Genomic DNA, 57,671 nt, shown 5'->3' on the forward strand with positions numbered 1-57,671 from the left:
ATATTTGGCCTGCAAATCCCGGTAAGATACTCCACCTTTTAAATACTCTGAAACGATGGCTGACTTGTTTATATTATGATTCATCTTTCCACTGTTTATTTGTCAACCTATTTTAGGGAAAGTCAGCTTGAAAAAATGGAACGCTAACCCGCCTGGCTGGGCATTTTGGATCGGTTAATGAGTAGAAGGAAAATATTATTATAATTATTATAGAATCGTATCTTTATAAAAAAAAATACCAGACATATTATTAAATATCCCTGCTAAAATTGTTATAAATAGCTCTCCGACTGGTATATTATTTAATTCTTAAATTACAATTATATGCAAGGCCTTTTCACATATTATCGCAGCTTATTATTTATTCTCTTTATTGTTTTTGTTAGTTTTAAGCAAAATGCTTATGGCCAATCGTTTGTCCCATCGGATTCCTTGTCCGGGATTTTAATCGGTCAGGAGGCCAAAATGTTCTATAACATGATGAATGGCGATAAGCTCTCTGCCGATAAAATGATAGGTGAAGATTATGTTACGATTAATGCAGACGGGGTGATGCAAACCAAAACCGAAATGATGAAAACCTTTGGAAAATTCAAAGGCGCTACCGCCACCTTGTATGATAAGCGAATAAGAACGTATGGAAACCTGTCAATAATTACAGGGAGGGCCAGGTTTTATTTAAAATCAATATTAGTTGCCGAAGTGTTCTATACTGAAACATGGGTTTATCGCAATAATCAGTTTTACTTTATAGGATGGCAGGGAACCATGACAGGTGCGCCATCATATTACCCTACAATAGTATCTTTATCCGGGTTGATTTTACTTTATTTTATCGCCAGGCTGATCATGAGAAAGTTTCGAAAACGAAGAGCGGCCTGATTTATTTGCGAGGCCTTATTATACTTATGCCGGCACTTAGCGGATCTCAACCCTGCACATCACGCGGCAATTTATACAAGACGCTTGAATTTTGGCATTTAAGCGAAACGCTTGAACGGCCGGAGCGTCGTTTCATAAATTCATATCTAATATTGTTTTATGAACTGACTTTAAACTGACATCTGTTACCATCGAAATCATTATTTTCCACAGCAAAACATTCTTAAAATGAAGAATAAAAAAGGGATTGAATTTCCGGCGGTGCTGGGGGTACTATTGGCTATAGCCAGTTTCCAGGGTGGCGCCGCTATTGCAAAAGGCCTGTTTCCTGTGCTGGGCGCGGCTGCAACTTCTTCGTTAAGAATAGTTTTGTCCGCCATCATCCTGGTAATTTTTAACCGGCCCAATCTGCGAAATTTAACAACTGCGCAATGGAGATATGTTGCTTTGTACGGTTTGACGTTAGGGGCGATGAATACCATTTTCTACATGGCAATAGCCCGCATCCCGCTTGGTTTGGGTGTTGCCCTTGAGTTTATAGGGCCCCTGGCGCTCGCCCTGACCGGTTCAAAGCGCATAATAGACTTTTTATGGGTCCTGCTTGCAGCCACAGGCATCGCACTGATTGCACCATGGAGCAATAAAGGTTTAGATATCGTTGGTGTACTTCTTGCCTTGCTTGCAGGCGCACTCTGGGCAGCATATATTTTACTCGGCGGGCACATATCTCAAATAATGGACGGAGGAAAAGCCGTTACTATCGGGATGATTTTTGCATCTATCCTGGTGTTGCCAATAGCTATAGGCAATGGGTTATTTGTCCACCTCAAACCTGTGATGCTGCTGCCAGGACTTGCGCTGGCTCTGCTTTCAAGCGCCATCCCTTTTACCCTTGAGATGCATGCGCTGCGGAAAATTCCTGCAAAAACGTTTAGTATTTTAATGAGTCTGGAACCCGCGGTAGCGGCGTTTTCCGGTCTCCTTTTCCTGCATGAATACCTGTCTTTTCACGAATGGCTTGCGGTGGCATTGGTAATTGTTGCAAGTGCGGGAGTTACACTAACAGGGAAAAAAAATGCGCATACCGCGGGCGATGGCTCTTTACGCGATATTTAACCGCTGTTGTTGATTTTCCTGTATTTAGCGGTTCAACCCCGGTTCTGGGTATAACAACGGCACGTCAGATAAATTATTGAAAACAGCCACCCTGAATCAAGGCAGCTGATTTTTATGCATCACTTCACTACGCTTACAGCAGCGCGGTATATCAAATTTTCCGTAAAATATTACTCCCGGGAATTTAACCGGCGCCCTTATCGTTGATTTTCAGGTTTCGAGATCCAATCCGCGTAATGGGTTTTACCCAGGAAAACAGCAGTCTCCGGCACTAAAGTATCAACGGTAAGTGGTGCTCCTGAATAAAGGGCATTTGTATCAGCTGCTACCTCGTAGTTTTGATGAGTTGCCTGTAAGTATTGTTTCATCCATGCTGCTATGTCGAATTTTTCAGGCCCGCCTATTTCCAGAGTTTTATTGACAGGTTTCTCCAACGCCTTTTCAGCCATAAAAGATGCAACGTCTTTGCTCGCGATCGGTTGAATGTTTGCCGCTGGTACTATTACTTTTCCATTGTCCATACTCATCTGAACGATACCTCCGGCAAACTCAAAGAACTGTGTTGCATGAACAATGGTATAAGGAATCCCTGATGCCCTGATCAATTCTTCCTGCACTTGTTTCGCACGGAAATAACCGCTGGCCTGTAGTTTTTGAGTACCTACTACCGATAAAGCAACATGATGCTGCACGCCTGCCACCTTTTCTGCAGGTAACAGATTTTCGTTAGCGGTTTTAAAGAAGTTCATCACAGCATTATCTTCAAAAGATGGTGAGTTGGACACATCCACCACTACATGAGCGCCCTGCAGCACTTCAGTTAAACCTTCGCCGGTAAGGGTATTTACACCGTTGTTGGGTGAAGCGGCAATCACCTCGTGTCCTGAGTCCTGCAATTGATTTACCACTTGGCTACCTATAAGGCCGGTACCGCCGATAACAACTATTTTCATAATCTGTAATATTTAAGGTTAATTATATAATACAAAGATGAATATAGCCTGTCCGGAAAAACTTAAGCTGGTTTAAGAAATATACACGTCCTGATAAGTCTTTAAAATTTCCAATGAAACCCCCATGTAGGCGGCAAAAACAGGATCGGGAATTCTTTGGATCAATTCAGGATAAGTATTTCTGAAATGGCAATAGAAATCTTTTTTAGATACGGTAGCAAATGTCTTTTGTTTAAATAAGGCCGCGCCATAAGCCCGCTCATGAATTTTATTGAAATACAAAGCCAGTAGGGGAAACGCTGACAGAAGTGTTTCATAGTTTTTCCTGCTAATACAGATAATTTCCGAATCTTCCATCGCAGCAATCGAATAAACAGCGGGTTTACCATCGGGAAAAGTCTTATAGTCGGTTATCCACCAGTTTTCCAATGCAAAGTGTACGACCTGTTTTTCTTCGTTATTTTCATAAAACAGGTACAGGCAACCCTTATTAACGAAATAAATCGTGTCACAAATTTCCTTTTCTCTCAATAATAACTCCTCCTTTTTTACTGGTTTGGTTTGGAGGAACAGGGCTATTTTCTCCTGCCCGATGCTAAAATCGGGAACGAGTTTTTGAATGTGTCGATATAATTGTCCGGTCATAAATTATTTTTCCCTTTTACCAGGTTTTTTCGCAATTCGCTCAGGTATTCAGGTGTGAAGCCCAAAAAGGATGCCAATACTTTCTGCGGGATCCGTTGAAGAAATTCCGGGTACTTTGATTGAAACAGTTCATAAAATTCAGGCTTGGGCATTCTCGAAATCATCTGGATGCGAAGCAATGACGCTGCATAGGCCCGCTCATATACTATCCGGAAATACTTTTCCATGACCGGGAATTCTGCCAAGATCAATTCATAGTTCGGGGCAGTAATGGTCAATACCTCTGTTGCCTCCAACGCCTGGATCGTATAGGCTGATTTCCGTCCGGATCGAAAAGCATTCAAATCTGTCATCCACCAGTTTTCTAACGCAAATTGCTGTGTTTGTTCCACACCGTTATGTTCTGTAAAGAACAAACGAAGGCACCCTTTCACCACAAAAAAATACGACAAACAACGCTTGTCTTCTTCCTGTAAAATGGCCTTTTTCTTAAATGTCATCGTTTCAAAAAATGATAATATAGCGTCACCAGCTATCTCAGAACTGGAAGTCATTTTTTGAATGTGATGTACGAGCGGATGCATTTTTTTATGGAAATCGGGCCAAATTATAAAAAACCGATAAGAATCTCAAGGTTGGGTTGAAAGTTAATGTTCTACAATCATCAGGAGGCCATAAATGTTTCAAATAATTTGCTGCTGACGCTACATTTAGAATCGAACAAAAAGCCTGGTATGAAAATATCGGGCCTTGCTGTTGACAGCAAAGGGATAATTAACCTTTCTCCAAATTCAATATCAACCATGTTATTCTTATCAACGTTCGAGCCTTGTTGAATTTAATCATGGAGTTGAAATCTGCGTTCAGATCCCGGGTTACAAGTAAACCAGTGATAATTTAACAGAAACTTAAAACAAATATCAGGCAAAGTCCTATTATTAATATTTAGCTTTAATAAATTAAAAACCTGGAAATTATGAATACACAAGATGTAGCCGGAAAACTGGTGCAATTTTGCCGTGAAGGTAAAAACATGGATGCTATAAATGAATTGTATGCTGATAATATTGTAAGCCTTGAAGCTAAAGGCTCGCCTATGGAACGTACAGAAGGTAAAGAAGCTGTAATAGGGAAAAATCAGTACTGGTATAGTACGGTTGAAGAAATTCATAGTGGTGAAGTTTCAGAGCCTATTATAAGTGGTGATTTTTTTACTGTTTCGATGTACATGGATGTTACTTATAAAGAGGGCGGAAGAATGCCGATGCAAGAGATTGCTGTTTATGAAGTGAAGGACGGAAAAATTGTTGCCGAGCAGTTTTTTTATAACATGTAAAATAGTTACGCAATATTTTCGAAGAATTCTGCGGTATTTTTTTTGCCCATGTTGATTTTAGTAACATGGGCTGGTTAGCTAACAGCTTTTTCTTTTGTGTGCCGGAACTTATCAGTATGTAAAATATCCATCAGGATGCGATATGCCCGAACATCAACGGCGCGAATAATTCAAGATTACTAATGAAAGGTTTGTCTTGTTGTGGACAATCAATACGGGAAGTTGATCGGTTTTGCAAGTTGGCAATCTTTCATCTCTTCAATTAGTTTTAGAGCGAACTGTTATCCAATTTACTTTTCAGGCTGTTCAGCTCATAATCTAAAAATTCGTATTTTTAAACCGTCTTATCAGATCATAATAATGGCTGCATAAACTATAAATAATTAAGTGCATGAATACCATTCACAATAAGTATATTGGAACAAAACAAAAAGCACTTGCCATTAATCTTGACCCTGAAATTTATGGCTCATTCGCCGAAATTGGTGCAGGGCAGGATGTAGCAGCTAACTTTTTTAAGGCAGGCGCTTCATCGGGTACTATCGCTAAAACAATGTCGGCTTATGACATGACCTTTTCTGATGCTATTTATGGTGTCCAACCTGGCCGTCGTTATGTAAGCGAGCATCGCCTGATATCAATGCTGGACCATGAGTATGGCTTGCTGATAGAACGCCTGGCTGAACAGCGTGGTAATACAACAACTTTCTTTGCTTTTTCAGGTACATTCTCAGCTCTTAATTATCACAAAACAAATGAAGGGCATGGCTGGATGGGGGTACGTTTTCAGTTAGAGCCCAACGGGGTGCTTCATGATGTAGTGATTCATGTTAAATTATTAGATAACGATAATAATTTGCAGCAACAAGCGGTGGGTATCTTAGGCGTGAACCTAATTTATGCGTGTTTTTATTATCATGCCAACCCGCCGGTTTTTTTGATTTCACTGATGGATAACTTGTCCAAAGACCGTATTCAAATAGATATGATCCGTTTTGAAGGACCTGACTTTAGCAAAGTGGATAACCGGTTGATGAGTTTGCACCTGGTTAAATATGGTTTTTCGGATGCGGCTTTATTTAGCCCCAACGGGAAAAATCTTCAGCCCTCTGAAGTTTTGTATAAAAAACATATTGTAGTGATCCGCGGGCGTTTCCGTCCTATTATCAATGTGCATTTAGATATGCTCAACACAGGGGTTAAGCAATTTATGCAAGAGCCTGATGTAGACAAAACTAATGTTATGGTTGTTACAGAACTTACTTTACAATCGTTAAAAGAAAGGAACGCCGACAAAACCGCTGAAATTGATGAAAAGGATTTCCTTGACCGTGTTGACATTCTGTGTTCACTTGGGCAAACAGTGCTGATCTCTAATTTTCATGAGTATTATAAATTGATAGCTTACCTGTCAAAGATAACCAAGTTGAAGATGGGCGTGGTTTTGGGTTATCCTAACCTGGAGTATATTTTCTCTGAAGAGCATTATAAAGATCTTCCGGGTGGTATTTTGGAGTCATTCGCTACATTGTTCAGCCGTAAGGTAAAGCTGTTCATTTATCCTACTTTGCGCGATGGGGTGATCTGGAATTGCCTCAGGTTTCATCCGCCGGCCCATCTTATAGACCTGTATCGTTACCTTATAGCTAATAATAAAATAGAAGACATCAGGCATTATAACGAGAATAATCTTAATGTGCAAACCGATAAAGTATTGCACCTCATAAAACAAGGTGTAACCGGATGGGAAGAATATGTACCATCAGAGGTAGCCACAATGATAAAAGACAGGCGCCTGTTTGGATATTCAAGTGAAATTAATCCAGCCAAAGAAGGCATACACATAACTGGTGATGATACCGACACTGTAGTAGATGCATCGTAAAGATGTGAATAATACGCCTCTTAATCATGTACTTAAAAAAAATTAGAAGCTTGTTTTATTTATCACGCATTCAACTATATAAAGGCGATTGAATGTTAAAATGAAACCGGATTCTATATTACTTTACCTTATAAGCGTAAGGCTGCCGGATAAAATCTGGTTATAAAGTTTAGTGTCAATTACATAATAATAAACGCCTACAGGCAATTGTTTACCGTTAAATACACCATCCCATGGCTTATCATAACCTATGGAGTGGAATACTTTTTGGCCATACCTTGTGAAAATATTAACTGTAGCTTCCGTATAAGCAATTAACCCCCTGATGTTCCATAGATCATTAACACCATCTGCATTAGGTGTGAAGGTATTAGGAACTACTATTTCCGGAGATACTTTTATCTGAGCTGTATCTTTACTTATACATCCGCGAATGTCAGTAACCTGCAATGTATAAGTACGATCAACAATCCCGGTTATTACCGGATTTTTTACTTTGTTATCATTTATATCCAGGTTGGGTGTCCATAAATATTGCACATTATCATCGCTTACAGTTGGATTTAAAGTGATGGTTCTGTTTCTTAGTACATACCTCGTTCCTCCGGCATTTACTGTTGGAGGTGGTATGAAACTTACATTCATTGTATCCTTTGATATATCACAAGGCCCTGCATTAGTTGCAAGTAAAATTAAATTAACGGAACCGGCTAAAACATCGGCTTTGCTTGGTACATAAGCAGCATTTACTTGAGTTGCAGACGGACTGAAAGTTCCTGTTCCTGATGTGCTCCAGAGGCCGCCGCCTGCTATTATTATTTTCCCGTCCAACTGCACACCACTTGTTTGTGAACATACAATTTGATCCGGCCCTGCCATTACAACAGATTGCGGACCGAATTTTATGGTTACTGACGCTATTGCAATTTTGCAGTCGTCATCGCTTGTTGAAGTTAATATGAGCACAACCTGGCCTGCGGCTTTGTCCTGTGCAGTAGGAATATATTTTTGCGCTAAAGGATAATTAATTGAAGGAGAAAACGTTCCTGATCCGTTGGTAGTCCAAATACCTGTATTAGTACCACCGCCGATACTGCCACTAAGTGGAATATCAGGATCAGCAATACAAACAGTTCGGGCTTGCCCTGCAAAGGCAGTAGGCGGCTCTCTTACGTCCACTTTAACCGTAGCAACCGGGCTAGGACAGCCATTAACAGTAACATATAAGCTGTAGGTACCTAAATTGGCCATTGTAACGTTGGTAATATCGGGATTTTGCATTGATGAAGTATATCCGTTAGGGCCGGTCCATGAAAAAATTGCATCAGCAACATCAGGAGTACGTAATTGTATTGTACTACCCACACATATAGGGGAGTTGCTGTTAGCTACCGGCTTTGCAGGTTGAGGTTTAACAATTACAACATAAAAAAATTTAGGCCCGGGGCAACTATTAGCAAGGGGAGTAATTATATAAACAACATGTGTGGCTATAGTACCTGTATTTGTTAAAGTTTCAGTAATTGTTGATGATGTTTGGTTGATTACTGCCGGGGTGCTGATATCAGGTACCGCGGCACGGCTCCAAATATAGGTTGTAGACACTAAGTTTGAAGTTATAGCATAGTTTTGAGGCTCACCGCTGCATGCTATCCCGGTTTGTGAGCTGGTTATATGCACAGATGGATTTACTGTGACTGTTACTTTGAATGGCGCACCTGCACACGTATTCGTTTTGGAAGTAATGAGATAACTTACAGCAATAGGCTCATTTGTGTTATTAAATAAAAATTCTCTTATGGTACCTGTAGTTTGCCCTGTAACAGTTGTGTTTTCAATTCCGGGCACGGCTGCACGGCTCCATTCAAAATCTGCTGTTGTATTAAACTTGATTACATAATTAGGAGAAGTTTGATTACAAATTGCCGGAGGGCTATTTGAGCTGATAACTACAGGAATAGGGTATACCGTAACTACATAGTTAACACTTGTACCGGGGCAGCTATTATTTATCGGGGTAATAACATATTTAACATTAACGGCTGCGCTACCTGTATTAATTAAGGTTTCATTAATTGTTGAAGATGTTTGATTGTTTAATGCTAGATTACTGATACCAGCTACCTGGGCACGGCTCCATAAAAATGTTGCTGTTGGCATGTTGGATTTTATAGTATAGTTTAACACATTTCCACTGCAAACCGCATCAGTTAATGAGCTTGTTACACCCGGCAACGCCGAAACCGAAACATCAACCTGAGTCATTGGGCTTACACAGCCATTCACTGTTTTACGAACCCAGTATGATTGATTGGCATGTAATGGCGGGGTTGAATAGGTGCTTTTTCTTGATAAAAGGTTACCGGCGGTTGCAGCATCGTACCATTCAAAATTTCCAATCAGATCGGTAGGGGTAAGCGTTATATTATTGCCAGCGCAAACAGGGGTGGTTGGAACAACTGGTGCATTGGGTACACTATTTACAGTAACCAATACAGTTGTACGCGGGCTGGCAATACCAATACTATTTACAGCTTCAACATAATAAGTAGTATTTGCCAAAATCGGCGGTGTTGCAAAATTGGCCCCGGTAAATAAAAGTGTCCCGGCAGATGGCGAGTCATACCACCTATATGTTCCTCCCGGCGCTATTGCTGATAAATTTGCACTGCTGCCTAAACAGGTTGTATTACCGGTAACAGTTGGCTTGGCGAGCGTGTTTTTAAAAGTAATAGTAACCTTATCAGACTTTGGCCCGCACGACCCTGAAGGGGCATTTGAAGTATAGGTTAGTATGGCCGAGGTTTCACCGGCACCAGGTGTATAGACCGGATTAGGAATGCTACTATTAGAAAACTTCCCTGTTCCGCCTGACCATTGGGCTGTTGCATTAGTGCTTACACTTCCGCTTAATTGAACTAAACTTCCGGCAGACACCGTTTGATTCGCCCCTGCGCTAATGATAACCGACTGATCAATTTTTACTGTTGTTGTTGAAGTGCTTGAACTACAGCCTCCACTTGCTGCAATGTCATTTTTAATAGTATATAATATATTGGGTGTACTCTTCTTAAGGTCAATTTCACCCGTACTTGTATTTATAGCCAAACCTGCAGGCGTGGCGCTAAAAGTGCCGCCACTTGCGCCGGCACCGAAAGAAGGCAGCGGATTAGGTTCATCCTGGCAGTAAACGGGATTGTAACTAAAAGTTGAAACTGCATTTGTAAAGATTTTAAATTGTATACTTGATGGCACATCACAGGCTCCATTGCCTGTAAATGTGATGGTATAAGTTCCTGCAGTGCTGGTACTAAGATTAATTTCGCCCGTTGTCGGGTCAATAGTCATCCCTGCAGGCGAAACGCTGAATGTTCCGCCTGCCGGATTGTTTAGTGTGGGGATAGGGTTTGTTGGGGCTGAAGTACAAACCGAACCGGCCGGATATTGAAACTGTGGTGTAACAGGTGAATTTATGGTTATTGTTACCAGGGTACGGGCAGTGGTACACTGGCCCGTGGTATTTTGCACATAATAGGTTGTATTGGCTGTTAATGCCGGTGTAGTATAGCTGGTGCCGCTTTTAAGCAGGTTACCGCCCGATGCAGCATCATACCATTGGACGGTGCCGGCGGCGGCACTTGCAGTTAAACTTGCCGTTGAACCAGAGCAAATGGTAGTTGTGCCGCTTACAGTGGGCTGTACCGGGACAGGGTTTACTGTAACCGTTACCGCTTTGCGGGCACTGGAACAGCCACTTGCCGTCGTAATTTGCACATAATATGTGGTTGTAGTGGTTAATACAGGCGTTGTATAAGCCTGACCTGATAATAATGGTGTGCCCCCGGTTGGAGTACTATACCACTCATAAGTGCCGCTTCCGCCGGTAGCAGCCAGCGATGCTGAGCTGCCTGAACAGGTACTTGTATTATTAGCTATTGGGGGAGGAATCACAGCATTTACAGTAACAGTTACCGCTTTACGGGCACTGGTACAGCCAGACAAAGTTGTTTGTACAAAGTATTGGGTTGTGGCTGTTAATACAGGTGTTGTAAAGCTTGGCCCTGTATATAACGGTATGCCGCCGGTTGCTGTGCTATACCACTCATAAGTGCCTCCCGGCCCTGTTGCTGTTAGTATTGTTGAGGAGCCGTTGCAAATAATTGTTCCGGAAACTGACGGAGCTGCAGGTGGCGGGGTTATAACAACGTTTACTGCGGAACGGCTACTTGAGCAACCACCATTAGTAGCCAACACATAATAAGTAGTCGAGCTGTTTAATACAGGAGTTTGATAAGTAACACCCATTGCGATGGACTGGCCACCCACAGGGGTATTGTACCATTGATATGTTCCGGATGGGGCAACCGAAGCGGATAATAAAATTGAACTGCCGCTGCAAGTTGTTATAACCTGATCTCCCGGAACCTGGGGGATTGGATTTACAGTAACTGTTACTGCAGTCCGGGCACTTTCACAACTATTAATAGAGTTTTGAACATAGTAAATTTTTGATTGTGTTAATGGTGGGGTTGTATAATCAGGGCTTAAAATAAGCGGCGTTCCGCCGCTTGGAACATCAAACCATGAATAAATACCCGGTCCTGGATTAGCATGTAAGGTTGCTGTTGAACCTATACAGATAGACGCGTTTTGAGCAACTGGCTGTCGGGGGGCTGGGGTTACCTTGGCTGTAACAGGCGTGCGGGCACTAATACAACCATTAGTTGTTGCTACCACATAAAAATCTGTAGTAGCTGTTAGTAAAGGGGTTGCAAAGGTTGGCGCCGTACCTAGTACGCTGCCGCCTGTTGGCGAAGCATACCATTCATAGCTGGTGCCGCCGCTTGCTTTTAGAATAGCGCTGTTACCTGAGCATACTGTCATCCCGGTAACAATTGGATTACCTGTTGCATTAACAAAAACACCAGTTCTTAAGCTTGTACAGCCGTTTACTGTTGTTTGTACATAAAAGGTTCTCCCCGAATTAATAGCCGGGGTAACGTAAGTATCGCCGCTTCCTAAAAAATTGCCGCCTGTGGGCGCATCAAACCATTGATAAAAACCACCGGGGCCAGTTGCATGCAGCGTAGCACTGGTATTTGTACAAACTAATTGAGCTCCTGTCGTGGTTGGTGCATCAGGCGTAGCAGCAGTAATGATATTTATACTTTTTGGCACTGGCTGGCAACCAGGTGTTTTGTCACCTACGATTACGGTGTAAGTACCTTCTTTATTTACATTTATTGATTGTGAAGTTTCACCGGTGCTCCATGTGTAACTATAAGGTCCGGTACCACCGGATGGACCAGCTGTTAATGATACCTTATTGCCCGAACAAATGCTTGTACTTGACGGTGATATAGTAACGCTAAGTGTACACTGACTATACCCGGTTACTGATAATAAAAGAAAGGCGAGAACAAGTAAACAACTCCTCATATAGTTTAATGAGTTTTAATTTTCCATATTCATTAACTGGTTAAACGATAATGATTATTTTCCCGGCGATATGATTAGTTTAAAGCAAATCCCATAATTTATCAGGAAAAAAATTTACTTGTCCTCTTAACGTAATAAGCGGTGTATTTGTTCAATTAATTCTTCAGCTTTTTAACTTTTGTGAATTTTAGCACTTAAGTAATAAGTAAAAATAATAAAAACAAAATTGATGTAACAAACTTATGACAATATATGTTATTGACTGCCGATATAAATTGTCTGTGAAAATTAAAAATCGGATGAATATGTAACGTAGATTATACATTTACTAGCTGCATAAGTGCTTCGTAACCCATTATATTTGCCCGCTCTAACCTTGTAATATTGTTGAGAAATTGTTGTTTACTCACATGTATAAATTATTACTCTTTTTCAAGTTCCCATTTATTCAAAAGCATAATTATACTTTATTGATCTTGTTAATGCTCAGCCTGAACGTTAAGGCTCAGGACGTTGTTAAAATAGATGATAGAGTTGATCAGCACATTTTTTCGTATGGCGAAATTACCTGCCTTGAAGACCCGGCAGGGAAATTGACTTTTAACCAGGTAAGCTCGCCTCAATACTCGGTTAAGTTTATTCAGAGCAGTACAAGTACTCCGCAAAATTTTAATATTAAGTCGGCATACTGGTATAAGGTGACTATTAAAGACACCGTAAAATCACACAAGAGATGGATAATTGAGTTTTTTGATCAAACCATAGATGATATAACGGCCTGGCTGCCGCAAGAAAATGGCACCTATCAATCCGCACAATTCGGTGCGCTATATAAATTTAAAAACAGGCAGTTTCATCATAAAAACTTCGAGATCAATTTAACCATCAACCCGGGTAAAGAGTATACTTATTACTTCCGGATAAAATCACAACGAACAGCTGATGTTATTTTAGTATTACGCTCTGTTAGCTGGTTTATTCAATACGCTTTAAATGAGTATTTGCTTTTTGGTTTATTTTATGGAATGCTGCTGATATTTGCATTTTACAATCTGCTGATTTTTGTGGCTGTAAGGCAACGTCAATATTTATATTACGTATTGTACAATTTAAGCGTAGGTTTTTATGAGTTGTGTACAGATGGTATTGCCTATCAATACATATGGCCAAATTCGCCATACTGGAACGAGTATGCTTTTGCCGTGGCTCTTTGCTGTTTAAGTGTGTTTACCTTATTATTTACAAGCAGCCTGTTACACGTAAAAAGTAAGGCGCCTAAATTATACCGGCTCATTAATGGAGTAATTATAACCAGGATAGCATTTTTTTTTATTTGCTTCATTTTTGATAAACAATTATTTAATTATAAGCTGATTGAATTCATCCCGTTGATAATTGCTTTTTATACCGGGATAATTATACTCAAAAAAGGGTACAGACCTGCAAGGTTTTTTGTTTTGGGATACAGCTTTCTATTTTTAGGTTTTATACTTAAATTTTTATTGATGCTGGGTATTAGCTGGCTTAATGTGGGAGTAATTGGTTACTACAGCTTAAGCATATGTTTTATTTTAGAAATGTGCTTTTTGGCATTTGCCCTTGCAGATAAAGTCCGCTTATTAAAAAAGAAGAAAAATAAGGCACAAAAGAAAATTATAAAACAACTTATTGCCAATAAAGAACTAAGTGAAATAGTTAATACAAAACTTGAAGAACAGGTTGGAGAAAGAACCAGGGAGCTTTTAGAAAAAACAAACATCATCGAACAAAAAAATAATGAATTAAATAAAACAAACCTTTTACTCCAGGAACAGACATTCGAAATTTCAAGAATGAACTTGCTTTTGAAAAGGGATAATATTGACCTGTTAACCAATGTTGAAAAAGTTACACGCGCCAGGGTAATGTCGGCAGATGTTGACTTTGAAGAATTTAGTAAGATCTATCCCGATCGCGACAGCTGCCTCAAATTTTTGTCCACTATAAAATGGAATGAAGATTATGACTGCCATAAATGTGGTAATAAGCATTATTTTCATGGGCACGCACCTTATAGCCGCAGATGTAGCAAATGCAGTTATGAGGAATCTGTTACTGCTTATACTGTATTTCAAAACACCAGGATCCCGATAAATAAGGCATTTTATATGACTTTTCTTATCTATTCAAGCAAAGGAAAGATTTCATCACACCAGCTTTCCGAAATACTTTCAATAAGACAAAGCACCTGCTGGGCGTTCAGCAGTCGTATAAAAAAACTTTTATCTGATAAAAAGAAAATCATAAAAGGGGCAGGAAGCGACGGCTGGAGCAAGATTATTGTAAACTACGACGAGGAACATTTTACTGCAACGGTCTAAATAGTGTAAAGATTATGGTTGACACCCTGAAATAAGTAAGGGTATCAATGCGTATCAATTGCAATATCTTTCTACAATATAAACCTTATTTATGCCCTAATTATCAATGAGTAAACGCCATTTTACCAGCGGTATTAAAGCGTATTATTTATTAATATAAACGTCTATATATCAATAAGTTATAATAAAATACTTTTAATTTTACTTGCTTTATTAATTGTAATGAGCATAACTTTGTCCCACAATTAATAACTGTGCTATTCCTGCACAGGAAATTTATAAACTTAAGACAAATGCTATGAAAAGAAGAATTACTTTACTGGTAGTTATTTTGTTTGCTCAATGTTCAATATTGTTAGCGCAAAATAATACCTCAGTAAAAGGAGTGATCAAGGATGAAACGGGGAGCCCCTTACCAGGAGTTACCGTTACAATTAAAGGCACCACAAATGCGTCTATTTCGGACGTTAACGGATTATACACCATTTCCGTTCCGCCCAACACTACGCTGGTATATTCATTTATTGGATATGACTCAAAAGAAGAGCTTGTAAATGGACGGAGTGAGATCAATGTATCCTTAACTCCCAGTGTCAAGCAATTGGAATCTGTAGTGGTAATCGGTTATGGATCCCAAAAGAAAAAGGATATTACCACAGCCATTTCAACGGTAAGCGTTAAAGATGTGAGCCAGCGGCCGGTTGTAAACACTGCCGAAGTGTTGGCTGGCAAAGCCCCTGGTGTACAGGTGTTTAATGCTTCAGGTGCGCCGGGTGGCGGGAATTTGAGTGTAAGGATAAGAGGGCTGTCTTCTCCAAATGGAACCGAACCGGTTTATGTTATTGATGGAGTAGTAGTACGCAACACAGAAAGTTTAGATCCTAATAATATTGAATCTATAAGTGTACTAAAAGATGCATCAGCAGCTGGTATTTATGGCTCATTAGGTGCTACCAATGGTGTTGTTTTAATAACAACTAAAAAAGGAACCAAAGGACAAACCAAAGTTGAAATAAACACGTACACCGGCAAGCAGCAAATTATTAAAAAGCTGGATTTGTTGAATGCTGATCAGTATAATAGCCTGATGAGTGATGAATATGCCAATATAGGCCAATCGGCGCCTTCATTACCCACTAACTTTACTGCAAATAATAACTGGCAGAACCTAGTTTATCGTTCTGCTTCACAATCAGGCCTTAATGTAGGTTTATCCGGAGGATCGGACAAAGGTACATTTTACTTAGGTTTAGGCGCTATAAACCAGAATGGTATAATTAACGGTACAAATTTTAAACGTTATTCCATCAATCTAAACCTGGAACAAACAATGAAAAGCTGGTTGACAATAGGAACAAACATAGCTTACAACAGGGCCGATGGCCGCACAGTTAATGATAATAGCTCTGCCAATCATGGCGGCGTAGTACTGTCAGCTTTGTACACTCCTCCAATTGTTCCTATTTTCAATTCAACCGGTATGTACCAGGCAAATTCTGATAATTCGACAAATCCATTGGATGATATTTACAGTAATGACAATCACTATATAAGAAATAATCTTTTGGGTAATGTACATGCAGAAATAACACTACCTTTTAATATTAAATACCGTTCGCAATTTGGTATAGCACTAAACAATTATAACAACGATGCTTTTACCAATCCACTTACCAACCAGGGTGCAAGCCAGGTAAATGGGATTGGCAGCAGTGAAAATAATGAAACGTTTCGCTACACCTGGGACAATACCCTAAACTGGTCAACGGTAATTAATAAAAAACATAATATTGCGGTAGTAGCAGGTACTTCGACAATTGAAGAAAAATATACCGATAGTTACCTGTATGGTACGGGTTTCCCGGCGGGTGTTACTACCTTAAATGCGGCAAGCGCAAACAAAGCTATCTCCACTTTTAAAACTGATTACACCGTGCAATCATATTTTGGACGTGTAAACTATGCTTTTGAAGATAAATACCTTTTGGCAGCCTCAATAAGGGCCGACGGCTCATCAAGATCAGGTATAAATAATCAATGGGGCTATTTTCCAACTGTATCAGGTGCATGGCGTATTTCGAGAGAAGACTTTTTGAAGGATAACCAGTTTATTTATGATTTGAAAATAAGGGCTGGTTTCGGTGAAGTGGGTAACCTGCCGCAAACATTATACAATAGCTATAGTGCATTAAACCCTGCAGCTTATTTGTTTGGAGGAAACAGCAACTCGGGCTATGCTCCGGCAAACCCTTTAGGTAATCCCAATTTGAAATGGGAAACAACAAAGGGGATAAACTTAGGTTTTGACTTATCAGTTTTGAATGACAGGCTGAGCTTAAGCGCTGATTATTACAGTAAAAAAACTACCGATTTTATTTTCCCGGTTACATTTAATACCGCGGTATCAGGTAGTGCAAACCAGGGAGCGTACAACCTGCCCGGCTATGTTTCAAATAAAGGGCTTGAATTATCATTAACCGGCAGAATTTTAACCGGAACAAATTTTTCATGGACTGCAACCGTAAATGCTTCGTTTAACAAGAATATTGTTAATGGCATCCCACAGGTATTGGATAACAACGGCAATAAAGTCGACCAGGTATTTCAATTTGGCGGCATTGCATTTGGCGGTAGCGGGAATGCTACAAACCTGACTATAGTTAAAAATGGTCTTCCTTTGGGGTCATTTTATGGCTATCAATACGCAGGTGTTGATCCGGCAACAGGTAATGCCTTGTACAAAACAGCAAGTGGCGGAACCACTGCAACACCGGCTACCACCGATCAAACATCATTAGGAAGCGGCTTGCCAAAAGCAGTTTATGGGTTTACCAACACTGTAACCTATAAAAACTTAAGCCTTGACTTTTTAATTGACGCAGTAACAGGCAATAAAGTGTTTGATGCTACCCGGGTTGAAACAGAAGGCATGTACTTATCAGGTAATGCAAGCACCGCTGTTTTAAATAGGTGGAGAAATCCGGGTGATATAACCAATGTACCGGCTGCAGTTTATGGCGGTACTAATAGTGCAGGTGTATCAACTATATTACCATCATCGCGTTTTATTGAGAATGGCGCGTTTGTGAGGCTTAAATCTTTATCATTAAGCTACAATGTTAAAAATGCTTTTTTTGATAAGCAGGGTATCAAGCTTCGGGTTTATGCAACGGCTCAAAACCTGGTAACAATTACTAAATACAAAGGATACTATCCCGAAGTGAATGCATTTAGCAGCAGCTCACAAAGCGGTAGCACACTTGGTTCGCCAAGTTCTACAGCTATTGGTATTGATTATGGTACGTATCCGCAAACTAAAATTTATACAGCAGGTATAAACGTATCCTTTTAACAACTTAAAATTAAAGAGATGAATAACAAGATATATATACTAACCATTGCTGCTATGGCTGCTGGATTAGTATCGTGTAAAAAAGATTTTTTGAATAAGCTACCCATATCGCAGGGTACAGTAGGTAATTATTACAAAACGGCCAGCGATGCTGAAGGCGGATTAGTTGGTGCATACCAACAGGCATTTTTAACAGACCAATACTGGGTATGGGATTACACAACCAATGGCGATGCGCGTGCAGATAACTGCTATGCCGGTGGGGACAACCCGGATAACTTTGGCGTTGATAATTTTACAACTACACCGCTTAACGGTAATATTACACGGGATTGGCAAGGCCCTTACCAGGATATTTATGCTGCTAACACCGTAATTGATAAAGTGCCGCAAATTCCGGCTGCATCTTTTAGCGGGAACAGGCAGCAGGAAATTATATCGGAAGCCAAGTTTATAAGGGCGTTATCATATTTTCAGCTGGTTACTTCTTATGGCGCTGTGCCGCTGGTTACATCAACTATAGCAGGTAAATTTCAGCCTACACCATCACGTACCGCAGCAACAGAAATTTATGCGCAAATTGAAAAAGACCTGCTTGACGGCGAAAGTGTTTTACCTGCCTCATTTCCAAATGTCGGGCGTGTAACAAAAGGCGCTGTACAAGCCCTGTTAGCTAAGGTTTATGCACAGGAAGGTAAATATCAGCAATGTTTAGATTATTGCAACAAGGTGATTAGCGGACCTTATTCTCTGGTGCCCGACTACAAAACACTGTTTGACGGAACAAAAAACACAACTGAATCAATTTTTGAAATTCAGCATTCGTCAGCCAGCGGGTTTACTACCTATAATGTGTCATTATACCTGCCTGCTATTTTTGGTACCTATTCTTTCAAAAAGTTTAATTTGCCAACAAATGACTTGGTAGCATTGTACAAAAGCCAGAATGATAACATCCGTTTAAGTTCCTCTATTTATACAGCTGCTGTTAGTGCAGATGGCCTGGCAGCAGGCGACCCGATCCCGGCACCATATACTAATAAATCGCCTACTGTTCCATTTTTATATAAATGGAAAACTAATATATCACAGTTTGGCGGCGGTACGGATAATACCATATTGCTGCGTTTAGCCGATATCATTCTGTTAAAGGCCGAAGCCCTAAACCAGTTAAACCAAACCCCTGCGGCTATACCTTTGGTTAACCAGATAAGGGCGAGGGTAAAGCTACCCGGCATAACTGCAACGTCAAAAGCTGATGTAGGCTTGGCCATACTAAATGAAAGGCGCATGGAATTAGCTTTTGAAGGCCAGCGCTGGAACGATTTGTTAAGATACGGCAGTGATTACACAATTACTTTGATGAAAAGCCAGGTTGACCCTTTTGGAAAGCCACTTAACTATGGTATAAATCAAAACAAATTGCTGTTCCCGGTACCATTAAATGAAATTCAGTTAGATGGTAACCTTACTCAAAATCCAGGTTATTAATTAACTGTGATTATTTAGAAAATATTAAAACGGCAACGAGATGATTTCAAATTGCCGTTTTAGTTATATTAGCCAGCCAATTATTGTAATCATAATAAAATTAAAATCATGTCAACTCTTTATAAGAATGCTTTTGCCCTTTTATTGTCAGTGTTTATATTGAATAATGCTTTTGGCCAACAGGCAGTACATCATACAGGCAATAAAACCGGGTTAAAAAGTAAAAAGGTGCAGTTTTGGCTTACTGATCCATCCGATTCTACATTGTTTAAACAAAAAGCTTCTGTCGAATTTGGTACCGTTACCAATCAATCCCCAACCATAAAAATTAATAGCTCTCAGGCTTATCAGTCTATAGATGGTTTTGGATATGCTTTAACAGGAGGGAGTGCCATGCTGATCAATAAAATGAGCACAGGTGGCAGGGCGAAATTATTGAATGAGCTATTTACTACTAATGGCAGCTCAATTGGAGTGAGTTACTTACGGATCAGCGTTGGCTCATCGGATCTGGACGATCATGTTTTTTCTTATGATGACCTGCCCGAAGGTAAAACTGATCCTCAATTAAAAAAGTTTAGCCTGGCCGCTGATGAAACCAATTTGATCCCGGTTCTTAAACAAATACTGGCCATCAATCCAAAAATAAAAATATTGATATCACCATGGTCAGCACCCGCCTGGATGAAAACGAATGGAGAGACCCGCGGCGGTCATTTAAAGTCTGAATATTATAAAACCTATGCCCAATACTTTATAAGGTATATTAAAGGGATGCGGACAAGAGGGATAACGATAGATGCCTTAACTATTCAGAATGAGCCACTAAATCCTAAGAATAATCCAAGCATGGTAATGGAAGCGCCGGAACAGGCTGATTTTATAGCCAATGATCTTGGTCCTGCTTTGGCGGCCGCGAAACTCAAAACAAAAATTATCCTGTATGATCATAATGCCGACAGGCCTGATTACCCGATCTCTATACTTGATAATAAAAAAGCCGCTAAATATGTTGATGGTTCTGCATTCCATTTATATGGCGGTAAAATTGATGCCTTATCAACAGTGCACAAGGCGCACCCGGATAAGAATTTGTATTTTACCGAGCAATGGGTAGGAGCACCGGGCAAGCTTAAAGAAGAATTGAATTTCCATATTAAGGAAATAATAATAGGTGCGACGCGCAATTGGAGCCGCAATGTTATTGAATGGAACCTGGCTTCAGATCAAAACCTGGAACCGCACACACCCGGGGGATGCACCGAATGTTTGGGAGCAATAACTATAACAGGCGATAATATTATCCGCAACCCTGCATATTACATTATTGCGCATGCCGCAAAATTTGTACGGCCCGGTTCAAAAAGGATAGAATCGAATTTACCTGCTAACCTGCCAAATGTTGCCTTTATTAATCCTGACGGCAAAATGGTTTTAATAGTTTATAATGACGATAAAGCACCGCAAGCCTTCAATATAATGTATGGTGAAAAGGCAATATCATCATCATTAAACCCCGGCGCTGTTGCTACATATACCTGGGGTTTATAAGCCGGCTATTTAAATAGCTTATTAAACACGGCATAAGGAATAGTATTGTTGGCAAAGGTAAAAGTACCTTCCCGGCTTATTTCTTCGGCAGCGCTCATAAATGAGCTGTAAGCTGCCCGTGAAAGCGATGAGCCAAGGCTTATCCTTTTTACACCAAGATCAGCGAGCTTGCTTACAGTAAAATCAGACACGCCAAGGCCCATAACCACGTTAACGGGCCTTGGCGCTACTGCTTTAACTACCGCTTCAATTTCATTACGGTTTTTTAAACCCGGTGCAAAAAGCACATCGGCGCCGGCATTCGCAAAAGCCTCAAGGCGGCGGATGGTGTCCTTTAAGTCTGGCTTGCCATATATCAGATTCTCGGCCCTGGCCGTAAGTGTGAAATGAAATGATAAGCTTTTTGCAGCTTTTACTGCTGCCTTAACCCGTTCAACAGCCAGCTCAAATGGATAGATAGGGTCTTCCGGGTTACCGGTGGTATCTTCTATGGAACCGCCAACCAAACCAGTTTGTGCCGCAAGTAATATGGTTTCAGCACAAGTTTCAGGGGCTTTACCAAAACCATTTTCAAGATCGGCTGATAGGGGCAGGTTGGTTGCCATAACAATATCATGTGCATTTTTCAGCGTTTGATCGCGGCTAACTGCGCACAATCCATCTGGTTTGGCCAGTGAAAATGCAAGGCCGGCGCTGGTGGTAGCAAGCGCCTCGAAACCCAGGCTTTCCAAAATTTTCGCCGAACCCGCATCCCAGGGATTAGGAATAACAAATATACCCTGGCGTTCGTGCAATGCTCTAAATGCTTCGGCCTTAATAGCCTGCGTATTACTATTAGGTGTTTCCATTTATATAGGTGTATAATTGAAAGAGCGTAAAATTAATGAATATTGAAGCAATAAAAATTAGTGAGATAAAACATGGCGTTTAATTAATCCACCTTTAACTTCAGATACTGAATGGGTAATAATAAACGCATTAGGATCTACCTGTTGCACAGTACTTACAAGGCGGGATACATCAAGCCGTGTTATCACAACGTATAGAATATCAATGTCTTTATCTTCAATTGTATTTTTTCCAAAACCCCGTTCGCCTTTATAAACGGTAACGCCCCGGTGTAACTGGCGGATGATCACATTTTTTACCAGCTCGCTTTTGGGCGATATAATGGTAACCGCTGTATATTCGTCAAAGCCCTGTATAATGTAATTGATAGTTTGCGAAGCAGCAAGATAGGTAAGGATAGAATATAAAGCGGATTGGACCCCTAAAAAGAAGGCTGCAACACCAAATATCGCAATATTGATGGTAAGGATTATTTGCCCGACAGATAAAAATGATTTAGGGTTAATATAAACTGCCAGCAGTTCAGTCCCATCAATTACACATCCGCCACGCATGGCCAAACCTATTCCGGTGCCCAGGAAAAATCCGCCGAATACAGCTGTTAACAATTTATCATTAGTAACCTGCGGGAAATTAATAAAATACAATACGAGCGATAATATTAAAATGGCAATTAAGGTTTTAATAGCATACAGTTTATTTATCCGCTTATAACCCAGCCATATAAAAGGTACGTTTATAACTATAATTAAAATTGATATTGGCCAATTGGTTATTGAGCTGATCAGCAGTGAGATCCCCGTTACACCTCCATCAATAAATTCATTGGGGATCAAAAAGCCCTTCAAGCCAAATGCAGCGCTGAATATTCCTGTTGTAATAAGTAACGTATTGATTATCTCCTTCCGAAAGTTTACTCTGCGTCTTTTCATATAATTGATTAGTTATGTTTTAAAATTATCAAAAAATTACGGCTTAACGCTTTAATAACTGATCATTTACAACCTTAGGCGTTAATACTTACAATAAAATATTTTGTATTTAACGTCCCTCACAACCAAATGAAAGGGACGTCAGGCAGTTGATTCAAATTATTGCCTTGATCATCACCTCCCATTGAGCTGCTACTTGTGCAGTTCGCTTAAGGCGTCCTTCATTATCAATATATCTCTGGTAAAAAACAATATGATGAAGAGGCTGCTGGTCTTTGCCAAGTAGAACCAATTGCAGCTGCTGAATTGCCTTGCCCTGCTTTTTTTCTTCAAGCATACAACCTGTTATACTTTTAAGATCTATAAGTTGCGGGCTGTAATCTTTCAGGGCCATTTTTATAATGATTTTTTTCGCCCGGTCTATTGCAAGAACAAAGGAATCAAACTGTTCAATAGCCTGTAATGAAAGGTTGAGATTCTTTTCTATCGCAGACAGTTCATTACTTATCTTTTTCGCTTTCTTGATGCGGGCGCTTCTTACAGCCAGGTAAATCGGAATAAATATAATAATGCACAGAATAGCCGTAATGAGAATATTCTCAGTAGTATGAGTCATTTTTTTTTAATTTTAAGGTGAAAATTCAGCGTGTTTTACGCTTTACTATGTTTAATTATTAAACATAAATTTTACCCAAAAAAATGATACGGGAATAATAATGACCGGATAAATTGCTGCCGGTGAATAACATGCAGCCGGTTTTGGAGAAATAAAGTATGGTAGGCAATTGTAAGTCCATCTCCCGATACATTTAAATTACCGATCCATAAGGGTTTAACTGATCCATAGATAGGATGGGAAATAACTCCCTGGTGAACAATCTTATCTATTGAAAGTGCATGGGCCTGGATCTTTATGCCGGTCTGGTAATAATCAGCGCCCTGGTTCCCATAATGATAGGGTGCACTGTAAGCCTCCTGATCAATAACAGAAAATAAAAAAAGCGCTAAAATTAATTTTAACAGTGCCTTATGCATACGGCAAAGATAAGGCTTTAATGTTAGGGAGAGCAGGAGAAGGTCATTTCCCCTTTTTGTTTTTTAAAATGGTTAATCTTTTTACGCAGGCATAATTGTCATAATTCCCCCCTTATGTTGTCATTCCTGGCACCTGCGTAAAAGTATTATCCGCTGTATGTTTGTATTATTCAATAGCACAAATAATATTAACCACAATAAATTAAACAATTATGAAACAGATAAACGGATACATTGGCTTTAATGGTAAATGCCGTGAAGCGATGACTTTTTACCACGAGTGTTTTGGCGGAGATTTGGTTTTATCGCCAATTGAAGGTTCACCTATTGAAAATGTGTGCCCGCCGGCCATGAAGGATCAGATCATGAACGCCTCATTAACATTGCCTGATGGTAATATACTGGTAATGGGATCGGACATGACAGGCCCCTGGGGGCATATTGAAGGAAACAATGTATCGCTGTTAATTAACTGCAGCAGCGAGGAAGAAATTAACAGGCTGTACAAAAAACTTTCTGAAGGCGGTAAAATAATGGATGAGTTAAAAGTTCAATTTTGGGGAGATCTGTTTGGTGTTTTCCAGGACAGGTTTGGCACTAATTGGATGGTAATTTATAGTAAAAACGAAAATCAATAAGCCATGAATATTTTATTAACCGTACTTATCATTATTGCAGCCCTTGTTGTTTTGTTTTTATAGCAGCGGCCGTGGTAAAAAAAGATTATACCGTTCAGCAACAGGTGATCATTAATAAAAACACCAGCGATGTATTTGATTACATCAAACTACTTAAAAACCAACGGAGTTTTAACAAATGGGCTATGATGGACCCTGATGCCAAAATGGATTATATTGGGACAGACGGAACGGTTGGGTTTATTTACACCTGGGACAGTGAAAATAAAAACGTAGGAAAAGGTGAACAGGAAATAAAAAGTATTACCGGCAACACCCGCATTGACAGCGAGGTGAAGTTTGAGAAGCCTTTTAAAAACGTAGCTGAAGTTTTTATGGAGACCATGGCGGTATCTGAAAACCAAACAAGCGTACAATGGGCAATGAATGGCAAAAACCCATATCCCATGAACATTATGAATCTTTTTATACCCGGTATGCTTAGCAAGGACATGGGAACAAGCCTGAATAATCTGAAAAGTATCCTGGAGAGCTGAAATGATCATTAAAAAGAAGCCGACACCCAATCCGGAACTTAAAAAGCTTGAAAAGCTGGTTGGCATCTGGAATGTCTCGGGTGAAGTATGCGGTCAGGTTAGTTACAGTTGGATGGAAGGAGGCTTTTTTTTAGTACAATATGTAGACCTGGAAGGAGCTAAAGGCCTTGAATTTATTGGGTACGATGAAGAAAGCGGAACACTAAAGTCGCACTATTTTGATGATGATGGCAAAGTACTTGAATATACCTATACGGTAAATGAAACAGATCATGTAGTATCTATTGATATGCCGGGAATTAAAGGGGAATTTAATGGCAAGTACAGCAATAACGGAAATACCATAACCGGCATTTGGCGCTGGAAACAAGATGGCGAGGACCTGGGATATAAGGCAATATTTACCAAAGTACACTTAAGTTAAATGATAAACCAATGAAAACACAGGAAATTACAAAGGACGTAAATGAGGCATTGAGCGGACTTATAACACTTCTTTCAAGGTTTGACCAGGAACAAATTAATGTTGTCCCGTTTGAAGGAAGCTGGACCGCCGGTCAATTGGCGCAACATATGGTTAAGGCAAACTCAGGGTTTGCAGATATATTAAAAGGGCCGGTTAAGGACACTGAAAGAAAACCGGATGAAGTTATACCAAAAATAAAAGGTGACTTCCTGAACTTTAATATCAAAATGAAAGCTCCGGATATTCTTATCCCTGAAGCTAAAAACTATGATAAAAATGAATTGGTTTCTGGCTTAAAAAGTATCAGGGAAAATGTGGTTAATGCGGCTGAAACACTTGATCTGACAAAAACATGTATGGCTTTTGAGCTGCCCGTATATGGTTATTTGACAAGGCAGGAGGCGGTTGCTTTTGTAACTTGCCATACCCTAAGGCATACACACCAGTTAAAAAATATTTATCAAAAGCTTATTGAATAATTAATAACTGTAATTAAACTTATTATTATAAATTACAATCACCAATAAAAAAAAATCACGATGAAAAAAATTAACATTCTTTTTTGGGTTTTTAACGGCTTGTTAGCTGCCCTTATGCTATTTTCTGCCATATCAGGCTTTCTTAACCCGGAAGCCGCTAAGGAAATAGTGACCAAACATTTAGGTTATCCTGAGTATTTTGGCGCATCGCTAAGCGTAGCTAAAATATTAGGCGTTATAGCAATACTTATCCCCGGCTTTGCGCGACTTAAAGAATGGGCATACGCAGGTTTTGCATTTGATTTGATCTGGGCTACCTATTCAAGCATATCCGTTGGTGATCCGGCAAAACAGTGGAGCTTCATGTTTGTATTCATCATTCTTTTTGCCCTCGCTTATATCTATCATTTAAAAAAACAAAAAGCGGCGGCTGGCAGTACTAAATAAAAAAATAATGACAAATAATTCTACCTCCCTTAGTTTCAAACGCTTTTTCTTTTTATTAAAACAGGCCATAGCAGGCAGTGAACAGGACTATACAGCAGGAAGCATCCGCAAGGCGGTGTTCCTGCTGGCCATTCCCATGATAATGGAAATGATGATGGAATCTGTTTTTGCGGTGGTAGATATATTTTTTGTAGGTAAGCTGGGTAATGCAGCTGTTGCTACGGTAGGGCTTACGGAATCTGTTCTGAGCCTGGTTTATTCCATAGCAATTGGCTTAAGTATGGCTGCAACTGCATTGGTTGCCCGCAGGGTGGGTGAAAAAAATCTTGAGGGGGCTGCGCATGCAGGCATGCAAACTATCCTTTTTTCTGTTGTGGTCTCGGCCATTATAGCTATTGCGGGTGTTTATTCGGCAGAATCAATTTTACACCTTATGGGTGCAAATGACAAAATGATTGCTGATAATATAGTTTACACTCGCATAATGTTTGGCGGTAACATTGTTATTATGCTGCTGTTTTTGATCAATGGCATCTTTAGAGGGGCCGGGGATGCCAGCATTGCTATGCGAAGCCTTTGGATAGCTAATATCTGTAATATTATACTCTGTCCTTTACTTATTTATGGTTGGGGGCCGGTTCCGGCGCTGGGGTTAAAAGGGGCGGCTATTGCTACTACAGTTGGCAGGGGAATAGGGGTTATGTATCAACTATACCGTTTATTTATCCGTAAAGGTTTGTTGCATTTTTACGCTGCCCAGTTAAAGCCGCATAAAGAATTATTGCTGCAAATTGTAAAAATAGGCAGCACCGGTACTATCCAGTTCCTGGTAAGCTCGGCAAGCTGGATCTTCCTGGCGCGGCTGATGGAGGGCTTTCATGAAGCAGCTATGGCAGGTTACCAGGTATCCATCCGGTTGCTTTTATTTTTCCTGTTGCCTGCCTGGGGCATGAGCAATGCTGCAGCTACTTTAGTTGGGCAAAACCTGGGTGCACGCAAGCCGGAGCGTGCAGAACAAAGTGTTTGGACAACAAGCGGTTATACCATCATCTTTATGGTTTGTGTCAGCCTGTTCTTTTACCTTTTTGGTACACCTGTAGTAAATTTTATGAACAGCGACCCGCAGGCCAGGCAGTATGCCATACAGTCATTACGGATTGTAAGTCTGGGTTATGTGTTTTTCGGTATTGAAATGGTTATGATGAATGCCTTTAACGGGGCTGGTGATACCCGCACGCCAACATTGGTTAACCTTATAGCATTTTGGTTGTTTCAGATCCCGTTGGCATGGGTATTAAGCAAATATTATATAAGAGAGCCGAGGGCTATTTTTTACGCTATCCTTATATCACAGGTTGTGGCAGCTGCATTAAGCTATTACCTGTTTAAAAGAGGCAAATGGAAAACAGTAAAAGTGTAATGGATTTATTTATAAAGCTAATATTCACTTAATTATGGTAGAAATATTCAGAACTAATGTGAAAAATAAAAGATTAGCCGGCAAAGTATTAAAGGTGCTGCAGGCACATTTACCGGCCTTTAATTTTAATTTCGATCTGGATGATTGCGACAGGATCCTGCGTGTGCAAAGTAATGATGCACCTGTTGAATGCACTAAAATAATGCAGATAGTTAAAGGGTATTCAATTGAGATCAGCCTTTTTGAAGATTGATAGTTTTAAGACTTATGAAGTTTACTTCGTAAGTCTTAAAACTCCTGCCTTTTACCTTTCAGCTTTCACCTCTTTCCACCTCATCCGGCCACCTTTATCTTTATCACAATCTTCTTCACCACATCATAACCTGCAACCTTAATATTGGGGCGATGAGCATCCCCCGGGAAAAAGAGGAAAAATATGTCCGGGGTTGCAATATAATATTGCCCTTCGGCATTGTAATTGGCACTGTCATTTGCCTCGCTGTACGGTTTGGTAACTGTAGCTTTTGATACAGGCGCAACACCAATAGTCTCCTGGCCCTTTATAACATGTTGCAGATCGATATAGTTACGGTGCGATTCCCATGCAGAATTTTCAAATTCTTTTGACGGTGCTTCGGTTATTATGGCGTAAACATTGGTCTCATCTATCGGATACCTTCCGGGCTTTAATTTGGTAAGGTCACTGTCCCGTAAAAATGCGAACGCTTTATCCCATGCAGCCTGGTTTTTATGGTATTGTTCAGCAAATACAACTTTATTTACTGATGAGTGTAAGTCCAGCTTAAGCCCGTTCTTCCACTCTTTTTTATTGAGCCAGGTTGTTGCGGCATTTTCATCCCAGGTGTCCTGGGCTAAAGCAACGCCGGTTATTCCTAAAAATACGAAGAGCAGTAGTGATTTTTTGTAAACGGTTAAAGTTTTCATGGTACAATTGGTGCTTAATTTTATTTAGGTTTTTATGGGATGTAAATTAGCTTTTTTTTGTAAAAACTAATTTACCTTTTTTTTGAGAACGTAAATACTAACTTTGGATTTAAGTAGATGGGTTAACTTTTACAACCCACTACGACATTTAAAACCTTTATAATAACATCAAACCAACAAACAACATTGAAAGTTTTACATAGCGTACACCCGGAAGACTTTAAAACCTATGACACATCGTTAATTAGAGAACGGTTTTTAATTGACAATACCGTACAAAAAGATACCATTAACTGTGTTTATACGCATTATGACCGGATGATTGTAGGCACGGCCAACCCGGTTACCCAACAGCTTACTTTAGAAAATTATCCCAACCTTCGTGCCGATTATTTTTTAGAACGCCGCGAAATAGGGATAATTAATGTGGCCGGTGAAGGAACGGTCAAGGCCGACGGACAAGCTTATAACCTGAAAAAATTTGATTGTTTGTACATAGGTAAAGGTGTTAAGCAAGTTACTTTTAGCAGTAATAACAGCAGGGATGCAGCCGTGTTTTATTTGCTCTCGGCCCCGGCACATATGGTATATCCAACAACTTTTATGGGAATAAATGATGCGGCCAAAGTTGAAGCGGGCAATGCAGCAACAGCTAACCTGCGTACTATCAACAAATATATCCATGCGGAAGGGATCAAAAGCAGCCAGTTGGTAATGGGCTTAACCATATTGCAGCCCGGTAGTATTTGGAACACTATGCCTGCACATACGCATGACCGGCGGATGGAAGCTTACTTTTATTTTGATTTGCCGGAAGGGCAAAAAATAGTGCATTATATGGGCGAAGGCAGTGAGACCCGGCACATTATGATGAATAATTATGATGCTGTTGTTTCACCGCCCTGGAGTATTCACTCGGGCAGTGGCACCTGCAATTACAACTTTATTTGGGGAATGGCAGGTGAAAATCTGGATTATACCGATATGGACGCTATTTCAATAAGCGACTTAAGGTAGAGATGAGAAGCAAGAAATCAAGAGTCAGGAATTAAGACGGGAAAATTAATAACTAAACATAAATATTAACTTAAAAACAAGTCTTGAATCTTGACCTCTTGATTCCTGGCTGTTAAAAATATGACTGATAAATTTTCATTAAGCGGAAAAGTAATTGTTGTAACCGGTGGTACCGGTATTTTAGGGAATGCATTTGTAAACGGCATTGTTGAGGCTGGCGGCACTGTTGGTATATTGGGTCGCAATAAAGTGGTTGCCGAAGAACGGGCAGCGCATATTAATGCAAATAGTGGAAAGGCTATTGCATTAGTTGCCGATGTTATGAAGATTGATGAACTGGAGGCTGCCAAAAATAAAATATTGGAAGCATTCGGCAGGGTGGATGGTTTAGTAAACGGAGCCGGTGGTAACATGCCGCAAGGTGTTTTACAGCCTGAGGAGGATATTTTCAGCATGAACCTGCAGGGGATGAAGGAGGTGATGGATCTTAACTTATGGGGTACATTAAATCCTACCCAGGTTTTCGGTGAAGCCATTGCCAAAACAGGGAAAGGCAGCATTGTTAATATATCGTCAATGAACTCAAAAAGGGCCATAACAAAAGTATTGGGTTACAATATGGGGAAGGCAGCTGTTGATTGCTATAACCAATGGTTTGCGGTGGAGCTGGCTAACCGTTATGGCGATGCCATCAGGATGAATGCACTTGCTCCAGGCTTTTTTCTCACCGAGCAAAACAGAAATTTATTAACCCTGCCAGAAGGCGGCTATACCGACAGAGGTGCCAAAGTAATAAGGAACACGCCATTTAAAAGATTCGGACATCCTGATGAATTGATCGGAGCCATTGTTTGGCTGTTAAGCGATGCTTCTGCATTTGTTACCGGATCGATGATCTGCGTTGATGGTGGCTTCTCGATATTTGGAGGAGTGTGAAACATGGTTGATTGGGTTAAATTAAGTTGATTGAGTTGGATTAGGTTAATCTCTTAAAGGGTTTTATTGTAACAAACCTATGAACATTTGATTAACTTATAATCAAATGTTCATACATTTAGTGTATCAATGACAGGTTTTTTATTTTCTATGAAAGCCAGTTAACCTAATAAAAATTATAACCCTTGTAAACCAAATCATTATGGTCAAAAAAAGTCTGTTTGTACTATTGCCGGCTTTGTTTTTTTCTTTCAATACCTTTTGTCAAAGTAATATACTACTGCCCGGGAATCCGGTTACAGAAAGATTTTCACCGGAAAGACTCCAACGGATAGATAAGCTGATTAAGCAATATATAGATTCTGGCTGGGTTGTCGGTGCCGATGCTTTTATAGCCCGGAACGGCAAGATAGTTTATAATAAAGCATTTGGACAGGCTGACGCGGAGAAGAAGATCCCCATGCAAACGGATGCGATCTTCCGGATAGCATCACAAACTAAAGCCATTACCAGTGTTGCCGTAATGATGCTTTTTGAGGAGGGAAAGTTTTTACTTGATGACCCTATCTCCAAATACATCCCATCATTTGCTCACCCTAAAGTACTGGCTGAATTTAACCCTAAAGATTCCACTTATACAACAATTAATGCCAGGCGGGAAATAACTATTCGCGACTTGCTAACCCATACATCAGGTATTGATTATGCTCAGATTGGGTCAAACAACATGAAGGCGATTTATGCAAAGAATGGTATTTATGCCGGTTTTGTTTACGATAAGTTATTACTTGGTGACGCCATTAATAAATTAGGCGCCCTGCCGTTGGTGCACCAGCCCGGTGAGCGGTTCACCTATGGTTTAAATGATGATGTACTTGGTTATTTAATTGAGAAAGTGTCCGGCAAAAGCCTCGATCAGTTTTTCAAAGAACGGATCTTTCAGCCACTCGGCATGAATGATACATACTTCTATTTGCCGCCTTCAAAATATTCAAGACTGACACCTGTTTATACACCAGACAAATTGCGGCACCTTGTTAAAGCGGATGAAACTACCTTCCCCGGTATAAACTGGGATTATCCTAAAACAGCCGGTACATATTATGCAGGCGGGGCAGGCCTAAGCTCAACTATAAAGGACTATGCCATTTTTTTACAGATGATGTTAAATAACGGCGAGTACAATGGTCACCGTTTATTATCAAGGCATACTGTTGAAATGATGACCATGAACCAGATTGGTAATTTGAATTTAGACAGGAATAAATTCGGGCTGGGCTTTGAGATAGGCACAAAGGATGGGCAGGCTAAGCTGGGTCAAACCGAGGGCTCATTAAGCTGGGGCGGATTTTATGGCACCATTTATTGGGCCGATCCTAAAGAGCACATGGTGTGCCTGCTCTATGTGCAGGAATGGCCTTACCCGCATGGCGAGCTATCGGATAAGTTTAAAGTATTAGTGTATTCGACATTAGAATAGTTGATTAGGTTGATTGAGTTGGATTGGGTTGATTAGGTTAGAAACCATACCCGGCGAACTCAGTTAACTTAATCTAACTCAATCCAACTTAATCTAACTAACAAACATGATCAACAGAAGAAAATTTATTCAAACCACATCCGTAGCAGGAACAAGTTTTCTGCTTGCCCCCCAATTAGGAAAGGCTGCCGGTTTTTTCAAAGGCTCGCCAAACGAAAAGGTGGTGGTAGGTATGATGGGTACTCATAGCCGCGGACTTTATCTTGCTCAAAACTTTGCAAAAATTCCAAACACCGAAATTGGGTTTGTGTGTGATGTGGATTCGAAGGTTGTTGAAAACACCATTGCCGATATTTATAAGCGCACAGGTAAAAAGCCGGAAGGATTTACCGATATAAGAAAACTGCTGGAGAAAAAGGATGTGGACGCGATTGTTATAGCGGCGCCCGACCACTGGCACGCCCCTGCAACCATAATTGCTTGCCAGGCCGGCAAACATGTGTATGTTGAGAAACCATGCAGCCATAATCCGCATGAAGGCGAGATGGCGGTAGCAGCGTCAAAAAAATATAATCGCCTTGTACAGATGGGCAGTCAGCGCCGTTCATTTAACAATGTACAGGGAATGGTTAAGGAACTGCGCGATGGCGTTATAGGCCGTACTTATTATGCAAAAGGATGGTACACCAATCACCGTGAAAGCATTGGCATTGGCAAGCAGGTTGCTGTTCCGTCAAACTTAAACTATGAGCTATGGCAAGGCCCTGCGCCGCGCAAAGCATACCGGGATAACCTGATCCACTATAACTGGCACTGGTTCTGGAACTGGGGGACAGGAGAAGCATTAAATAACGGTACGCACGAGCTGGATGTGATCCGCTGGGGGCTAGGTGTTGATTTCCCAACTAAAGTGGTTTCAACCGGCGGGCGATTCCATTTTAAGGACGATTGGCAAACACCTGATACACAAAATATCCTTTATAATTTCCCAAATGATACAGCAGCCGAATGGGAGGGAAGAAGCTGTAATGGTTATAACATGGAAGGGTTAGGCCGTGGAGTTATATTTTATGGCGATAAAGGGACACTGTTTTATACGGGCGGAAACGGCTACAAGATCTACGATGGCGAAAATAAGCTGGTAAGAGAAGTTAAGGATGAAGTTCCTGTTGATGCCACAAACAAGGTGAGCCCTACAGAAGCGCTTGACGGTATGCACATGAAAAACTTTATTGAATCAATACAGGGAACAGCAAAATTGAATTGCCCTATTGAAACAGGATTTAAATCAACGCTGTTGCCCCAGCTGGGAAATATATCATACCGGGTTGACCGGGTATTGCATATCGACCCATCAAACGGCCATATTTTAAATGACCCTGAGGCGATGAGGCTTTGGAGCAGGGAATATGAAAAAGGGTGGGAGCCAAAAGTGTAGATTTTTAGCCCTCCTTACCGTTTACGGAAGGGAGGGGAATTGAAAAAAGCTTATTGAATTAGTCACAATATCCATATCTAACATGAAAAAACTAACTATTAATGCTGCAATTATTCTGTTGTTTGCAGCTTTCACTATCCCGTTTAAAGCCAAATCACAAAGCACACCGGGTTTATTTGACGGCAAGACTCTTAAAGGCTGGAAACGCCTGGCCGGCACTGCTGATTATAAAGTTGAGAACGGTGCTATTGTTGGTACAACGGTATTAAACTCAGGCAATACTTTCCTGGTAACAGAAAAAGAATACGGTAATTTTATTTTGGAACTGGATACCAAAATTGAAAGTACGTTAAGCAATTCAGGGGTTCAAACCCGTAGTCACTATGACCCGGCCGGGAATAAAGGGAAAGGCAAAGTATACGGCAGGCAGTTTGAAATTGATCCGTCAGACCGTAAATGGTCGGGAGGGATCTATGATGAGGGCCGCAGGGATTGGTTATATCCGCTTGATCTGCATGCCAAAGCAAAGGATGTTTTTAAAGTGGGAGAATATAACCACATCCGCATTGAATGCATCGGCAATGAAATGCGCACCTGGATAAATGGTGTTGCAATAGCCAATGTGGTTGATACGGTGGATAGCAAGGGTTTTATAGGTTTGCAGGTACATGCCGTAAGCAAGGAAGAACAAGCTGGTAAAAAGGTTTATTTTAAAAACATCCGCATCCAAACCGAAAACCTAAAAAAAGCGCCATTCCCGAAAGATATTTACACCGTTAATTTATCGCCAAACTCACTTTCAGCAAATGAAAAAGCCGGCGGATGGAAACTACTATATGATGGTCATACGCCCAAAGGCTGGCATGGCGCAACAATTGCAACGTTTCCAACCAAAGGCTGGGAGTATGCAAAAGGGGCAATGCATGTATTGCCATCAGAAGGAAAAGAAGAATCAGGTGGTGGTGACGTGGTTACTGATGATTTGTACAGCGCATTTGACTTGTCGTTCGAGTTTAAACTGACTCCCGGGGCAAACAGCGGGCTAAAATATTTTGTTACGTTGTCTGAAGTTACAAAAGGCTCTGCCATTGGTTTGGAGTACCAGGTATTGGATGATAAGCTGCATCCGGATGCAAAGCTTGGCCGCGATGGCGACCGGACCTTATCATCGCTTTATGATTTGATCCCCGCAAAAAAACAGGATCGTTTTGTTCACCCGATAGGCGCATGGAACACAGGAAGAGTAGTTGTTTACCCTAATAACCATGTTGAACATTATTTAAATGGTGTAAAAGTGCTTGAATATGAAAGAGGTTCAAAGGAATTTCGTGACCTGGTAGCTATAAGTAAATTCGTTGTATGGAAAAACTTTGGCGAAGCTAAGGAAGGGCACCTGCTGTTGCAGGATCATGGTAATGAAGTGTTTTTCAGGAGCATAAAGGTGAAGAGGCTGTAGGCTTTTTTTTGTCTGAATCAGAATTTACAGGATTTTAGAATTAACAGAATATCTCAAAATGAATCTTGAACATTCTTTAATTTTGAAAATTCTGATTCAGACAACCTCACCCTTCTTTTGAAAACTATAATACAAATAAAATAATGAGGGAAGGATCAGCACGCTGCCGGTCATGAGTCCGAGCGCTAAAACTTCAATTGTTTTTGCCGGCGCATGGTAGGCAAACAGGGATAGATTTTGTCCGCCTTTTATCATTACCAAATAGGGATAATGCATATATCCAACTGCCAGGAGGATCATGGTAACCTGGAAACCGGCTCCAATGCGGATTATTTTTCTTTTGCCTTTATTGATCAGGATCCATGATGCGGCCAATGAAATTGAAGCTGCAATAACTGCTGTAAGGCTAACCGGGTTTCCAAAGATCCAATGTGCCATGTGGATATGCTCAATTTCGGAAGCAATAAAAACCATTCCGCCAAAAACTACGGCCAGGATGTTCATTACCTTGGCTTTTAAAATAAACCGCTTCACATCATGTTCGTTATCCGCTTCGCCAATAAGGTAAATGGCGGCAAGGTACCCGCTTAAGGCAACAGTAAACAAGCCAACGGCCACCGAAAAGTAGTTTAACCAGCTAAATATATAAGCATCTAAAAATGATGCAGCATGCGGATCTATCTGCCTTGAAATAGCGCTCCCTGCTATAATCCCTAAAAACAGCGGCGTTATAAAGCTTGAATACACAAATACCTTATTATAGATCCGCTGTGTGTTTTCTCCTTTTATGGCATCATAGTTCCTGAATGCAAATGCTGTTCCTCTTGCTGTAATTCCTAACAACATGATGAGTAACGGAATATGCAGGTAGGTGCACATGGTGCTATATATAGCAGGAAAAGCTACAAACATTATTACCACTGCAATTATCAGCCACATATGGTTTGCTTCCCAAATAGGCCCAATGGCCTGGTAACTGGTTTTACGGGTACGCGGCTTATTTTTTTCGGAAGTAAAAAGCTCGATAATCCCCGCTCCAAAATCAGCACCGCCAAGCAGGAAATATAATACTATAGACAAAAACAGGAAGGATATAACTATATACAGCATAAGCTTTAATTTAACGGTCGTACAATTCAGGAACCATTTTTATCTGTCGCTTTAATAAAAATATTACAGCCACACTTAATATAATGTAAACGGCGGTAAACAGGTAAAACGAATAATTAATGCCGGGCATTGGCGTAACTGCTTCACTGGTGCGCATTACACCCTGTATTATCCAGGGTTGGCGGCCAACTTCGGTAACCGTCCAGCCGGCCTCCACTGCTATAAAACCAAATGGAGTTGATAAGATAAACAGGTTAAGGAACCATTTTTTTGAGAGCCAGCTTTTCTTTTTCCATATCGCCACAAAATATAAGATTCCGATAAGCATCATTACAGAGCCGATAGCAATCATTATTTCAAAAGCTATATGGGTAATTGTAATTGGCGGCTGATCTTTTTTGGGGATAGTATCCAGAGCCTTTACCGGCTGTTTAAAATCGTCATACACTAAAAAGCTTAACAGCCCGGGGATCTCAATGCCATAATTTATTTTTTTGTTTGCAGTATCAGGTATGCCGCCAATGGTAAGGGGGGAATAAGGCTGTGTATGAAAATAAGCTTCCATAGCAGCCAGTTTGGCAGGTTGTTTGTCGGCCGCATTTTTTGCAGATATATCACCACTAAACGGCTGCAATATGGCTGCAATGGCCCCGAAAACTATAGCTATTTTAAATGCCTTAGTATGAAACTGAATATTTTGCCTTTTGGCGATCATTAAAGCGTGGATGCCTGCCACAGCAAAGCCGGTTGCCAAAAATGCGGCAATTGTCATATGCAGCGCTTCTGAAAACCACGAGCCATTGAACATAGCTTTTATCGGGTCGATGTTAAGGTATTGGCCATTAACAAAATCAAAGCCTGAAGGGTTGTTCATCCATGAATTTGCCGAAACCACCAAAATGCCGGATGCTATCCCGCTTACACCTACCATTACACCCGTACACCAGTGAAACCATTTGTTAAACTTGTTCCACCCGTAAAGAAAAAAGCCTAAGGCAATAGCTTCAATAAAGAAAGCTACCCCTTCCAATGAAAAGGGCATACCAAATATTGGGCCTGCATGTTCCATAAATTTAGGCCATAGTAAGCCTAATTCAAACGACAGGATAGTGCCCGACACAGCTCCGGTAGCAAAAAATATGGCGACCCCTTTGCTCCATGCCTGTGTTATGTTCTTATAAACAGGTTCCCCGGTTTTTATCCATTTATAGTGTGAGATAGCCATAAAGACGGGCATCACCATGCCAATACAAGAGTATATAATGTGAAAGCCCAATGAGATGGCCATTTGCGACCGTGCGGCAATAAAATCGTCCATTTAGTGATATTAAATATGGTACAGCACAAATATACCCATAACTAAAATGAACTGATGACCAGCGCAAAAATGATTACTAAATAGAATATTTCTAAATATTAATCTTATTTAATATTTTTCAAAAAAATATTGCATTGTTAAACTAAAAATTATATACATTTACTACCGAGAAGTAAGCCATAGTTATACCTTATTAATTGAAACGGTTATTTGCCATTGGAATGTTGTGTGTTCACCTGTTTACGATAGGTGGATATTCTTTGCTGTTTCAATATTACATCCATAAATCGGATGTGCAAATGGTTAAGGAGATCTTTGATAATAAGATAGACGATGCCAAGCTTATTGAGATAAAGATCCCTGTTAATATGCCCACTTTACAAGATTGGAAAGAATATGAGGTAGTACAAGGCCAGATCCAACTAAAAGATGCATTTTATAACTATGTGAGGCTTAAAATGACCCACGATACCATGTATTTTGTTTGTATCCCCAATACGGTTAAAACTCACCTTGTAAAAGCAAACATTATTACTGCCAACCAGATAAATGACGTGCCACTAACTAAAAAGGGACACGATGCATCTTTCAAAAAAATCAACACCCTTAGTGACTATAATTTACAGGCGTTTAAATACCATTACCAGGAATTTGAAACACAGCTTAAACCTAATGACAAGTCTGTATCTTTTAAACTGAACAGTCCTTTTATCGACTCTCCGGGTAAACCACCCAATTTTATCAGCTAAAACTGCTTTATAACATGTTTTGTGCGGCCTTATTTTATAAGGTTGTTAATTCAATTTGTTTGTAGTCAAAAATGCTGTATTATATGTTTGTGCATATTGCATGTTTAACTATAACTCCTTGTATCAAAGCTTATAGCAGTTTCTCTTTTAATGCTGATTTTATCTGTAGCCAGGTTTTTACCCGATTAAGCACATTTATTACTTTCTTAACCTTTTATTCTTTTAACTAAAGACCATGATTAGATCTTTACACCTATATTTTTATAGGTATTGTTTAGCCGTTTGCTGTTGCGTTGCTTTTTCGCAGACAGCCAATGCGCAAACGGATGCCGATGCATTAATGATCCCTAAGAACTTTCTCTGTACAGGTGTTGTATACACCCACAGCGACTGGAAAAACTATTGGGAAGGAACTTTTAAACGCAATAATGCCAACATTGGCACGTTGTCAACCAATTCATTTATGGCTGTAGGCAACTACGGGCTAACTAATAAGCTTGACATTCTGGCAATGGCGCCATATGTTAAAACAAATGCATCGCGGGGGACACTTAAAGGCCAAAGCGGTGTTCAGGACCTGACAGTAGCTTTAAAATATCTTGCTTTTATCAGTGAAATTGGCAAAGGACTTTTCAGCATCCATGCTATTGCTGAAGGATCAATTCCGTTAACTAATTATGAACCCGATTTTTTACCTGTATCTATTGGTTTACACAGTAAATCGGTATCGCTGCGCGGGCTTTTAAATTACCAAACCGGCCGTTTTTTTGTTGCCGGTGCAGGCCAGTATATTTTACGCAGCAATATAACTATCGACCGAAATTCTTACTATACAGACCATCTGATATACAGCAACGAGGTAGCTATGCCAAATGTATCAAACTTGTTGTTCAGCGCCGGTTACCGTAGCCTCAAATTAAATATTGAAGGTATTGTTTCACATACCACCACACAGGGCGGTTTTGATATCCGTAAAAACGATATGCCTTTCCCCGGTAACAGGATGAACATGACAACAGTTGGTGGGCTTGCAAAATACAGCTTTGAAAATGTAACAGGCCTTGAGCTTACTGTTGGTGGTAATTATGTAGTAAGTGGCAGAAATGTTGGTCAAAGCACCAATTTATTCGCATCTGTATATTATATCCTTGATTTTTCAAAAAAAACTAAATAAATAGCCATGAAAAGACATATACATTATATAATGACGTTGTTCGCGTTAACAGCATCAGTTTTTTTAGGGTCCTGTAAAAAAGGAGTGATTGATCGCACTACACAATACCCTGCACTTGCTCCGGCAAATATCGATCTGAATGCCGATACCTGGAAACCTGTGTTAGCAAAAGACCCTACAGTGTTCAACATGCCGGCTCCGGATGCTACTAATTCGGCAGCTTATGCGGCAGACATAAGCGAAATAAAATCATACCAGGGCAAATTAACTGACGATCAAAAAGCCATAGTTAAATACTGGAGCGCAGGCGCTGTATTGAGGTGGAATGAAATTTTACGTGACCTGGTGGCCAAGCATAATTTACCGCCATATCAAAATGCTGACGGTACCTATCCTTTTCCAAATGCTGCTAACCCGTTTGCTTATCCGCTGTTCCCTTTTTCAAATCCGCCATATGCGGCACGCGCTTATGCTTATGTAAGTGCTGCCCAATATGACGCTTTGGTAACCGCATATCATTATAAAAACATGTATAACCGTGCGGCGCCATACACTTTTGATGCAAGTATAAAACCACTCATTCCAAAGTCTGCATTGCCATCATACCCAAGTGAAGATGCTGTTGTTGCAGGTGCTACAGTGCAGATAATGAAGCTGTTGTTTCCTGCTGATATAGACTATATTACTCAAAAAGCGGCCGATGAAAAGTTATACCGTATAATGGCTGGAGCCAATGTAAGAGGTGAGCTTAATGCAGGTGAGGCTTTAGGCACTAAAGTTGCAGATGTTTTTGTAGCCCGTGCCAAAGCAGACCGCGCCGGAAAAGCAATTGGTACCCCGGCATTATGGGCACAATTACAAACACAAACAGCTGCAAGGGGCGAACAATACTGGATAAGCCTGGAATCGCCATTAAGGCCTCCGATGCTTCCGCTATTTGGTAAGGCTTTACCGTTTTTATTCGATACACTTACTGTTGTCGCATTAAGACCAGCGCCGCCTTATGCAACAAACTCTGATGCATTTAAAAAAGAGGTTGCAGAAGTACTTACCTACAGCGAAAACCCAACCCGCGAACACCAGGCAATAGTTGAGTTTTGGGCCGATGGTGTTGGTACTTATACACCACCAGGGCACTGGAACGCTATTGCAGCAGACGAGTTTGTAAAGCAAAATTACAGCGAAGTGCGCTGGGCCCGCAATTTTGCCCTGTTAAACATGGCCGAAATGGATGCCGCAATTGTTTGCTGGGATACCAAGTATTTTTACTTTAACCAACGCCCAACCCAGGCAAATCCTAAAATTAAAACATTAACTGGCATTCCTAATTTCCCGGCTTATACATCAGGCCACTCAAATTTTAGTGCTGCTGCTGCTACGGTATTAACCTATTTACTGCCTGACAGGGGCAATAAATTTAATGATCTGGCCAGCCAGGCATCATTGTCGCGGCTATATGGCGCGATCCATTACCGCTCAGATATTGAAGCTGGTATGGCTACAGGAATCAAAGTTGGCCAGTATGCAGTGCAACGGGCAAAAACTGACGGAGCAGGAAATTAAACAGACCTAAATAAATGTCAAATTAAACCAAAATAGCATATTATAAATCATGAAACTTACACTTAAATTATTTCTGGCATTATCCTTATTTTTAATATTTGAACATTCGAATACTTTTGCACAGGGCTGTGTAGCCATTCGCAGCACTGGTGGACTTTGTACAATGAGTGACCACCCGGATAGCCTTTCACCTCAGGGAGGTTGGCTTTTTAATGCCAACAGCCGGTATTTCAGGTCATTCCGGCATTTTGTAGGAAAGGATGAGCAAAAACAGCGAATCCAAATGGGCACCAATGTAATAAATCATGCCTTTACGCAGGACTTTACCATCACCCGGAACTTTAATAATAGATGGTCATTTGCTTTAGATGCTCCTTTAGTTATAAATAATCGTTCCTCTTTATATGAGCATGGCGGTTCACAACGTCGTTCAACTCAGTCATCTGGTCTGGGTGATATCAGGTTAACAGGTTATACGTGGCTTTTAAATCCTCAAAAAGCTCATAAAGGTAATATTCAGGCAGGGTTAGGTATCAAACTTCCAACAGGTAAAGATAATTATGAGGATGATTTTTATAATGTAGGCCCTAATGGTTCGTCACGCCGTGGCCCGGTTGATCAGTCGATACAACCCGGTGATGGCGGCTGGGGAGTTACCACAGAGATAAATGCATATTATAATTTTACACATAGCTTTGGCATGTACGGCACATTCTTTTACTTATTCAATCCCCGCGATGTAAATGGTGTTTCAACAGCCAGGGGAGGCACAGCAAGTGCATCTGCAATAGCATATACAACTAATGTTATGAGCGTTCCCGACCAGGAACTTGTACGCATTGGTTTTAGCTTAGGAACCAAAAATTTTGATTTTTCTGCCGGTGCACGTTATGAGTGTTTACCCGTTAGGGATGTTATTGGTAAAAGTGATGGCTTCAGGCGGCCGGGTTACATTTTATCAGCCGAACCGGGTGTAACTTACCGGCTTAAAAAGTTTTCAATTTATGCATTTGTACCGGTTGCTTTAATGCGCGATCGTACGCAAAGCGTAGCTGATATAAGACAAACAGAAGCAACAGGTGTTTATAAACAGGGTGATGCTGCTTTTGCTGATTACGTTGTTAATATTGGCGTAACTGTTAAGTTTTAATGTAGTTGATTGTTTGATTTATCAAAGCCGGGCGTGAGATACCCGGCTTTTTCTTTTTATGTTTGTTTTTAATTATACCTTTTAAAAATGAATACAGCTGATCAGAACTTTGCTGCGCTGGGCCTTAACCTGCCACCGGCGCCAAAACCGCTTGGGGTTTATAAACCCTGTTTAATTGATGGGAAATATTTATATGTATCGGGCCATGGCACGGTTCAGGATGACGGGAGCCTGATCATTGGGCGAATAGGCGAGGCGCTAACGCCAGATGAGGGTAAACTTGCAGCAAGACAAGTTGGTTTGGCTATACTGGCGACTATAATAGCCAACCTGGGCACGCTAAACAAAGTGAAAAGAGTTATAAAAGTATTGGGCATGGTTAATTGTAAACCCGATTTTGAAAAGCATCCTTTCATTATTAACGGCTGCAGTGAATTGTTTGCTAAGATTTGGGGTGAGGATAACGGAATAGGTGTCCGCAGCGCTGTTGGAATGGGATCATTACCTGATAATATTCCGGTGGAGATAGAAGCTTTATTTGAACTTTTCTGAGTCATGAGTCATTTTTTTTGACTGCACTCATTATTATAACATCGACTTAATGCTCTGGACTCAAGACTTTTGACTTAAAAATGGATTGGTACATTATAAATGATATTGAAAAATTAGATACACCTGCTTTGGTTGTTTATCCTGCCAGGGTAAAACAAAATATTGACCTGCTTATCGGTATGATAGATAATGTTAACCGATTAAGACCGCATGTTAAAACTCATAAAAGCAAGGATGTTACGCTATTGATGCTTAAAGCAGGCATCACTAAGTTTAAATGCGCCACTATTGCAGAGGCCGAAATGCTGGCTATGTGTAATGCTCCGGATATTTTACTGGCTTATCAGCCCATTGGGCCTAAATTAGAACGGTTTGTTGAGCTTATAATTTCTTACCCCCATATCAAATTCTCCTGCCTTGTTGATAATATAAAAGCTGCCGCCGAAATATCCGATGTGGCAATAAAAAATAAAGTAAAGATTTCGGTTTATATTGATTTGAACGTAGGGCAAAACCGTACAGGCATAAAACCAGGTAACGGCGCACTGCAGCTTTATATTGATTGTGATATTTTAAGCGGGATAGATGTAATAGGCTTGCATGCTTATGATGGTCATATCCATGAGGCTGACCTTAATATCAGGACTAAAATCTGTAATGAATGCTTTGAACCGGTAATTAAACTGCAAGCTGATTTGGTAGAAAAAGGATATGCTAAGCCGGTAATTGTGGCAGGGGGATCGCCAACTTTTCCTGTCCATGCTAAACGGTCAGATGTAGAATGTAGTCCTGGCACATTTGTTTATTGGGACAAGGGATATGAAACAAGCTTTACGGAACAGCAGTTTTTACCTGCTGCATTGGTTGTAACAAGAATTATATCCCTGCCTGATGAAACTAAGTTATGTTTGGATCTGGGCCATAAATCAATAGCGGCTGAAAGAGAGCTAAAAAGCAGGGTGTATTTAATGAATACCACCGGACTGGAAGTTGTTAGCCAAAGTGAAGAACATTTGGTTGTGGAGGCAGACAAAGGCCATAAATATAAACCGGGCGACGTGATCTATGGAATGCCTTATCATATTTGTCCTACTGTAGCTTTATATGAAAGAGCAATTACCATTGAAAATAACCAGACAAGCGGAGAATGGAAAAACATTGCCCGCGACAGAAAAATAACGATATAAACAACCATTCACTTAATCAACCCAATCTAACCCAATCAACTTACATTTATGTTCATCATTGATGCCCATTTAGACTTAAGCATGAACGCGCTGGAGTGGAATCGCGACTTGCAGAAACCAGTTGCAGAAATAAATGAACGCGAAGAAGGCATGACAGACAAACCCGATCGTGCAAAGGGTGTAGTTTCATTACCCGAATTGCGGAAAGGAAATATTGGGCTGGTTGTGGGTACCCAAATTGCGCGTTATGTTGCACCTGGCAACCCTTTACCCGGATGGCATTCGCCCGAGCAGGCATGGGCGCAAACACAGGGCCAGGCAGCCTGGTATAAAGCAATGGAAGATGCCGGTGAAATGGTGCAGATAAATAATTTTGAAAGCCTTGATAAACACATCAGCCTTTGGTTTAACGGGCAACCAAATGATGCTAAACCAGTAGGGTACATTTTAAGTTTAGAAGGTGCTGATTCAATAGTAACAATAAAACACCTGGAAAGGGCATATAACTATGGGCTAAGGGCTGTAGGCCCGGCACACTATGGCCCAGGTCGTTACGCTCAGGGTACTGATGCCATTGGTTTTATGGGGCAGGTAGGGCACGAGCTGTTGAAAGAGATGGAGCGGCTTAATATTATTTTAGATGCTACCCATTTATGTGACGATAGCTTTTGGGAAGCACTTGATCATTTTAACGGACACGTTTGGGCAAGCCATAATAACTGCCGGGCTTTGGTAAATCATAATCGCCAATATAGTGATGAACAAATAAAAGAACTGGTAAAGCGTGGGGCTGTAATCGGGGCCGCATTAGATGCCTGGATGATGGTACCGGGTTGGGTGAGGGGGCAATCAGATCCTAAAGAAATGAATTGCAGTTTGGAAGTGATGATAGATCATGTGGACCACATCTGCCAGCTTGCCGGCAACTCAATGCATGTTGGTATAGGCTCTGATCTTGACGGGGCGTTTGGCCGGGAGCAATGCCCTTATGATCTGGAAACCATTGCTGACCTTCAAAAAATACCAACCCTGTTAAAAAAACGTGGCTATAGCGAAACCGATATGGAGAACATGATGCATGGCAACTGGCTGAGGTTTTTGAGGAATGCCTGGGTATAGGTTTTTTTTAATATGATTGCAATAATATAAAGGTGTCTGTGCTTATAACATTCAGACTGTATTATTATGTTTAGATTACGCCAATGATAGAAGAAATCACCCACGGTAATCGGTGAAATCATTTCAAAAAATCAGTGTAATTATCCTAAATGATCATCCCCAACAATATGAATGCAGAACAAACAAGATTAAAAGATTCATCATGGAAAAAGTGGGGGCCGTATGTAAGCGATCGTCAGTGGGGAACCGTGCGGGAGGACTACAGCGAAAACGGCGACGCCTGGAACTATATTACGCATGATATGGCCCGGAGCAAAGCTTACCGCTGGGGTGAGGAGGGAATTGGAGGAATTTGTGATAATGAGCAATTACTCTGCTTTGCTGTTGCATTATGGAACAAAAAAGATCCTATTATTAAAGAACGTTATTTCGGTCTCAGCAATCCCGAAGGAAATCATGGCGAGGATGTAAAGGAGCTATACTATTACCTGGATAACACGCCTACGCATTCCTACCAGAAAATGCTTTATAAATATCCGCAACAGGAGTATCCTTATGCCTGGCTTGTAGATGAAAATAAGCGGCGAAGCCGTAACAATCCTGAATTTGAACTGATTGATACCGGCATATTCGACCAGGATGCATATTTTGATGTATTTATTGAATATGCTAAAAACACACAGCTTGATATACTAATTAAAATAACTATTAATAACAGGGGGAGCCTTGATGCTGCTTTAAATGTGCTGCCAACCATATGGTTTCGTAATACATGGGCTTGGGGATATGACAATTATCAGCCTGAGTTAACAGCTGATTCACATGGCGTTATAGAGGTATGTCATAGAAATTTCGGCCAGATGTGGTTAAATGCCGAAGGATCACCAGAGTTAATGTTTTGTGATAATGAAACTAATACTCAGCGTTTGTATAATACCAATGACGGTAAGCAGTTTTACAAAGATGGTATAAATGATCATGTTGTGCACGGGGCCGATACAATCAACCCCAAAAAAACAGGTACAAAAGCTGCGGTAAATTTCGATATAAATGTACCTGCCAAACAAAGTATTACATTACGATTAAGATTGTCGAAAAATGCAAGTAACGGGTTTGAAGATTTCGACAAGTTATTTGATGCAAGAAAAGAGGAGGCGGATCAGTTTTATTCGGAAATAAATAGTGGAGCCAGTAATATTGATAAAATTTTAATTCAGCGCCAGGCCTTAGCAGGGATGTTATGGAGCAAGCAATTTTATTATTATGATATTAATCACTGGTTAAATGGCGACCCCGCAGAACCCAAACCATCTCAACAAAGATTAAACGCCCGCAACAGTAAGTGGACCCATTTTAATACAAGGGACATCATATCAATGCCTGATAAATGGGAGTACCCGTGGTTTGCCGCCTGGGACCTTGCTTTCCATTGTATCCCACTTGCAAAAATTGATATGGTTTTTGCAAAAAATCAGCTTAGCCTGCTTGTAAAAGACTGGTACATGCACCCCAATGGCCAATTACCAGCTTACGAATGGGATTTTAACGATGCCAATCCGCCGGTGCATGCTATGGTAACCTGGAAGATATATCAGCAAGATAAAGCAGCAAACAATGGGAAAGGTGACACTTACTTTTTAGAACGGATCTTCCATAAGTTAATGCTGAACTTTACCTGGTGGGTAAACCGTAAAGATGCATCAGGCAATAATATTTTTGAAGGTGGATTTTTAGGGCTTGATAATATTGGCGTGTTCGACAGAAATACGCACCTGCCCATGGGTGAACATCTTGAACAAGCCGATGGTACCAGCTGGATGGCCATATATTCGTTAAATTTGTTACGTATTGCAGCTGAGCTTGCTGAAAGTAATAAAGCTTACAATGACATAGCCAGCAAGTTTTTTGAACACTTTATTTACATTGCCGGAGCCATCTCAAGTTTAGGGCAGGATAATGAAGGACTTTGGGATGATGCAGATGGCTTTTTTTATGACCAGTTGCGATTGCCTGATAACAGCACCCAGAAAATGCGGGTACGAAGCATAGTAGGGCTGATCCCATTAATAGCTGCCGAAGTGCTTGATGAAAACGACATTTTGAATAATCCCATATTTAGCGACAGGATGAAATGGTTTTCAGAGAACCGCCCTGACCTTGCTTCATTGGTATCGCGCTGGGCAGAAACTAAAACGCCTGGTAAGCACCTGGTAAGCCTGCTGCGTGGTTACCGCATGAAATCATTACTTAAATATATGCTGGATGAAAATGAGTTTTTGAGTAAATATGGCATTCGTTCAGTTTCTAAGTATCATTTGGATAATCCGTATCATGTATCGGTTGATGGGGTGGAGTTCAGTATAAAATATACGCCTGCTGAGAGTGACAGCGGCTTGTTTGGAGGCAATAGCAACTGGCGCGGCCCAATATGGCTTCCCATAAATTATTTGCTGATAGAGAGTCTGCATAAATTTCACCTTTATTATGGCGATGATTTTAAGATTGAGTGCCCAACTGGTTCCGGTAACTTTATGAACCTGCAGCAGGTGGCAAATGAGCTGTACAGCAGGATCTCAAACCTGTTTTTGAGGGATGAGGAGGGTAAAAGGGCTGTTTTTGGCAATTACAACAAAATGCAAACCGATCCTGATTTTAAGGATTATATATTATTTCACGAATATTTTGATGGCGATACAGGTCGCGGTATTGGCGCATCACATCAAACCGGCTGGACAGGGTTGATAGCTGTTTGTTTGTACCAGTAGTTACACAAGGCTTTGCTTTCTTGCTAATTGCTCCCGGTAAACTTTTTATTTTCTAATACTTCCTGGATAGGCTGGGGCAAAGCGGATAGCAAATTATAACCGGTTGAGTCTTCAATATTTTTTACGGTGCAGGCATAATTCATCCAGTTTTTGGAGATGCTGTTATCATTTGGTGTATCAATGGCAATAACCAGGGTGTTTTCATCAATTCGGTTTAAATCATCGTCGCCCTCAGGTATAACTACAACAACTTTCCATATGTGCGCGGGTACATTAACGCGTCCTTTATCAATAGAAGTAGCAAAACCATTTCGCCCGGTTCCGCCACTTCCATAAACACCCATTATTATGTAAACCTCGTTTCCTCTTTTTACTTTATTCCTGCAATAGTTTTCCAGGTGCTCCCATGTATGCTGGTTATTGTTTGGTGCCTGCGGAATTATGTTATCCATTAAAAACGTAGCAGAATTTGCATCGGTTGTGCTTGTACGGTCTCCGCTGGGGCAATTATGCCCTTTATCAAATCCCGATCTTTTATAACTGGTATTGTCAACCTCATACCAGCCATCCGGCAATGTTTCATCAGGCCTGAAGTTGTTTAATCTGTCAGTTGTCCCTACATCTTTGCTGCACAAATGCCAGCTTACCGAATTCGGTTCAGCTTTATTCCTATTATAACTTTCAATATAATATTTATGATCAATTAGATAATTATCAGCATTTAAAAGACTCTTACTTGCATTGCTTGGGTTACCTAAAGCCAGATTGTTATTATCTGTTACTTGTGGAACGTGTTGTTTACAGCCAATTGCTGTTAATAAAACAAAGCCTAACAGGTTTATTAATAGTCTATTATAACGCATTTATATAAATTGTGAAAGCTTAAATACTTAGGTCGAAATATAGGAATATTTAGTTTGGTTAAAACATTATGTGGATTATTTAAGGAGTTGATTAACAGTTGAAAAAAATATTATTCTTAATGTGTAAAAATGACACAATAATTTTTTAGTTTTACTAAACCACATAAACTAAATTACCAATTTAACATGAATTACAACAGACGTAAGTTTTTGCAAAGTACAGGTGTACTGGTACTTGGCGGCATGGCATTATCAGGCAAAGCCAGCTCTTTTTTATCAAATATGGCCCCCCATCCGGTGGGTTTACAGCTTTTTACTTTCTTTGGTGTAATTGATGAGGATGTAAAAGGAACATTAACCAAAATAGCCGCAGTAGGGTATAAGGAAATGGAATCTGCTTTCAGTAAAAAGGGCGGCTATTACGGCATGAAGCCCAAAGGATTTAAAGCTATGGTGAATGACCTGGGCATGTCGTGGAAATCACACCATGTACTGGGGGCGCCATTTAAATTACCGAAGGGATATAAAATGCCCCTGGGTGCCGATGGAAAACCTATGGTAATACCGCCAATGATGAACCTGCGCGACAATATGCAGCAGTTGGTTGATGAAGCTGCAGAAGGAGGAATACAATACCTGGTATGTGCCAATGCCCCTACAGGTACGCTTGAAGAAATAAAATCGTCAATTGTTATATTGAATAAAACTGGCGAAGCTGCAAAAAAAGCGGGTCTGCAGTTTGCTTACCATAACCACGATATGGAGTTTAAGGCAATTGATGGCAAGGTTCCTTATCATTTGCTGTTAACAGAAACCGACGCCCAAAATGTAAAAATGGAACTCGACCTGGCCTGGGCAATAAAAGGCGGGCAGGATCCGGTACAGTTGTTTAAAGATCATCCGGGCAGATTTCCATTGTGGCATGTAAAAGACCTGGATGCCTCTCATACTAACATATTGCCTGTAGGCAACGGCACAATCGACTTTAAAAGGATCTTCGCAAATAGTACATCAGCCGGAATGCAGCACTTTTTTGTAGAACACGATAACCCGAAGGACGCTTTTGCAAGTATTAAAAGCAGTTACGAATATATAGCAAATACCCTTAAAGCCTAGTGTTAAGTCAACAGTCTTAAGTAGCCAGTCTTAAGTCAAATTTTGTCTTTTCTGACTTAGAACTCAAGACTTTCGACTCCAGACTAAGCGTCAATTCATGATGACACGACGCTAGTTATTATAAAAGTAAAGCCGCCAGGCAATACCTGGCGGCTTTACTTTTATGTTAGCCACAATTAAATTATTTGTACGGTATTTTTTTATGAGATAGGAGATGGTTTTATTGCCGACCTAATGGTTTTAACCCAATTTTTTAACCATTGATAAATTGTTGAATACTCCAGGTAATTACGTATCGTGTCATCGTTACGAATGGTAGTTGCTAAATCTCTCAATATGTTTTTTAACGGAGAGGTTTTGCTTACCGTAGTAACAATCTCTTCAATCTGATCTGCATAAACTACAGCTTCATATTCATTATCAAATAGGAGCTCAGTCTCGCTGTTCCTTTTTTCCTTTATTCCTTTTGATGGAATTGGTAAATGATAGGTCTTAAAATCAGCAGAAGTTAATTTGGTTGGGCCGGTTGAAAACTTAATACGTAACATAGATTTTATTTTTTAGTGCTCAATTCTATCGTGTATAACTCTGTACAAATTCATCATTGCGAATTGCCATAATAATATCGCTTATAGCAATATATTGCGGGGATTGCTTATCATTTAACCCGTTTGACAAATTCTCCAGTTGTTCCGCATAAATAATCGCCTCCTCTTCATCATCAAACTTTAATACTATGTCATTATTTATCTCGGCGTCAGCTCCATTAGGCGGCGCAGGCAATTCATATTCCTCAAAAGTTGAGAAATTAAGATTTGAATTACTGTTTGACGAAACATTGATATACAACATAATCTTATTGTCAAATTACTAATCGTCCGGTAATTGTTCAACACAGTAAAGGTAAAGCTGTTTTAACAATTTTACATTTAATTATTGTTAAGTTTATTATATTTTTCTTCACAATCCCCTTACAATTACATAATACGTGCCATTTTGAAATAACGTTGTCTTTAAGTACTTTAAACCGGTAAATAAAGTTAGCAAATTATCCACAATGGCCACTATCAAAACAGAGCAGTTAAAACGAGTACTTAAACCCATTCACCTTTGGGCAATTGCTGTAAGTTTAGTTATATCCGGTGAGTATTTTGGATGGAACCTGGGCTGGGGAGTTTCGGGCACTGTTGGATTCCTGTTAGCCACAGTGATCATCACTGTTATGTACATCACTTTTATATTTAGCTATACTGAGTTGACAACTTCTATTCCGCATGCTGGGGGAGCGTTTGCTTATGCTTATAGAGCGTTAGGGCCATTTGGCGGATTGCTTGCAGGATATGCCACACTTATAGATTTTCTTTTTGCCACACCGGCCATCGCTTTTGCCTTGGGAGCATACCTTCACTTTTTAGATCCTGACATCCCTGTGTTGTACTCTGCATTGTTTTTTAACGTTGTTTTTATCGTTATAAATATTTTAGGCGTAAAAGAATCTGCAACATTTTCTTTGATAATTACCATACTGGCAGTAGCCGAATTATTACTCTTTTTGGGGATAGTTTCCCCACATTTTAAAGCAGATAATTTTTTAAGTAACCCAATGCCCTTCGGTTATGCAGGTATTTTTGCAGCCCTGCCTTATGCTGTATGGTTTTACCTGGCCATCGAAGGAGTTGCCATGGTTGCAGAAGAAGTTAAAGACCCCAAACGGAATATTCCAAAAGGATATATTTCGGGTTTAGCTACACTGATATTTTTGGCTTTCGGCGTTATGATATTTACAGGTGGCATTACCGACTGGCGCAAACTAAGTAATCTTGATTATCCTTTACCCGAAGCAATCAGCATTGTATTGGGTAAAGCCAGCAGTTTTACAAAAATATTTGCAAGCATAGGTTTGTTTGGGCTGATAGCGTCGTTTCACGGAACTATACTGGCATCATCAAGGCAGGTATTTGCCATGGCCCGCAGCGGTTATTTACCCAGTGTATTATCAAAGGTCAATCATAAATTTAAAACACCTCATTGGGCAATTATAGCAGGAGGATTTATCAGTTTTATTGCACTTTACACAGGTACTACAGATAAAATAGTAATAATGTCAGTTATGGGAGCTATATGTATGTATATGATGAGCATGATAAGTCTTTTCATCCTTCGCAAGAAAGAGCCTGGTTTAGAGCGCCCATTTACTGCACCATTTTATCCTTTATTTCCAGCAACAGCATTATTAATATCGGCTGTAACTCTTATAACTATGATCTATTTTAATTTTATGCTGAGCCTAATGTTTTTTGCCGGGCTGGCAATGGCTATAGCATTATTTATACTGATGGGAAAACATAAGCTAAAGCTTGTGGAAGAATTTATGATTTCACCTGTGATAATAAACGATTACACTAATAAATAATAAACCAGCTGTTAAATAATAAACCAGCTGCAATCCTGTAAATAAATCAAATCCTTAAATCGTGTTTAATTGTGTCTTACCACTTCACCATACGGAATAAAGCTTACAGGTTTAACGATCTGAAAACATTACTGGCTAAAGCTTCGCCATACCGCACAGGCGATGTGCTGGCTGGTGTATGTGCCGAAAGTTATGAAGAACGTGTGGCTGCCCAGATAGCCCTTGCTGATGTGCCTTTAAAAACGTTTTTAAACGAGGCAATTATTCCTTATGAGCAGGATGAAATAACCAGATTAATAATTGATGATCACGATGTTACAGCGTTTAGCTTAATAAGTCATTTTACTGTTGGTGAATTTAGGGATTGGTTATTAAGCAACGAAACAGGTACGGAAGTTTTAAGATCTGTTGAAGCTGGTATAACTCCTGAAATGGCTGCTGCAGTGTCAAAACTAATGCGCAACCAGGACCTTATCGCGGTAGCAAAAAAATGTGAGGTAATTACTGCGTTTCGTAATACCATAGGCTTAAAAGGTCATTTTTCAACACGGCTGCAACCCAATCATCCAACAGACGATCCAAAAGGTATTGCAGCCAGCATTATTGATGGTTTACTATATGGCAGTGGCGATGCGTGTATTGGAATTAACCCTGCTACAGATAGCCCTGCCGCAGTTTTAAACCTGCTGAATTTGATCGATACTTTACGTGACCAGTTTGAGATTCCCACACAATCCTGCATTTTAAGCCATATAACAACTACGTTAGACCTGGTGAATAAAGGTGCACCGGTTGACCTTTGTTTTCAATCTATTGGTGGTACAGAAAAAACCAACGCCAGTTTTGGGATCAACCTGGCTTTAATTGATGAAGCTTACCAGGCAACGCTTTCACTTAACCGCGGAACTGTAGGGCAAAATGTAATGTATTTTGAAACCGGGCAAGGGAGCGAGCTTTCTGCAAATGGACATCACGGAGTTGATCAGCAAACCTGCGAAGCCCGTGCTTACGCAATTGCACGAAAATATAAACCGTTGTTAGTCAATACAGTAGTTGGCTTTATCGGACCTGAATATTTATATGATGGCAAGCAAATTATAAGGGCAGCGTTAGAGGATCACTTTTGCGGCAAGCTGCTTGGATTACCCATGGGAGTTGATGTTTGCTATACCAATCATGCCGAAGCCGACCAGGACGATATGGATAACCTGCTTACCCTATTAGGCGTAGCCGGATGCAATTTTATAATGGGGATCCCGGGGTCAGATGATATTATGCTCAACTATCAATCCACCTCATTTCATGATGCCTTATATTTACGAAAAACTTTAGGTCTTAAGCCTGCCCCCGAATTTGAGCAATGGCTAATAAAACAAGGTATTACAGATTATGATGGCAGCCTTTTACCGGTTAATCCATCTCATAAACTACTATCAGGATTGATATGACTGATAAAGTATCCACAAATCACCCATTAGCATTCCTGCGCGAATTTACTGCCGCAAGGATAGCCATCGGCAGGGTGGGAAACAGTATTCCTTTAAAACAGTCGATGGAATTTAAACTGGCTCATGCCCATGCCAGGGATGCGGTATATTCCACATTGGACGTTGACGGATTGATCAGTAAGTTTAAAGTATTTGAATTGCCGGTATTTCAAGTATATAGCCAAGCCGTAAACCGGCAAAAATATTTAAAGCGTCCGGACTTAGGCAGATTGTTAAGTGATGAATCAAAAGAACTGCTAACGGGTTTTACAACAAGCCTTGATGTGGCAATAATAATAGTTGACGGGCTTTCGGCCACTGCTGTTAATGAAAATGCGCCTGGCTTATTAAAAATACTGATCCCGCTGCTCACTGCCGCAAAAATGAGCATAGCCCCGCTTTGCCTTGTTGAGCAGGGCAGGGTTGCCATAGGCGATGATATTGCATCCGGCTTAAACGCAAAATTATCTGTATTGCTGATAGGAGAAAGACCCGGACTAAGCTCGGCAGATAGCATGGGCGCTTATCTTACCTATAATCCACAACCGGGATTGACCGATGAATCGCGGAACTGTGTCTCAAACATTAGGAAAGAGGGACTGAAGTATAAACAGGCTGCAGAAAAGATCTTTTATTTAATTAATGAGTCCTTTAAAAGAAAACTATCCGGAGTTGCATTGAAGGATAATGCCGGGCTGTTGGGCTAGCCAGATTCAGGAAGTCAAGCAGCAAGAGTCAAGAATCAGGAAGTCAAGAGTCAAGATAAAAGATTGAGTGGACTGAAATTTTATATATCAAACATTCAAGGGTTTAACGATATACCTTTTGTATTGTTTCTTGATTCTCGACTCCTGACTCTTTTTTCCTACACTTTAGCACCTAAAATCCACCGCCATGCCCAGCGGGTTGCATTGTTAAAGCCTTTCCAGCTGTCAACAAAGTTTATAATATCCCTGAGGCAGGTTTCGCTGAATTTCTTTTTGAAATTTGCTAACGCCAGTTTGTACGCCTGATCGGGGTTTTGAAGGCCTATACGTTCATAGATCTCTTTTTTCACATACATGGTACGCACAAACAGGATATTAAACAAAATCACAAAGCTGTATAGGCTTCGCTTTATGTAACCGGCATTTGCAGCATACTCTTTTAAAAGGCTTTTGGTAAAAAGGATATGCCGCCCCTCCTCAATGTTATGCAAATCAAACATTTTTTTTAATACGGGATAAATATTGGGTGCCCGGCGTGCATGATTTCCATACACATCTGTAACCAGCTCAACTGATACACTGCCCATAAATAAATAATCGGCGGGCAAATATTTATTGCTGAACTCGCCAAAAAATTTATGCATCCCGGATTGCCGGATTGGGCTGCCCCCTATTTTAGCAATAGCCTGCCCAAACATTTCCTGGTGTCTGAATTCTTCAATCAGCTCACGCAGCAAAAAACGGTGTTCAATATTATCTAAAGGCAGGGTAAGGATGTGCCTGGTCATAAACAAACAAAACAGGCATTCGCCCCAGGCATAAGAGGCAATAACCTGTACTAATTCGTGTCTGCCGAGATCTAATTTTTGGGCAGGGGTAAGGGTGTCATATATTTCAAGGCCCTGTAAAGAAGTCAGCATTTCGGGCAAAAAGATATCATCAGCTGCGGGCTCCAATTGCCAGGGGATATAGGTTTCCGGCATTAAGGGATGTTCCTTACTGATCTTTATCAGGCGCTCAACTTCTTGTACATCCATAATTAAATAGTAATGTGAGAATAGAATCAAGAGGTCAGGAATCAAGAGTCAAGAAAAAAGCAACGATTAAATTCTTACAAAAAATCATTCATTACTCTTTTCCTCTTGATTCTTGACTTCTTGAATCTTGTATCTCTCTACTCAAGTATACCCTAAATAACAGTAACTGGTTGCCTATACAGCAAATAGCTGACCAAAATCTTTAAACGATTTAAATTCAAGCGCATTGCCCGATGGATCTAAAAAAAAGAGGGTTGCCTGCTCGCCGGGTAAACCTTTAAAACGAATGTAAGGTTCTATAACAAATTTTATGTTGTGGCTTCTTAGCCTTTCTTCCAGCTTATGCCATTCATCCCACTCCAAAACAACACCGTAATGTGGTACAGGAACATCGTGCCCGTCAACCGGGTTAAAATGATGTTCAGCCTTTTCGGCAGGCCTGGGTTTTAAATGAATAACAAATTGGTGCCCGTACAGGTTAAAGTCGGTCCAGTGATCTGAGCTGCGGCCTTCGCTACAGCCTAAAACCTCGCGATAAAAATTTCTTGATTCTTCAAGATCATAAACAGGCACCGCTACATGGAATGGGGTTAGTTTGCTCATTTTTGGTTGATTAAGTTAGATTAGGTTGACTGAGTTGATTAAGTTGTAATTGCTGATGGGATGGCAAGTTTTTAACTACTCACTCAATCAACCTAATCTAACTCAATCAACTTTACTTCACAGTATACCTGAACAATTGTCTGCCTATATTACCATCTTTATCCATACCTTCAATTATAGCACGGTATGTTCCTTTTCCGTCAGCATTAAAAAATTCAAATGAAGCTGCACCGGTTGGATCAGTTATAATATTAGGGTTCCAGTAAATAGTGGTCCGGGTATCTGTTTGGTTTGGCTGTAGTTCTCTTGGCCCGCTGTACCTGGGCAGGTAAAATGATCTTTTTATAACATATCCCTTTGGAGTAATGGTCAGTTCATTTTTGGGAGGTATCAGGTCTCTAAGCTGTGCTAAGGTGATTTTTTGGCCTTCCGGTGCTTTTTTCATATTAACAACTATTGCTCCGTTAGTGCTATATGCGCTGTTTACCAATCCCAACTCATCCTTTAAAAATACCTCAACAGATTCAATTCCATCAGCTGTCATATTTGATAAGTAATTTACATCTACCGGCATCCCCTTCACAAAAACCTGGGCCGGAACCCTTTTCCCGGCGTTGTAGTCACGCATAACGTAAAAGTTATCATTTTCATAGATCATGCCGGTGGCAAATACCTTTAAACAATCTAAAAGGTTACTGCAGCCCTGCAGCATATTTGGAGTAACCAGGTGGTCTGGCTCACTGCTTAGGCTGGATAGGTTACTGTAATCTTTATGATTAACCAATTTTTTAATTCGTGTATCCTTAATAACAACCTCTTTTAAAACATGTGAATTATTTGCCTGTACTTTGCTGTTTTTTAAATAAGGGCTAAGTGTACTGTCAATATTCATTATTTCGTCTGGAGCGGCAGGATTTAGTGCAATTTTTTGATAGGGGTCACCATCAACATTTAATACCAGATCACTTGCCCTAGGATTGTTGCGCGCACTTAAAAATACCTGTGTCGAGTCTGAAAATACAAGATTAGGGAACCTGAAATGTCCGTCAGCATCAGTAACTGCGTTTGCAGATAAGTTTTTATCTTTAATTTTTAAGCTAACATTACCATTGCCGATAGCCATTCCATTTGAGGCACGCAGCGTTCCGGTAAGTGTAATACCCTGTTCGGGCAGAAAGCTTATCGGGGGATATTTATCATTCATTATACCATCATACGAAAAGCGGCGATAACCTTGCGTCTGCAATAAAATATCAAGGTCGGCCAGTTTCTTGGCATCAGGATGATTAAAGTAATAATTTGGTTTTTCAATATACCCGCTGATATCGGCAGTTAAAAGCAGGTAGCTTAAAATGGTAGTTTCGGAATTTTCATCAAACGGCACTTTAGCATCATCAATAACAGTTACAGAAAAATTTCCTTCAACCGGTTTGTCACTATTTTTAGCGGTGATGTTTAGCTTAACTTTTTGCCTGGTTGTGTAAGATGGGTGATCACTGGCGATTGAAAGATTTAACTGGTCGCTGTGCATTACATAAGCAATCCGTTCGCTCAATGGTTCTCCGTCGTCCGAAAAAAGTGTTACCTGTACAATGCCCGTAGGGAATTTACTTTTTGGCACCGAGGCGGTATAAACCTGGTTTTGTAATTTAGTTTGTGCAGCAAAAGCAATTG

General features: G+C 40.4%; 49 protein-coding genes (1 of these 49 running past the window's edge). 32 read left to right on the forward strand and 17 right to left on the reverse strand.

What is annotated here, in order from left to right:
- The first annotated feature begins 324 nt into the window (after window positions 1-324).
- Complete coding sequence (locus tag JWQ54_RS23600) at window positions 325-882, forward strand: nuclear transport factor 2 family protein (RefSeq protein WP_299590038.1); 558 nt, start codon at window positions 325-327, stop codon at window positions 880-882.
- A gap of 228 nt (window positions 883-1,110) precedes the next feature.
- Window positions 1,111-1,998 (forward strand): DMT family transporter, encoded by an 888-nt coding sequence (locus JWQ54_RS23605; RefSeq protein WP_299590040.1) that lies wholly within the window; start codon window positions 1,111-1,113, stop codon window positions 1,996-1,998.
- 197 nt (window positions 1,999-2,195) lie between these two features.
- On the opposite strand, the gene JWQ54_RS23610 is transcribed toward JWQ54_RS23605, so the two are convergent.
- The 3 genes from JWQ54_RS23610 to JWQ54_RS23620 form a co-directional block, all read right to left on the reverse strand.
- The gene (locus JWQ54_RS23610; protein ID WP_299590041.1) at window positions 2,196-2,951 is read right to left on the reverse strand and encodes an SDR family oxidoreductase; all 756 of its coding nucleotides are present in this window, start codon (window positions 2,949-2,951) and stop codon (window positions 2,196-2,198) included.
- 72 nt (window positions 2,952-3,023) lie between these two features.
- On the reverse strand, window positions 3,024-3,596 hold the full coding sequence (locus tag JWQ54_RS23615) for a Crp/Fnr family transcriptional regulator (RefSeq protein WP_299590042.1): 573 nt from the start codon (window positions 3,594-3,596) through the stop codon (window positions 3,024-3,026).
- Window positions 3,593-4,150: a Crp/Fnr family transcriptional regulator gene (locus tag JWQ54_RS23620; RefSeq protein ID WP_299590043.1), complete on the reverse strand. Its 558-nt coding sequence runs from the start codon at window positions 4,148-4,150 to the stop codon at window positions 3,593-3,595. Before JWQ54_RS23620 ends, JWQ54_RS23615 begins: the two co-directional genes overlap by 4 nt.
- Before the next feature lie 422 nt (window positions 4,151-4,572).
- Here JWQ54_RS23620 and JWQ54_RS23625 point away from each other — a divergent pair, with 422 nt between their 5' ends.
- Together JWQ54_RS23625 and JWQ54_RS23630 are read left to right on the forward strand one after the other, a co-directional pair.
- On the forward strand, window positions 4,573-4,932 hold the full coding sequence (locus tag JWQ54_RS23625) for a nuclear transport factor 2 family protein (protein ID WP_299590045.1): 360 nt from the start codon (window positions 4,573-4,575) through the stop codon (window positions 4,930-4,932).
- Between the two features lie 391 nt (window positions 4,933-5,323).
- Complete coding sequence (locus JWQ54_RS23630; RefSeq protein ID WP_299590047.1) at window positions 5,324-6,817, forward strand: TonB-dependent receptor; 1,494 nt, start codon at window positions 5,324-5,326, stop codon at window positions 6,815-6,817.
- Window positions 6,818-6,940: 123 nt separating this feature from the next.
- Here JWQ54_RS23630 and JWQ54_RS23635 read toward each other — a convergent pair whose 3' ends face one another.
- Window positions 6,941-12,256 (reverse strand): PKD-like domain-containing protein, encoded by a 5,316-nt coding sequence (locus tag JWQ54_RS23635; protein ID WP_299590048.1) that lies wholly within the window; start codon window positions 12,254-12,256, stop codon window positions 6,941-6,943.
- Window positions 12,257-12,666: 410 nt separating this feature from the next.
- Here JWQ54_RS23635 and JWQ54_RS23640 point away from each other — a divergent pair, with 410 nt between their 5' ends.
- From JWQ54_RS23640 to JWQ54_RS23655, 4 genes are all read left to right on the forward strand, one after another.
- Window positions 12,667-14,616 (forward strand): 7TM diverse intracellular signaling domain-containing protein, encoded by a 1,950-nt coding sequence (locus tag JWQ54_RS23640; RefSeq protein ID WP_299590050.1) that lies wholly within the window; start codon window positions 12,667-12,669, stop codon window positions 14,614-14,616.
- 298 nt (window positions 14,617-14,914) lie between these two features.
- A complete protein-coding gene (locus tag JWQ54_RS23645) occupies window positions 14,915-17,968 on the forward strand; it encodes a TonB-dependent receptor (RefSeq protein ID WP_299590052.1) in 3,054 nt (1,017 codons plus the stop codon).
- A gap of 18 nt (window positions 17,969-17,986) precedes the next feature.
- Window positions 17,987-19,459, forward strand: coding sequence for a RagB/SusD family nutrient uptake outer membrane protein (locus JWQ54_RS23650; protein WP_299590053.1), 1,473 nt, complete (start codon window positions 17,987-17,989; stop codon window positions 19,457-19,459).
- Between the two features lie 108 nt (window positions 19,460-19,567).
- A complete protein-coding gene (locus tag JWQ54_RS23655; protein ID WP_299590054.1) occupies window positions 19,568-21,010 on the forward strand; it encodes a glycoside hydrolase family 30 beta sandwich domain-containing protein in 1,443 nt (480 codons plus the stop codon).
- A gap of 5 nt (window positions 21,011-21,015) precedes the next feature.
- Here JWQ54_RS23655 and JWQ54_RS23660 read toward each other — a convergent pair whose 3' ends face one another.
- The 4 genes from JWQ54_RS23660 to JWQ54_RS23675 all read right to left on the reverse strand — a co-directional run bounded on the left by JWQ54_RS23660 (window position 21,016) and on the right by JWQ54_RS23675 (window position 23,826).
- A complete protein-coding gene (locus JWQ54_RS23660; RefSeq protein ID WP_299590056.1) occupies window positions 21,016-21,858 on the reverse strand; it encodes an oxaloacetate decarboxylase in 843 nt (280 codons plus the stop codon).
- Between the two features lie 57 nt (window positions 21,859-21,915).
- Window positions 21,916-22,791: a YitT family protein gene (locus JWQ54_RS23665; protein ID WP_299590058.1), complete on the reverse strand. Its 876-nt coding sequence runs from the start codon at window positions 22,789-22,791 to the stop codon at window positions 21,916-21,918.
- Window positions 22,792-22,945: 154 nt separating this feature from the next.
- Complete coding sequence (locus tag JWQ54_RS23670) at window positions 22,946-23,407, reverse strand: hypothetical protein (protein WP_299590060.1); 462 nt, start codon at window positions 23,405-23,407, stop codon at window positions 22,946-22,948.
- 71 nt (window positions 23,408-23,478) lie between these two features.
- Entirely contained in the window at window positions 23,479-23,826 is a 348-nt protein-coding gene (locus JWQ54_RS23675; protein WP_299590061.1) for a hypothetical protein, read from the reverse strand.
- A gap of 212 nt (window positions 23,827-24,038) precedes the next feature.
- Here JWQ54_RS23675 and JWQ54_RS23680 point away from each other — a divergent pair, with 212 nt between their 5' ends.
- The 7 genes from JWQ54_RS23680 to JWQ54_RS23710 all read left to right on the forward strand — a co-directional run bounded on the left by JWQ54_RS23680 (window position 24,039) and on the right by JWQ54_RS23710 (window position 28,065).
- Window positions 24,039-24,464, forward strand: coding sequence for a VOC family protein (locus JWQ54_RS23680; protein WP_299590062.1), 426 nt, complete (start codon window positions 24,039-24,041; stop codon window positions 24,462-24,464).
- 71 nt (window positions 24,465-24,535) lie between these two features.
- On the forward strand, window positions 24,536-25,000 hold the full coding sequence (locus tag JWQ54_RS23685; protein WP_299590064.1) for an SRPBCC family protein: 465 nt from the start codon (window positions 24,536-24,538) through the stop codon (window positions 24,998-25,000).
- A gap of 1 nt (window position 25,001) precedes the next feature.
- The gene (locus JWQ54_RS23690; RefSeq protein WP_299590066.1) at window positions 25,002-25,424 is read left to right on the forward strand and encodes a hypothetical protein; all 423 of its coding nucleotides are present in this window, start codon (window positions 25,002-25,004) and stop codon (window positions 25,422-25,424) included.
- Between the two features lie 11 nt (window positions 25,425-25,435).
- Window positions 25,436-25,945 (forward strand): DinB family protein, encoded by a 510-nt coding sequence (locus tag JWQ54_RS23695; protein WP_299590067.1) that lies wholly within the window; start codon window positions 25,436-25,438, stop codon window positions 25,943-25,945.
- A gap of 60 nt (window positions 25,946-26,005) precedes the next feature.
- A complete protein-coding gene (locus tag JWQ54_RS23700; RefSeq protein ID WP_299590068.1) occupies window positions 26,006-26,392 on the forward strand; it encodes a DoxX family protein in 387 nt (128 codons plus the stop codon).
- Window positions 26,393-26,399: 7 nt separating this feature from the next.
- On the forward strand, window positions 26,400-27,812 hold the full coding sequence (locus JWQ54_RS23705; RefSeq protein WP_299590069.1) for an MATE family efflux transporter: 1,413 nt from the start codon (window positions 26,400-26,402) through the stop codon (window positions 27,810-27,812).
- Between the two features lie 34 nt (window positions 27,813-27,846).
- Window positions 27,847-28,065 (forward strand): methyltransferase type 11, encoded by a 219-nt coding sequence (locus JWQ54_RS23710; RefSeq protein ID WP_299590071.1) that lies wholly within the window; start codon window positions 27,847-27,849, stop codon window positions 28,063-28,065.
- 80 nt (window positions 28,066-28,145) lie between these two features.
- On the opposite strand, the gene JWQ54_RS23715 is transcribed toward JWQ54_RS23710, so the two are convergent.
- A complete protein-coding gene (locus JWQ54_RS23715) occupies window positions 28,146-28,757 on the reverse strand; it encodes a YhcH/YjgK/YiaL family protein (RefSeq protein WP_299590072.1) in 612 nt (203 codons plus the stop codon).
- Window positions 28,758-28,943: 186 nt separating this feature from the next.
- On the opposite strand from JWQ54_RS23715, the gene kduI reads away from it, so the two are divergent.
- From kduI to JWQ54_RS23740, 5 genes are all read left to right on the forward strand, one after another.
- A complete protein-coding gene (kduI, locus tag JWQ54_RS23720) occupies window positions 28,944-29,774 on the forward strand; it encodes a 5-dehydro-4-deoxy-D-glucuronate isomerase (protein ID WP_299590074.1) in 831 nt (276 codons plus the stop codon).
- Window positions 29,775-29,894: 120 nt separating this feature from the next.
- Window positions 29,895-30,710, forward strand: coding sequence for an SDR family oxidoreductase (locus JWQ54_RS23725; protein WP_299590075.1), 816 nt, complete (start codon window positions 29,895-29,897; stop codon window positions 30,708-30,710).
- Window positions 30,711-30,912: 202 nt separating this feature from the next.
- A complete protein-coding gene (locus JWQ54_RS23730; protein ID WP_299590077.1) occupies window positions 30,913-32,190 on the forward strand; it encodes a serine hydrolase in 1,278 nt (425 codons plus the stop codon).
- Between the two features lie 106 nt (window positions 32,191-32,296).
- Window positions 32,297-33,628, forward strand: coding sequence for a Gfo/Idh/MocA family oxidoreductase (locus tag JWQ54_RS23735; RefSeq protein ID WP_299590078.1), 1,332 nt, complete (start codon window positions 32,297-32,299; stop codon window positions 33,626-33,628).
- Window positions 33,629-33,710: 82 nt separating this feature from the next.
- Window positions 33,711-35,084 (forward strand): DUF1080 domain-containing protein, encoded by a 1,374-nt coding sequence (locus JWQ54_RS23740; protein ID WP_299590079.1) that lies wholly within the window; start codon window positions 33,711-33,713, stop codon window positions 35,082-35,084.
- Window positions 35,085-35,180: 96 nt separating this feature from the next.
- Here the strand turns inward: JWQ54_RS23740 and JWQ54_RS23745 are convergent, their stop codons facing one another.
- Both JWQ54_RS23745 and JWQ54_RS23750 read right to left on the reverse strand, forming a co-directional pair.
- Window positions 35,181-36,194, reverse strand: coding sequence for a cytochrome d ubiquinol oxidase subunit II (locus tag JWQ54_RS23745; RefSeq protein WP_299590080.1), 1,014 nt, complete (start codon window positions 36,192-36,194; stop codon window positions 35,181-35,183).
- A gap of 10 nt (window positions 36,195-36,204) precedes the next feature.
- Window positions 36,205-37,512, reverse strand: coding sequence for a cytochrome ubiquinol oxidase subunit I (locus JWQ54_RS23750; RefSeq protein ID WP_299590081.1), 1,308 nt, complete (start codon window positions 37,510-37,512; stop codon window positions 36,205-36,207).
- Window positions 37,513-37,709: 197 nt separating this feature from the next.
- Between JWQ54_RS23750 and JWQ54_RS23755 the strand changes: the two genes are divergently transcribed.
- The 8 genes from JWQ54_RS23755 to JWQ54_RS23790 all read left to right on the forward strand — a co-directional run bounded on the left by JWQ54_RS23755 (window position 37,710) and on the right by JWQ54_RS23790 (window position 47,771).
- Window positions 37,710-38,261: a hypothetical protein gene (locus JWQ54_RS23755; RefSeq protein ID WP_299590082.1), complete on the forward strand. Its 552-nt coding sequence runs from the start codon at window positions 37,710-37,712 to the stop codon at window positions 38,259-38,261.
- A 235-nt stretch (window positions 38,262-38,496) separates the two neighbouring features.
- Complete coding sequence (locus JWQ54_RS23760) at window positions 38,497-39,435, forward strand: transporter (protein WP_299590083.1); 939 nt, start codon at window positions 38,497-38,499, stop codon at window positions 39,433-39,435.
- Between the two features lie 6 nt (window positions 39,436-39,441).
- Window positions 39,442-40,998, forward strand: coding sequence for a phosphatase PAP2 family protein (locus JWQ54_RS23765; RefSeq protein ID WP_299590084.1), 1,557 nt, complete (start codon window positions 39,442-39,444; stop codon window positions 40,996-40,998).
- 49 nt (window positions 40,999-41,047) lie between these two features.
- Complete coding sequence (locus JWQ54_RS23770; RefSeq protein WP_299590085.1) at window positions 41,048-42,148, forward strand: hypothetical protein; 1,101 nt, start codon at window positions 41,048-41,050, stop codon at window positions 42,146-42,148.
- 87 nt (window positions 42,149-42,235) lie between these two features.
- A complete protein-coding gene (locus JWQ54_RS23775) occupies window positions 42,236-42,700 on the forward strand; it encodes a RidA family protein (protein WP_299590087.1) in 465 nt (154 codons plus the stop codon).
- Between the two features lie 80 nt (window positions 42,701-42,780).
- Window positions 42,781-43,887: a D-TA family PLP-dependent enzyme gene (locus JWQ54_RS23780; protein WP_299590088.1), complete on the forward strand. Its 1,107-nt coding sequence runs from the start codon at window positions 42,781-42,783 to the stop codon at window positions 43,885-43,887.
- 48 nt (window positions 43,888-43,935) lie between these two features.
- Entirely contained in the window at window positions 43,936-45,006 is a 1,071-nt protein-coding gene (locus JWQ54_RS23785) for a membrane dipeptidase (RefSeq protein WP_299590089.1), read from the forward strand.
- A 167-nt stretch (window positions 45,007-45,173) separates the two neighbouring features.
- Complete coding sequence (locus JWQ54_RS23790; protein WP_299590090.1) at window positions 45,174-47,771, forward strand: glucosidase; 2,598 nt, start codon at window positions 45,174-45,176, stop codon at window positions 47,769-47,771.
- 23 nt (window positions 47,772-47,794) lie between these two features.
- Here JWQ54_RS23790 and JWQ54_RS23795 read toward each other — a convergent pair whose 3' ends face one another.
- Window positions 47,795-48,634: a DNA/RNA non-specific endonuclease gene (locus JWQ54_RS23795; RefSeq protein WP_299590092.1), complete on the reverse strand. Its 840-nt coding sequence runs from the start codon at window positions 48,632-48,634 to the stop codon at window positions 47,795-47,797.
- A 186-nt stretch (window positions 48,635-48,820) separates the two neighbouring features.
- Between JWQ54_RS23795 and JWQ54_RS23800 the strand changes: the two genes are divergently transcribed.
- Window positions 48,821-49,750, forward strand: coding sequence for a sugar phosphate isomerase/epimerase (locus JWQ54_RS23800; protein WP_299590093.1), 930 nt, complete (start codon window positions 48,821-48,823; stop codon window positions 49,748-49,750).
- A 200-nt stretch (window positions 49,751-49,950) separates the two neighbouring features.
- On the opposite strand, the gene JWQ54_RS23805 is transcribed toward JWQ54_RS23800, so the two are convergent.
- Window positions 49,951-50,298 carry a hypothetical protein gene (locus JWQ54_RS23805; protein WP_299590095.1) on the reverse strand — a complete coding sequence of 116 codons (348 nt, stop codon included), beginning with the start codon at window positions 50,296-50,298 and terminating at the stop codon, window positions 49,951-49,953.
- A 25-nt stretch (window positions 50,299-50,323) separates the two neighbouring features.
- On the reverse strand, window positions 50,324-50,602 hold the full coding sequence (locus tag JWQ54_RS23810; protein ID WP_299590097.1) for a hypothetical protein: 279 nt from the start codon (window positions 50,600-50,602) through the stop codon (window positions 50,324-50,326).
- Window positions 50,603-50,807: 205 nt separating this feature from the next.
- Between JWQ54_RS23810 and eat the strand changes: the two genes are divergently transcribed.
- The 3 genes from eat (at window position 50,808) to eutC (ending at window position 54,357) form a co-directional block, all read left to right on the forward strand.
- Window positions 50,808-52,163: an ethanolamine permease gene (eat, locus tag JWQ54_RS23815; RefSeq protein ID WP_299590099.1), complete on the forward strand. Its 1,356-nt coding sequence runs from the start codon at window positions 50,808-50,810 to the stop codon at window positions 52,161-52,163.
- A 71-nt stretch (window positions 52,164-52,234) separates the two neighbouring features.
- Window positions 52,235-53,611 (forward strand): ethanolamine ammonia-lyase subunit EutB, encoded by a 1,377-nt coding sequence (locus JWQ54_RS23820; protein ID WP_299590100.1) that lies wholly within the window; start codon window positions 52,235-52,237, stop codon window positions 53,609-53,611.
- Entirely contained in the window at window positions 53,608-54,357 is a 750-nt protein-coding gene (gene eutC / locus JWQ54_RS23825) for an ethanolamine ammonia-lyase subunit EutC (RefSeq protein WP_299590101.1), read from the forward strand. Before JWQ54_RS23820 ends, eutC begins: the two co-directional genes overlap by 4 nt.
- Window positions 54,358-54,515: 158 nt before the next feature.
- Here the strand turns inward: eutC and JWQ54_RS23830 are convergent, their stop codons facing one another.
- The 3 genes from JWQ54_RS23830 to JWQ54_RS23840 form a co-directional block, all read right to left on the reverse strand.
- Window positions 54,516-55,394: a diiron oxygenase gene (locus tag JWQ54_RS23830; RefSeq protein WP_299590102.1), complete on the reverse strand. Its 879-nt coding sequence runs from the start codon at window positions 55,392-55,394 to the stop codon at window positions 54,516-54,518.
- 174 nt (window positions 55,395-55,568) lie between these two features.
- Window positions 55,569-55,997, reverse strand: coding sequence for a VOC family protein (locus JWQ54_RS23835; RefSeq protein WP_299590103.1), 429 nt, complete (start codon window positions 55,995-55,997; stop codon window positions 55,569-55,571).
- A gap of 112 nt (window positions 55,998-56,109) precedes the next feature.
- A protein-coding gene (locus JWQ54_RS23840; protein WP_299590104.1) for a carboxypeptidase-like regulatory domain-containing protein crosses the window boundary here: on the reverse strand, window positions 56,110-57,671 show its 3' portion. The gene runs 1,165 nt beyond the window's last position; only the last 1,562 of its 2,727 coding nucleotides appear in the window; its start codon lies off the right edge, out of view — the gene reads right to left on this strand; it ends in the stop codon at window positions 56,110-56,112.

The sequence above is a fragment of the Mucilaginibacter sp. genome, from assembly GCF_028288225.1.
In the GTDB taxonomy this organism is placed as follows: domain Bacteria; phylum Bacteroidota; class Bacteroidia; order Sphingobacteriales; family Sphingobacteriaceae; genus Mucilaginibacter.

Coding starts and splice junctions, on each gene's coding strand:
- JWQ54_RS23600 (WP_299590038.1), top strand. CDS start 325: ATGCAAGGCCTTTTCACATATTATCGCAGCTTATTATTTATTCTCTTT.
- JWQ54_RS23605 (WP_299590040.1), top strand. CDS start 1,111: ATGAAGAATAAAAAAGGGATTGAATTTCCGGCGGTGCTGGGGGTACTA.
- JWQ54_RS23610 (WP_299590041.1), bottom strand. CDS start 2,951: ATGAAAATAGTTGTTATCGGCGGTACCGGCCTTATAGGTAGCCAAGTG.
- JWQ54_RS23615 (WP_299590042.1), bottom strand. CDS start 3,596: ATGACCGGACAATTATATCGACACATTCAAAAACTCGTTCCCGATTTT.
- JWQ54_RS23620 (WP_299590043.1), bottom strand. CDS start 4,150: ATGACTTCCAGTTCTGAGATAGCTGGTGACGCTATATTATCATTTTTT.
- JWQ54_RS23625 (WP_299590045.1), top strand. CDS start 4,573: ATGAATACACAAGATGTAGCCGGAAAACTGGTGCAATTTTGCCGTGAA.
- JWQ54_RS23630 (WP_299590047.1), top strand. CDS start 5,324: ATGAATACCATTCACAATAAGTATATTGGAACAAAACAAAAAGCACTT.
- JWQ54_RS23635 (WP_299590048.1), bottom strand. CDS start 12,256: ATGAGGAGTTGTTTACTTGTTCTCGCCTTTCTTTTATTATCAGTAACC.
- JWQ54_RS23640 (WP_299590050.1), top strand. CDS start 12,667: ATGTATAAATTATTACTCTTTTTCAAGTTCCCATTTATTCAAAAGCAT.
- JWQ54_RS23645 (WP_299590052.1), top strand. CDS start 14,915: ATGAAAAGAAGAATTACTTTACTGGTAGTTATTTTGTTTGCTCAATGT.
- JWQ54_RS23650 (WP_299590053.1), top strand. CDS start 17,987: ATGAATAACAAGATATATATACTAACCATTGCTGCTATGGCTGCTGGA.
- JWQ54_RS23655 (WP_299590054.1), top strand. CDS start 19,568: ATGTCAACTCTTTATAAGAATGCTTTTGCCCTTTTATTGTCAGTGTTT.
- JWQ54_RS23660 (WP_299590056.1), bottom strand. CDS start 21,858: ATGGAAACACCTAATAGTAATACGCAGGCTATTAAGGCCGAAGCATTT.
- JWQ54_RS23665 (WP_299590058.1), bottom strand. CDS start 22,791: ATGAAAAGACGCAGAGTAAACTTTCGGAAGGAGATAATCAATACGTTA.
- JWQ54_RS23670 (WP_299590060.1), bottom strand. CDS start 23,407: ATGACTCATACTACTGAGAATATTCTCATTACGGCTATTCTGTGCATT.
- JWQ54_RS23675 (WP_299590061.1), bottom strand. CDS start 23,826: ATGCATAAGGCACTGTTAAAATTAATTTTAGCGCTTTTTTTATTTTCT.
- JWQ54_RS23680 (WP_299590062.1), top strand. CDS start 24,039: ATGAAACAGATAAACGGATACATTGGCTTTAATGGTAAATGCCGTGAA.
- JWQ54_RS23690 (WP_299590066.1), top strand. CDS start 25,002: ATGATCATTAAAAAGAAGCCGACACCCAATCCGGAACTTAAAAAGCTT.
- JWQ54_RS23695 (WP_299590067.1), top strand. CDS start 25,436: ATGAAAACACAGGAAATTACAAAGGACGTAAATGAGGCATTGAGCGGA.
- JWQ54_RS23700 (WP_299590068.1), top strand. CDS start 26,006: ATGAAAAAAATTAACATTCTTTTTTGGGTTTTTAACGGCTTGTTAGCT.
- JWQ54_RS23705 (WP_299590069.1), top strand. CDS start 26,400: ATGACAAATAATTCTACCTCCCTTAGTTTCAAACGCTTTTTCTTTTTA.
- JWQ54_RS23710 (WP_299590071.1), top strand. CDS start 27,847: ATGGTAGAAATATTCAGAACTAATGTGAAAAATAAAAGATTAGCCGGC.
- JWQ54_RS23715 (WP_299590072.1), bottom strand. CDS start 28,757: ATGAAAACTTTAACCGTTTACAAAAAATCACTACTGCTCTTCGTATTT.
- JWQ54_RS23725 (WP_299590075.1), top strand. CDS start 29,895: ATGACTGATAAATTTTCATTAAGCGGAAAAGTAATTGTTGTAACCGGT.
- JWQ54_RS23730 (WP_299590077.1), top strand. CDS start 30,913: ATGGTCAAAAAAAGTCTGTTTGTACTATTGCCGGCTTTGTTTTTTTCT.
- JWQ54_RS23735 (WP_299590078.1), top strand. CDS start 32,297: ATGATCAACAGAAGAAAATTTATTCAAACCACATCCGTAGCAGGAACA.
- JWQ54_RS23740 (WP_299590079.1), top strand. CDS start 33,711: ATGAAAAAACTAACTATTAATGCTGCAATTATTCTGTTGTTTGCAGCT.
- JWQ54_RS23745 (WP_299590080.1), bottom strand. CDS start 36,194: ATGCTGTATATAGTTATATCCTTCCTGTTTTTGTCTATAGTATTATAT.
- JWQ54_RS23750 (WP_299590081.1), bottom strand. CDS start 37,512: ATGGACGATTTTATTGCCGCACGGTCGCAAATGGCCATCTCATTGGGC.
- JWQ54_RS23760 (WP_299590083.1), top strand. CDS start 38,497: ATGATTAGATCTTTACACCTATATTTTTATAGGTATTGTTTAGCCGTT.
- JWQ54_RS23765 (WP_299590084.1), top strand. CDS start 39,442: ATGAAAAGACATATACATTATATAATGACGTTGTTCGCGTTAACAGCA.
- JWQ54_RS23770 (WP_299590085.1), top strand. CDS start 41,048: ATGAAACTTACACTTAAATTATTTCTGGCATTATCCTTATTTTTAATA.
- JWQ54_RS23775 (WP_299590087.1), top strand. CDS start 42,236: ATGAATACAGCTGATCAGAACTTTGCTGCGCTGGGCCTTAACCTGCCA.
- JWQ54_RS23780 (WP_299590088.1), top strand. CDS start 42,781: ATGGATTGGTACATTATAAATGATATTGAAAAATTAGATACACCTGCT.
- JWQ54_RS23785 (WP_299590089.1), top strand. CDS start 43,936: ATGTTCATCATTGATGCCCATTTAGACTTAAGCATGAACGCGCTGGAG.
- JWQ54_RS23790 (WP_299590090.1), top strand. CDS start 45,174: ATGAATGCAGAACAAACAAGATTAAAAGATTCATCATGGAAAAAGTGG.
- JWQ54_RS23795 (WP_299590092.1), bottom strand. CDS start 48,634: ATGCGTTATAATAGACTATTAATAAACCTGTTAGGCTTTGTTTTATTA.
- JWQ54_RS23800 (WP_299590093.1), top strand. CDS start 48,821: ATGAATTACAACAGACGTAAGTTTTTGCAAAGTACAGGTGTACTGGTA.
- JWQ54_RS23805 (WP_299590095.1), bottom strand. CDS start 50,298: ATGTTACGTATTAAGTTTTCAACCGGCCCAACCAAATTAACTTCTGCT.
- JWQ54_RS23810 (WP_299590097.1), bottom strand. CDS start 50,602: ATGTTGTATATCAATGTTTCGTCAAACAGTAATTCAAATCTTAATTTC.
- eat (WP_299590099.1), top strand. CDS start 50,808: ATGGCCACTATCAAAACAGAGCAGTTAAAACGAGTACTTAAACCCATT.
- eutC (WP_299590101.1), top strand. CDS start 53,608: ATGACTGATAAAGTATCCACAAATCACCCATTAGCATTCCTGCGCGAA.
- JWQ54_RS23830 (WP_299590102.1), bottom strand. CDS start 55,394: ATGGATGTACAAGAAGTTGAGCGCCTGATAAAGATCAGTAAGGAACAT.
- JWQ54_RS23835 (WP_299590103.1), bottom strand. CDS start 55,997: ATGAGCAAACTAACCCCATTCCATGTAGCGGTGCCTGTTTATGATCTT.